Annotated in this window: 20 protein-coding genes; 11 read left to right on the forward strand and 9 right to left on the reverse strand. The window is 69.6% G+C overall.

Going from position 1 to position 51,312, the window contains the following annotated elements:
- Nucleotides 1-194 precede the first annotated feature (194 nt).
- The 7 genes from ACFXI3_RS35210 (at nt 195) to ACFXI3_RS35240 (ending at nt 27,789) form a co-directional block, all read left to right on the forward strand.
- Nucleotides 195-1,664 carry an AMP-binding protein gene (locus tag ACFXI3_RS35210; protein ID WP_378405478.1) on the forward strand — a complete coding sequence of 490 codons (1,470 nt, stop codon included), beginning with the start codon at nt 195-197 and terminating at the stop codon, nt 1,662-1,664.
- Complete coding sequence (locus ACFXI3_RS35215; RefSeq protein ID WP_378405480.1) at nt 1,661-2,875, forward strand: type III PLP-dependent enzyme; 1,215 nt, start codon at nt 1,661-1,663, stop codon at nt 2,873-2,875. The genes ACFXI3_RS35210 and ACFXI3_RS35215 overlap by 4 nt, the downstream gene beginning before the upstream one ends.
- On the forward strand, nt 2,872-3,348 hold the full coding sequence (locus ACFXI3_RS35220) for a cobalamin B12-binding domain-containing protein (RefSeq protein WP_378405482.1): 477 nt from the start codon (nt 2,872-2,874) through the stop codon (nt 3,346-3,348). The genes ACFXI3_RS35215 and ACFXI3_RS35220 overlap by 4 nt, the downstream gene beginning before the upstream one ends.
- A complete protein-coding gene (locus ACFXI3_RS35225; RefSeq protein ID WP_344272058.1) occupies nt 3,345-4,613 on the forward strand; it encodes a methylaspartate mutase in 1,269 nt (422 codons plus the stop codon). Before ACFXI3_RS35220 ends, ACFXI3_RS35225 begins: the two co-directional genes overlap by 4 nt.
- On the forward strand, nt 4,610-5,806 hold the full coding sequence (locus tag ACFXI3_RS35230; protein WP_378405484.1) for a cytochrome P450: 1,197 nt from the start codon (nt 4,610-4,612) through the stop codon (nt 5,804-5,806). Before ACFXI3_RS35225 ends, ACFXI3_RS35230 begins: the two co-directional genes overlap by 4 nt.
- Before the next feature lie 108 nt (nt 5,807-5,914).
- Nucleotides 5,915-21,736, forward strand: coding sequence for an SDR family NAD(P)-dependent oxidoreductase (locus ACFXI3_RS35235; protein WP_378405486.1), 15,822 nt, complete (start codon nt 5,915-5,917; stop codon nt 21,734-21,736).
- Nucleotides 21,733-27,789, forward strand: a complete 6,057-nt coding sequence (locus ACFXI3_RS35240) for a type I polyketide synthase (protein WP_378405488.1) — start codon at nt 21,733-21,735, stop codon at nt 27,787-27,789. The genes ACFXI3_RS35235 and ACFXI3_RS35240 overlap by 4 nt, the downstream gene beginning before the upstream one ends.
- A 47-nt stretch (nt 27,790-27,836) precedes the next feature.
- Here ACFXI3_RS35240 and ACFXI3_RS35245 read toward each other — a convergent pair whose 3' ends face one another.
- The 3 genes from ACFXI3_RS35245 to ACFXI3_RS35255 form a co-directional block, all read right to left on the reverse strand.
- On the reverse strand, nt 27,837-28,058 hold the full coding sequence (locus ACFXI3_RS35245) for a dihydrofolate reductase family protein (RefSeq protein WP_378405490.1): 222 nt from the start codon (nt 28,056-28,058) through the stop codon (nt 27,837-27,839).
- 233 nt (nt 28,059-28,291) lie between these two features.
- Nucleotides 28,292-29,272, reverse strand: coding sequence for a glycosyltransferase (locus tag ACFXI3_RS35250; protein ID WP_378405492.1), 981 nt, complete (start codon nt 29,270-29,272; stop codon nt 28,292-28,294).
- A gap of 312 nt (nt 29,273-29,584) precedes the next feature.
- The gene (locus tag ACFXI3_RS35255; protein ID WP_378405494.1) at nt 29,585-30,412 is read right to left on the reverse strand and encodes an MBL fold metallo-hydrolase; all 828 of its coding nucleotides are present in this window, start codon (nt 30,410-30,412) and stop codon (nt 29,585-29,587) included.
- 94 nt (nt 30,413-30,506) lie between these two features.
- Here ACFXI3_RS35255 and ACFXI3_RS35260 point away from each other — a divergent pair, with 94 nt between their 5' ends.
- Nucleotides 30,507-31,109, forward strand: a complete 603-nt coding sequence (locus tag ACFXI3_RS35260; RefSeq protein ID WP_378405496.1) for a TetR/AcrR family transcriptional regulator — start codon at nt 30,507-30,509, stop codon at nt 31,107-31,109.
- 951 nt (nt 31,110-32,060) lie between these two features.
- Here ACFXI3_RS35260 and ACFXI3_RS35265 read toward each other — a convergent pair.
- The 3 genes from ACFXI3_RS35265 to ACFXI3_RS35275 all read right to left on the reverse strand — a co-directional run bounded on the left by ACFXI3_RS35265 (nt 32,061) and on the right by ACFXI3_RS35275 (nt 34,563).
- The gene (locus ACFXI3_RS35265) at nt 32,061-32,330 is read right to left on the reverse strand and encodes a hypothetical protein (RefSeq protein ID WP_344272076.1); all 270 of its coding nucleotides are present in this window, start codon (nt 32,328-32,330) and stop codon (nt 32,061-32,063) included.
- A gap of 109 nt (nt 32,331-32,439) precedes the next feature.
- A complete protein-coding gene (locus ACFXI3_RS35270; RefSeq protein WP_378405498.1) occupies nt 32,440-33,222 on the reverse strand; it encodes a thioesterase II family protein in 783 nt (260 codons plus the stop codon).
- A gap of 696 nt (nt 33,223-33,918) precedes the next feature.
- Nucleotides 33,919-34,563, reverse strand: a complete 645-nt coding sequence (locus ACFXI3_RS35275) for a lytic polysaccharide monooxygenase (protein WP_378405500.1) — start codon at nt 34,561-34,563, stop codon at nt 33,919-33,921.
- Between the two features lie 740 nt (nt 34,564-35,303).
- Between ACFXI3_RS35275 and ACFXI3_RS35280 the strand changes: the two genes are divergently transcribed.
- Entirely contained in the window at nt 35,304-37,892 is a 2,589-nt protein-coding gene (locus ACFXI3_RS35280; protein ID WP_378405502.1) for a response regulator transcription factor, read from the forward strand.
- A 17-nt stretch (nt 37,893-37,909) separates the two neighbouring features.
- Nucleotides 37,910-38,053: a LuxR C-terminal-related transcriptional regulator gene (locus ACFXI3_RS35285; RefSeq protein WP_378405504.1), complete on the forward strand. Its 144-nt coding sequence runs from the start codon at nt 37,910-37,912 to the stop codon at nt 38,051-38,053.
- Between the two features lie 53 nt (nt 38,054-38,106).
- Here the strand turns inward: ACFXI3_RS35285 and ACFXI3_RS35290 are convergent, their stop codons facing one another.
- The 3 genes from ACFXI3_RS35290 to ACFXI3_RS35300 form a co-directional block, all read right to left on the reverse strand.
- Nucleotides 38,107-39,066, reverse strand: coding sequence for an NAD-dependent epimerase/dehydratase family protein (locus tag ACFXI3_RS35290; protein ID WP_378405506.1), 960 nt, complete (start codon nt 39,064-39,066; stop codon nt 38,107-38,109).
- A gap of 15 nt (nt 39,067-39,081) precedes the next feature.
- Nucleotides 39,082-40,374 (reverse strand): nucleotide sugar dehydrogenase, encoded by a 1,293-nt coding sequence (locus tag ACFXI3_RS35295; RefSeq protein ID WP_344272094.1) that lies wholly within the window; start codon nt 40,372-40,374, stop codon nt 39,082-39,084.
- Nucleotides 40,375-40,439: 65 nt separating this feature from the next.
- Entirely contained in the window at nt 40,440-41,123 is a 684-nt protein-coding gene (locus tag ACFXI3_RS35300; protein WP_344272097.1) for a PIG-L family deacetylase, read from the reverse strand.
- A gap of 248 nt (nt 41,124-41,371) precedes the next feature.
- Here ACFXI3_RS35300 and ACFXI3_RS35305 point away from each other — a divergent pair, with 248 nt between their 5' ends.
- Entirely contained in the window at nt 41,372-50,818 is a 9,447-nt protein-coding gene (locus tag ACFXI3_RS35305) for a type I polyketide synthase (protein WP_378405508.1), read from the forward strand.
- Nucleotides 50,819-51,312 lie beyond the last annotated feature (494 nt).

Here is a 51,312-nt window from a genome sequence, read left to right on the forward strand (position 1 = left end):
CAGCCCCTCCCCCGATTACGGCCCGTTTTGGGATCCTTGTGCGAATCAGATTCCCTCAAGGAGCCCTTCACGGACCGGCAGACTGCCAGCTAGGGGCCGTTAGGGGTGTGGATCACCGCCTGCGCGCGGATAACTTTCCCGACGTCGGGGAGCTATCCCGCGCAGGCACGGTGATTCTACGAATCCTTTCGGGAGTGGCAGTCGTGAACGAATCCGGTTCTCTCGTCCATGCCCTGCTCGACGCGGCGGTGGCCAGCGCGCCGGACGCCGCCGCGGTGCGCGACCGGGCGGGGGTGTGGACGTATGCCGAGCTGGCCGCTTGGAGTCACGCGGTGGAGGCGGTCCTCGCGCGGCGCGGGGTGCGGCGCGGCGATCGCGTGGTGGTGCAGTTGCCGACGGACCGGGCGCTGGTCGCGCTCTTCCACGGCACATCGCGGCGGGGCGCGGTGTTCGTGCCGATCAATCCGGCGATGAAGCAGTTCCATTTCGACTCTGTCGTCGAGAACGCCGAACCGGTGCTGATCCTGCAGCCCCAAGAGTTCGCTCCACTGTGGACGGAAGTCGAAGAAGCTTACCGCGACAAAACTCGCACAGAGCCGACCGAGGTCGACCTCGACGACGTCGCGGTCCTCGTTTACACCTCCGGAAGCACGGCCGCGCCCAAGGGTGTCATCGGGCCGCACCGGCAGGTCACCTTCGCGGCCGGCGCGATCCAGGCGGTGCTGGGGTACCGCCAGGACGACGTCGTTTTCTGCCGCTTCCCGATGTCCTGGGACTACGGCCTGTACAAAGTCCTCCTCTCGACGCTCGGCCGCAGCGAGATCGTGCTCGCCGACGCCGAGTCCGATCTTCGCCTCCTGCAACGGATGCGCGAGGTCGGCGCGACGGTCGTCCCGATCGTGCCTTCGCTCGCGACGATGATCGCCACGCTGGCCGAGCGCGACCAGCGCGAACCGGCTCCGGTGCGGCTGTTCACCAACACCGGTGCGGCGCTGCCGGATTCGACGATCGAGAAGCTCCGCGACGCCTTCCCCGGCGTGCGTGTTGTCCGCCAGTTCGGCCAGACCGAGTGCAAGCGGATCACCGTGATGCCGCCTGAGGAAGACACCGAACGTCCGGGTTCGTCGGGCCTTCCGCTGCCCGGCACGACCGTGCACATCCTCGCCGCCGACGGGACTCCGTTGCCCGCGGGCGAAATCGGCGAGATCGTGGCTGCCGGACCGCACGTGATGCCCGGTTACTGGCGCGCCCCGGAGCTGTCCGCGCGAGCGTTCCGCCGCGACGAGGCCACTGGCGAGCTCCGGCTGCACACCGGCGATTACGGCCGGCTCGACGAGGACGGCTACCTCTACTTCGAGGGCCGCCGCGACGACATGTTCAAGCGCAAGGGAATCCGGATGTCCACTTTGGAGATCGAGGCGGCCGCGATGGACATCCCGGGCGTGCGCGCGGCGGGGGCGATCCCGCCGAGCGAGACGCGCGACCTGGCGATCTGCGTGGAAAGCGACCTGCCGCCGACCACGGTGCTCAAGGAACTGGCGCAGCGGCTCGAGCCGCAGAAGGTGCCCGCGCTGTGCCACGTCGTGGACGAGTTCCCGCTCACCGCGCACGGCAAGAACGCGACGAAGGAACTCGCCCTGCTGGTGGAAGGTGCCCGCAAATGAGCAAGTACGACGAGCTGGCCGCACGGTTCGGCACGCCGGCTTACGTGTACGACCTTGACGTGACCGCCCAGTCGCGCGATCAGCTGTTCAGCCTGCTGCCCGAGGGGTTCGCGGTCTACTACGCGCTGAAGGCCAACCCGCATCCGGAGATCGCCCGCGAACTCCGCGAGGGCGGTTGCCGCGCGGAGATCAGCTCGACCGGCGAGCTGGCCAACGCGCTGACCGCCGGGTTCGCGCCGGAAGACATCCTCTACACCGGTCCGGGCAAAACCGACGGCGAGCTGGACGCGGCGATCACCGCGGGCGTCCGGCTGTTCTCCGTCGAATCGCTGACTGACCTGCAGCACGTCGGTGCCGCTGCGGAACGGCAGGACACTGTCGCGCGTTGCCTGCTGCGGGTGAACACCACGCAGGGCAGCGCGTCGACCGGGATCCGGATGATGGGCCGCCCGTCGCAGTTCGGTGTCGACGCCGAGACTCTGCCCGAGCTGATGCCGCTGTTCAAGGCGGTCAACGGAGCCAAGATCGTCGGCGCGCACTTCTTCACCATGAGCAACGCGCAGGACGAGGACGCGCTGCTCGGCGAGTACGAGTTCGTGCTGCAGTCGGCCTCGCAGCTTCGCCAGGAAGTGGGACTGCCGCTGGAATTGCTCGACATCGGCGGTGGATTCTCGTCGCCGTACGCGGTTCCCGGCGAGCGCACCGACTACCCGAAGCTGCGCAACGGTTTGGAGCAGCTTCTCGACCTCTACCTGCCCGAGTGGCGCAGCGGCGAGGTCGAGCTGGCTTGCGAATCCGGCCGCTATCTCTCCGGGACCTGCGGGACGCTGCTGGCCGGCGTCGTGAACGTGAAGGAGAGCCGGGGCCACCGGTTCGTCATTCTCGACGCCGGAATCAACGTGGTCGGCGGCCTTTCCGGCATCGGACGCCTGCTGCCCGCCGCGGTCGGGGTCGAGCAGGTCGGCGACAACCCGGGGCAACTCGTCGGTCCACTGTGTACTCCCGGCGATTCGCTTTCTAAGGCTGCGAAGCTTCCCGAGCTGTCGGCCGGAGACCTGCTGACTGTGCCGAACGTGGGCGCGTACGGCGTCACCGCGAGTCTGATCAGCTTCCTCGGCCGCCCCGCGCCGACCGAGGTCGTGGTTCGCGGCGACGAGGTCATTTCGGTGTCTCGTTTGGACTATCAGCGAGCCTATGAGGTGTCGCCATGAGCGAGGAAGTCCGCGCTTACGGCGGCAGCATCGTCGAAGAACCCAGCGGGCGCACGGTGATCGTGAGCAGCATGGCGTCCGATTCGCACACCTGGAACCTGGTCTACCTCGAACTCTTGGTGGCGGAACTCGGTTTCGACGTCGTGAACCTCGGCGCGTGCGTGCCGGACGAGCTGCTGGAGTCCGAATGCGTCAGCCGCCGTCCGTCGATGCTCGTGCTGAGCAGCGTCAACGGCCACGGCTACCAGGACGGGCTCCGGGTCGTGCAACGGCTGCGGGCGCTTCCTGGGCTGCGCCGGCTGCCGATCGTCATCGGCGGAAAACTCGGCACGGGAGGCCCGCTTTCCGACGAACAGACCGCGGAACTGCTGTTCGCCGGGTTCGACGGGGTCTTCGACGAGCAGAACGTCGCCGCCTTCCGGCACTTCGCGGCCACGCTTCCCGGCGGGGTCAGCCAGTTGGAGGGAGCGTGAGCTTCGAGCGGTTCGTAGCGCAGCGGCACGCGGCCGGGGAACTGGTCGTGCAGCCGCGCATGGGCTTCGACAGTCCGGCCGCGATGCGCGCCGGGCTGGTCGCGACCAAGCGCGCGAACGCCGCGACTGTCGGCACGCTCACGCTCGACAGCTACACCCGCGTCCGCGACACCGATTCCGCGGAACACGCGCTGCGCAACGGAATTCCGCTCAACGGCTACCCGATCGTCAACCATCCGCCCGAGGTGACCAGGGCGATGCTCGACGGTCTCGAAGGCCCGGACTTCCCGGTGCAGGTCCGGCACGGTTCGGCCCGGCCGGTGGACATCTTCCGCGCGATGATCGCCGCCGGTCTGCATGCCACCGAGGGCGGCCCGATTTCCTACTGCCTGCCTTACAGCCGCACGCCGCTCGACGAATCCGTGCGGAATTGGGCGTACTGCTGCGATCTGCTGGTCGACGCGGAACACCCGGGAGGCCGTCCGCATCTGGAGACGTTCGGCGGCTGCATGCTCGGACAGCTGTGTCCGCCGAGCGAGCTGGTCGCGATCAGCGTGCTGGAGGCGTTGTTCTTCTACCGCAAGGGTGTGCGCAGCATTTCGGTGAGCTACGCGCAGCAAACGAACCTGCAGCAGGATCGCGAAGCCGTTGCCGCGTTGCGCCGGTTGTGCGCCGAGTTCTTGCCGGAAGCGACCTGGCACGTGGTGATCTACGCCTACATGGGCCTCTTCCCGCGCACGCCCGACGGCGCGATGTTGTTGCTGGGCAAGGCGGCCGAGCTGGCGATGAGCACCGGTTCGGAGCGGCTGATCGTCAAGACCGCAGCCGAAGCCCACCGCATCCCGACCGTCGCCGAGAACGTGACCGCGCTCGAACACGCGGCAGCCTCGGCGAAAGGCGTCAAGACCATTGTGGACGAAGACAACCAGGTGTACCGCGAGGCCTACGCCTTGGTCGACGCGGTCCTCAACAGCCACGCCGATCTCGACCGCGCGCTCGTGGTCGCCTTCAAACGCGGTCTGCTCGACGTGCCCTACTGCCTGCACCCGGACAACGCGGGGCAGGCGCGCAGCACGCTCGACGCGGACGGCCGGCTCGGCTGGTCCGAGCTCGGTTCGCTGCCGTTGCGCGGGATCGCCGAACGCGCGCCGAGCGGCCGGATCACCTCGTCGACGCTGATGTCGGCGCTCTCGTACGTCCAGCACACCCATGACACCCAGGCATTGGAGCAGCCGATGACCGCGATCGGAGGGGATTCGCGATGAGCACGCGCCGTACCGTCCGGGCGTATCCGTTCGACATGCACGAGACGTCCGTATCCGAGACCTACCACCAGTTGCAGCGCGACGAGCCGATGAGCCGGGTGCAGTTGCCCTTCGGCGAGCAGGCGTGGCTGGCGACGAAGTACGCCGACGTCAAGCTGGTGAGCGCGGACCCGCGGTTCAGCCGGGAGCTGGCCCAGGGCCTGGACCAGCCGCGGATGCGCCGTCAGCAGATGGGCGACGGCATCATGGGCATGGACCCGCCGGACCACACCCGCCTGCGCCGCTTGGTGATGAAGGCGTTCACCGCGCGCCGGCTGGAGACGATGCGCGAGAGCGTCCGCGTCCTGACGCACGAGCTGATCGACGCGATGATCGAGAACGGCGCGCCCGGCGACCTCGTCGAGGACCTCGCGCGGCCGCTGCCGGTCACGGTGATCTGCAACCTGCTCGGAGTGCCCAAGGAAGACCACACGATCTTCCGCGAGTGGACTCAGGCGCTGGTCAGCGACGCCACGGCGAAGGGCGATGTGCTCGACGTCTACGGCGATCAGCTGGACAACTACGTGGCCCAGCTGGTCGCGCAACGCCGCGAGGACCCGACCGACGACCTCCTCGGCGCGCTCGTCTACGCGCGCGACGCCGGGGACAAGCTCAGTGAAAACGAGCTCATCTCGATCGCCGGCGCGGGCCTGCTCACCGGCGGCGTGGAGACGGTGTCCTCGGCATTGCCGAGCTTCATCTTCACCCTGCTGACGCAGCCGGAGCTGCTCGCGCAACTGCGGGCGCAGCCGGAGATCATGCCGACCGCGGTGGAGGAGCTGCTGCGCTGGGTGCCGATCAACACCGCGGCGATGTTCGCCCGGTATGCCCGCGAGGACATCCGGATCGGCGACGTCGTGGTGCGGGCGGGCGATCCGGTGCTGCCCGCGCTGCACGCGGCGAACCGCGATCCGGAGGTGTTCGCGAACCCGGACGTCATCGACCTCACCCGCAGCCCGAACCCGCACGTCGCGTTCGGGCACGGCCCGCACCACTGCATCGGGGCGCAGCTGGCCCGGCTGGAACTGCAGGAGGCGCTGAAAGCGATTCTGGAGCGGTTCCCGGAATTGCGGCTCGCGGACGGGCGCGACGGCGTGAAATGGGAGTACGGGGTGATCGTGCGCGGCCCGTCGCTGCTGCGCGTCGCCTGGTGATTTCCCGCCCCTAACGACGTTTTCTGGGGATCCGGCGCGGCGCGAGCCCGCCCTACGATCCGACCGACGACCCATGAATGCTGCCTGGCTACCGCGGTGGAGTGCGCAATGCGTGAGAGTGAGAAGAATCGGGAATCCGGCTTCGCGGAGCGGCTGACGCTTCTGCCGCCGGCGGACCGCGCGGGGTTCCTCGCCGGCGTGGTCCACGACGCGACGCGGGCGGCGCTGCAGGCCGCGCTGCCTGAGGTTCCGGCCGTCCTCGACCCGGAGAAAGCGTTCTCCGACCACGGTTTCGACTCGCTCGCGGCGGTGGAGCTGCACGCGCAGCTGTCCGACGCGACCGGGCTGGACCTGCCGGTGACGCTGGCCTTCGACTATCCGACCCCGGCCGCGGTCGCGCGTTTCCTGCACGCCGAGGTGTTCGGCGCGGAGGAATCGGCCGCGACACTGGCCGCCGGCGGCGCGAACGACGAGCCGGTCGCGATCGTCGGCATCGGCTGCCGCTACCCGGGCGGCGCGGTGTCGCCGGAAGCGTTGTGGCGGCTGGTCGCCGACGAGGTGCACACCATCTCCGGCTTCCCGGAGGACCGCGGCTGGGACCTCGACAGCCTGTACGACCCCGACCCGGACAAGCCGGGCAGCAGCTACGTCACCTCGGGCGGATTCCTGCCCGGCGCCGGGGAATTCGACGCCGGGTTCTTCGGCATCGCGCCGCGCGAAGCGTCCGCGATGGACCCGCAGCAGCGGCTCGTGCTCGAGACCGCGTGGGAAGCGTTGGAGCGGGCCAAGATCGACCCGTCCACGCTGCGCGGCACTCCGGGCGGCGTGTTCATCGGCGCAGAGGCACAGGAGTACGGCCCGCGGCTGCACGAAGCTCCCGATGGTCTCGACGGCTACCTTCTCACCGGCAACGCGCCCAGCGTCGTGTCCGGTCGCGTCGCTTACGCGCTCGGTCTCGAAGGGCCGACGCTGACCGTTGACACTGCTTGCTCTGGCTCGCTCGTCGCGCTGCACTTGGCGGTGCAGGCGTTGCGGCGTGGGGAAACTCAGCTCGCGCTGGCCGGTGGTGTCGCGGTGATGGGCGCGCCGGGCACGTTCACCGCGTTCAGCCGCCAGCGTGGTCTCGCGGAAGACGGTCGTTGCAAGGCTTTCGCGGCGGCTGCGGATGGCACTGGGTTTGCCGAGGGCGTCGGCGTGCTGGTGCTGGAACGGCTTTCCGACGCAGTCGCGAATGGACACACGGTGCTCGCCGTGGTCCGTGGCTCGGCGATCAACTCCGACGGTGCCTCGAACGGCCTTACTGCGCCGAATGGTCCTTCGCAGCAGCGCGTGATCAAGCGCGCGCTGGCGGACGCTGGCCTGGAAGCGTCCGATGTGGACGCTGTTGAGGCCCATGGCACCGGTACCCGGCTCGGCGACCCGATCGAGGCGCAGGCGCTGCTGTCCACCTACGGTCAGGACCGCGAGACGCCGCTGCTGCTCGGGTCGATCAAGTCGAACATCGGTCACACGCAGGCCGCGGCGGGTGTCGCGGGCATCATCAAGATGGTCGAAGCGATCCGGCACGGCGTGCTGCCGAAGACACTGCACGTGGACGAGCCGACGCCGCACGTCGACTGGACTGCGGGGGCTGTCGAGCTGCTGACCGAGCAGCGGGAATGGCCGGAGGGCGAACGTCCGCGCCGCGCTGGTATTTCGTCGTTCGGCGTGAGCGGGACCAACGCACACGTCATCATCGAGCAGGCTCCGGCCGTTGAAGCAGCGGAAACCACCAGTGACGAGCTGCCGGTCGTGCCGCTCGTTGTCTCGGCGCGCAGCGAAGAAGCGCTCCAGGCGCAGGCCGCCGCGCTCGTGTCCACTGTGGAATTCCAGCCGCTGACTGACCTCGGCTTCTCGCTCGCCACCACTCGCGCCGCGCACGACCAGCGCGCTGTGGTCGTCGCGGAGAACGTCGCCGACGCCGTGCGCGGGCTGCAGGCGCTGGCGGCAGGGGAGCAGGACCCGAACGTCGTCCTTGGCGAGCGCACGCCGGGCAAGCTCGCGATGCTGTTCACCGGCCAGGGTTCGCAGCGCCTCGCTATGGGGCGTGAGCTGTATCTGGCGTACCCGAAGTTCGCCGAGGTCTTCGACGAGGCCGTCGACCACCTCGACGTCCAGATGGAGACCCCGCTGCGCGACGTTCTCTTCGGCGACAACGCCGAGGAGCTGAACGAGACGCAGTACACCCAGTGCGCGCTGTTCGCGGTCGAGGTCGCGCTGGCGCGGCTGCTCGAATCGTGGGGCGTGCGGCCGGACCTCCTGCTCGGCCACTCGATCGGCGAGCTCGCTGCCGCGCACATCGCGGGCGTGTGGTCGCTCGCCGACGCGTGCCTGGTCGTCGCCGCTCGCGGACGGCTGATGCAGGCGTTGCCCAGGAACAACACAGCGTCGCGGAGCGACTCGGTTGAGGGTGGCGGTGGGGGCAAGGGCGGAGGCGCGATGGTCGCCATCGCGGCGACCGAAGACGAGGTCCAGCCGCTGCTGGGCGACCAGGTCAGCCTGGCCGCGGTGAACGGTCCGACGTCGGTCGTCGTCTCCGGCGAGCGCGAAGCGGTGGAAGCCGTCGTGTCGGTGTTCCGTATGCAGGGCCGCAAGATCAGTGAGCTGCGCGTGTCGCACGCGTTCCACTCGCCGCTGATGGAGCCGATGCTGGCCGAGTTCCGCGAGATCCTCGAGGTGGTCGACTACGCGGCCCCGGCGATCCCGGTCGTCTCGAATGTGACCGGCAGGATCGCGACCGCCGAAGAACTCTGCTCGCCGGGGTACTGGCTGTGGCACGTCCGCCGCGCGGTGCGGTTCGCCGACGGCGTCAAGGCGCTGGTCGACGCCGGCGTCACGACGGCGATCGAGGTCGGCCCGGACGCCGTGCTGTCCGCGATGGCCGCCGGCACCAGCGACGCCATAGCGTTCACCCCCGCGCAGCGCCGCGACCGGCCCGAGGTCACCACCCTCGCGTCCGCGCTCGGCCGCCTGCACACCCGTGGCGTGGCGATCGACTGGACGGCGTTCTTCGGTCCGGCACAGGTTGTCGACTTGCCGACGTATGCCTTCCAGCACAAGCACTACTGGCTCACCGCGCCGACCGGCCACGGCGATGCGGCGGACTTCGGCCAGCTCGCTTCCGGGCACCCGCTGCTCGCCGCCGAGATCGGCCTGGCGGGCGACGACGGCCTAGTCCTCACCGGTCGCGTCGCGCTTCGGACGCACCCGTGGCTGGCCGACCACGCGATCGCGGGCACCCCGGTGCTGCCGGGCACCGCGTTCGTCGAGATGGCTCTGCACGCCGCCGCCCAGGTCGGCTACGGCGTGGTCGACGAGCTGACGCTGCAGGCCCCGCTCGCGCTGCCGGAGACGGGTGGCGTCGCGCTGCAGACGCTGGTGGGCCCGGACGTCGACGGCCGCCGCACCATCGAGTTCCACTCCCGCCCCGACAACGACGCCGACGCGGCCTGGACCCGGCACGCCATCGGCGTCCTCGCCGCCGGTCCAGTGGTCGAGCCCGCCCCGCGCGGCGAATGGCCGCCCGCCGGTGCCGAAGTGGTCGCGACGAGCGAGCTGTACACCGAACTCGCCGAGCAGGGGTACGGCTACGGCCCGCTGTTCCAGGGCCTGCGCACCGCGTGGAAGCGCGACGACGTTGTGTTCGCCGAGGTCGCGCTGCCTGCGACCGGTCGCGACGCGGTGTTCGGCGTCCACCCGGCGCTGCTCGACGCGGTCCTGCACGCCACCGACTTCGCTCCGGGCGAGGCGCGCGAGCCGGACGAGATCCGGTTGCCGTTCGCGTGGACTGGCGTGCGGTTGCACGCTTCCGGTGCGACCGAGGTCCGGGTGCGGATTACGTCGCCGGCCACCGGTGGTGTCTCGATCGACGTGACGGACGTGGCCGGTACGCCGGTGCTGTCCGTCGAGTCGTTCCGCTCGCGGCCGGTCCGCGAGGCTGACCTCGGCACCCAGGCGCGCGACCTGCTGTACACCGTCGAACGGACGCCGGTCACCGGTTCCGCCGAGCTGCCGACGCTCGCCTCGCTGGGCTCGGTCAGCGGCTTCGACGTTCCGGTGGTCGACTCGCTGGTGTCGCTGGTCGACGTGCCCGAGGTCGTGCTGCTGCCGGTTTCCGTGCCGGGCAAGAACATCGCCGCCGCTGCCAAGCAGACCGCGCACCGCGTGCGGACTGTGCTGCAGCAGTGGCTTGAAGGCGACCGCTACGCCTCGTCGCGGCTGGTCGTGCTGACGCGCGGCACGCTGGCCGACTCCGCCGTCCGTGGTCTCGTGCGTTCGGCCCAGGCCGAGCACCCGGGTCGCGTGGTGCTGGTCGAGGGCGCTGCCACCGCGGCGACCCTGGCGACCGCGCTCGGCTCGGGCGAGCCGGAGCTGCGCATCGACGGTGACACGGTCTCGGCCGGTCGGCTGGTCCGGCTGGCCGCCGAAAGCGGGGAGCCGACCTGGCGCGCCGACGGCACCGTGCTGATCACCGGCGGCACCGGCGGTCTCGGTGCCCAGGTCGCGAAGCACCTGGTCACGAAGCACGGCGTTCGCAGCTTGCTGCTGCTCAGCCGTCGCGGTACGAACGCGCCGGGCGCGGCCGAACTGGTCGACGAGCTGGCTGAGCTGGGCGCGACCGCCAAGGTGGTCGCCTCGGACGTCAGCAAGAAGCGTTCGCTGTCGGCGGCCATCAAGAAGGCCGAGTACGCGCTGTCCGCCGTCGTGCACACCGCTGGCGTGCTGGACAACGCGATGATCGGCTCGCTGACCGCCGAGCAACTCGACGCAGTCCTGGCTCCGAAGCTCGACGCGGCGTGGGCGCTGCACGAGCTGACTGCGGAGCTGGATCTGTCGGCGTTCGTCCTGTTCTCCTCCTCGGCCGGTCTCGCCGACGGTGCCGGGCAGGCGAACTACGCCGCGGGCAACACCTTCCTCGACGCACTCGCCGAGCACCGGCACGCCGCTGGCCTGCCCGCGACGTCGCTGGCCTGGGGTCTCTGGGCCCCGGACGCTGGTCAGGCGATCGGCATGGGCGCGACACTGTCCGAAGTGGACCGTAACCGCATCGCGCGGCTGGGTCTGGCTCCGCTGACCGTGTCGGAAAGCCTTGCTGCCCTTGATGCTGCGCTCGGCACCGGTGTTCCGACGGTCGTGCCGACCCGCGTCGACCGCGCTGCCCTGCGGTCGCGTGGCGAGGACGTTCCGGCCGTGCTGCGCGGGCTCGTTCCCGCCGGTCGCCGCCGGATCGCCGTCGCCAGCGGGGAAGTGACGCCGGAGCAGCAGTTCGCCGAGCGGTTCGCGCACCTCGCCGAGGCCGACCGAGACCGTGCGCTGCTCGACCTGGTGCGCACGCACGTCGCGGCTGTTCTCGGCCACGACAGCGCGGACGCGATCAGCCCGGCCCGCCCGTTCGGCGAGATCGGGTTCGACTCGCTGGCCGCGGTGGAACTGCGCAACATCCTCGACTCGGTCACCGGCATGCGGCTGCCCGCGACGCTGGTGTTCGACTACCCGACACCGCGCGCGCTCGCCGAGTACCTGGCGTCGCGCCTGGCCGGGCTGGCCCCGACTCGCACGATCACTCCGGTGACCACTGTGGACCCGGAGGAGCCGATCGCCATCGTCGGCATCGCTTGCCGCTACCCAGGTGGCGTCGCGACGCCGGAAGACCTGTGGCGGCTCGTGTCCGAGGGCGAGGAAGCGCTGTCCGCCTTCCCGGTCGACCGCGGCTGGAACGTCGACTCGCTGTATGACCCGGAGCCCGGAAAGCCCGGCCACTCCTACGTCAAGCACGGTGCCTTCCTGCACGACGCGGCCGAATTCGACGCGGACTTCTTCGAGATCAGCCCGCGCGAGGCGGCGGCGATGGACCCGCAGCAGCGGCTGCTGCTGGAGGTCTCGTGGGAGGCGTTCGAGCGCGCCGGAATCGACCCGGTCGCCTTGCGCGGCAGCGCGACCGGGGTGTTCGCCGGCGTGATGTACCACGACTGGGGCACCCGCCTCGGCACGGTCTCCGACGACATCGCGGGCTACCTCGGCAACGGCAGCCTCGCCAGCGTCGTGTCCGGTCGCGTGTCGTACGCGCTGGGTCTCGAAGGCCCGACGGTCACCGTGGACACTGCCTGCTCGTCGTCGCTGGTCGCACTGCACTGGGCGGTGCAGGCGCTGCGTCGCGGCGAGTGCACGCTGGCGCTGGCCGGCGGTGTCACCGTGATGTCCACTCCGGACACTTTCATCGACTTCAGCCGTCAGCGCGGGCTTTCCGCCGACGGCCGGTGCAAGGCGTTCGCCGAAGCGGCCGACGGTACGGGCTGGGGCGAGGGCGCGGGCATGCTGCTCGTCGAGCGGCTGTCCGACGCACGCCGCAACGGGCACCCGGTGCTCGCCGTCCTCCGTGGCTCCGCGGTGAACCACGACGGCGCGTCGAACGGCCTTACCGCGCCGAATGGTCCTTCGCAGCAACGGGTGATCGCCAAGGCGTTGGCCGACGCTGGTCTGCATCCGTCCGAAGTGGACGCTGTCGAGGGTCACGGCACTGGTACCACGCTGGGCGACCCGATCGAGGCGCAGGCGCTGCTGGCCACCTATGGCCAGGATCGTTCCGAGGACCAGCCGTTGTGGCTTGGGTCGATCAAGTCGAACATCGGTCACACTCAGGCCGCGGCGGGTGTCGCCGGCATCATCAAGATGGTCATGGCGATGCAGCACGGCCAGTTGCCGCAGACGCTGCACGTCGACCGTCCGTCCACTGTGGTCGATTGGGAGACCGGTGCGGTCCGGCTGCTGACCGAAGCCCGGGACTGGCAGGTCGATCGGCCGCGCCGCGCCGCGGTGTCGTCGTTCGGCATCAGCGGCACGAACGCGCACGTCATCCTGGAACAGGCTCCGGCGATCCCGGTCGAGCGGCCTTCGGAGACGCAGACGATCGTTCCGGTCGCGTTGTCCGGCCGGTCCGCCGCTGCGGTGCGCGGACAGGCGGCGCGGCTGCGTTCTTGGCTCGCTGAGGGCGTTTCCGTCGCGGAGATCGCGCGTTCGCTGGCTGCGACGCGGGCCTCGCTGGAACATCGCGCGGTGGTGGTCGCCGAGACTGCGGCAGAACTTGCCGACGGACTCGACGCGCTGGCGGGCGGCGACGCACCGACGGGCCAGGTCGTAGACGGGAAGCTCGCCTTCCTGTTCTCCGGCCAGGGCGCGCAGCGGGTCGGCATGGGACGCGAGCTGTACGACGCGTACCCGGCCTTCGCGACGGCGTTCGACGCGGTGTGCGCGGCGATCGACCCGCTGGTCGACGTGCCGCTTCGGGACGTCGTGTTCGGCACCACCGAACTCGCCGACCGCGGCCTGCTGGACCAGACGCAGTACACCCAGACCGGGCTGTTCGCGATCGAGGTCGCGCTGTTCCGGCTCGCCGAGTCGTGGGGCTTCCGCCCCGACGCGCTCGCTGGGCACTCGATCGGCGAACTGGCCGCGGCCCATGTCGCGGGCGTGCTTTCCCTTGAAGACGCAGCGAAACTGGTCGCCGCTCGCGGTCGCTTGATGGGCGCGCTGAACGACCGGCGCGGCGCGATGGTCTCGTTCTCCGCGACCGAAGAGACGGTCCGCGAACTGCTGCAGGACCACGAGGACGCAGTCAGCATCGCAGCGGTGAACGGCCCGGCCGCCGTGGTCATCTCGGGTGACGCGGACGTGGTCGCCGAGATCGAGCGCGCTGCTGACGGTGTCCAAACGCGACGGTTGCGCGTGAGCCACGCGTTCCACTCGCCGCTGATGTCGCCGATGCTGGACGAGTTCCGCGAGATCGCCGCTGGCTTGAAGTACGACGCACCGAAGATCCCGATTGTCTCGACGGTCTCCGGGAAACTCGCCACCGACGACGAGCTGCGTTCGCCGGAGTACTGGGTCACCCATGTCCGCGAGACGGTCCGGTTCGGTGCTGCGGTTACGACTCTGGCGGAGAGCGGCGTCCAGACGTTCCTGGAGATCGGCCCGGACAGCGTGCTGTCCGCGCTCGGCCCGCAGAGCGTCGACGCGGAGTTCGTCCCGTTTGGCCGGCGCGACCAGGACGAGGTGCGCACCGCGCTCACCGCGGCCGGTCGTCTCCACATCCGCGGCGCGGCGAAGCTCGGCCCGCTGCTCGGCGACGGCCCGGTCCGGCTCGACCTGCCGACGTATGCCTTCCAGCACAAGCGTTACTGGCTCGACGCGACTCCATCCAGCGATGTCACCTCGGTCGGCCAGCAGCCGCTGGCACACCCGATGCTGGGCGCGGTCGTGGCACTGTCCGGTTCGGACACCACTGTCCTCACTGGACGGTTGTCCGCTTCCTCGGTGCCGTGGGTCGCCGACCACGTGGTGAAGGGCGCGATCCTGGTGCCCGGCACCGGGTTCGTCGAACTGGCCGTCGCCGCCGGCGACCAGGTCGGCCATCCGGTGGTCGAGGAGCTGACGCTGCAAGCGCCGCTCATCCTGTCGCCGGACGGCGCGGTCGCGCTGCAGGTCGTGGTCGGGCCCGCGAACGGCGACCGTCGCCCGGTCACGGTGTTCTCCCGCCCGGTCGAATCGGACGGCGACTGGACTCAGCACGCGCTGGGCACCCTGTCTGCCGCCGCGCGGCCGGAACCCGCTGGCCTCACCGAATGGCCGCCGGCGGGCGCGACTCCGATCCCGGTCGAGGGCGCGTACGAACTGCTCAACGAACGCGGTTATGGCTACGGCCCGGCTTTCCAGGGCCTCCAGGCCGCGTGGCGACGGGGCAACGAGGTGTTCGCCGAGGTCTCGCTGCCGGAACCGGCCGCGTCCACGGCGGGCTCCTACGGCCTGCACCCGGCGCTGCTCGACACCGCAATGCACGCCGACCTCCTCGGCGACCCGAGCGGTTCGACGCTGCTTCCGTTCGTGTGGAACGGCGTCAGCCTGCACGCGGTCGGCGCTTCGGTGCTGCGGGTGCGGATCGTGCGGATCGACGGCGACGAGCTGTCGTCCATCGAGGTCGCGGACGGCGAAGGCAACCCGGTCGCGTCGGTCGAGTCGCTGGTCTCGCGGCCGGTGCGGACCGAACTGGCCGCGCAGGCGGAGACCACGGACGGTTCGCTGCTTAAGATCGGCTGGCAGTCCGTGCCGGTCCCGGCCGCGGAGCCGGGCGATGTCGTCGCGATCGGCCAGGGCCGAGTCGGCGTCTCCGCCACCTACAGCGGGTTCGCTGACCTGCTCGGTGCCGTCGATCGCGGGGAGCCGGTGCCCGGTCTCGTGACGCTCTCGGTGCCCGCTGCGGATGGTGCGGTGCCGGAAGCGGCACGGGCCAACGTCACCTGGCTGCTCGCCGAGATCCAGGCGTGGCTGGCCGAATCGCGGCTGACGGACACGAAACTCGCCATCGTCACGCAGTCGGCGGTCCCGGCTGGCGAGTCCACTGTGGACGTCGCGCAGGGTCTGCTGTGGGGCCTCGCCCGGGCGGCGCAAGCCGAACACCCCGGACGCGTGTTCCTGATCGACGCCGACACGGACACCAAGGTCGAGACGATCGCCGCGGTGGTCGCCTCAGGTGAGCCGGAAGCGGCGATCCGCGCTGGTTCGGTGCTCGCCCCGCGCTACACCCGCACCGAATCGACCGGCACGACCTCGTGGGACGGCACCGTCCTGATCACCGGCGGCACCGGCGGTCTCGGCAGCCTGCTGGCGCGTTACCTGGTGGCCGAGCACGGCGTGGAGAGCCTCGTGCTCACCAGCCGCCGCGGCCTCGACGCTCCGGGTGCCGCGCAGCTGGTCGAAGAGCTGACTGACCTGGGCGCGACGGTCCAGGTGGCGGCCTGCGACGTCGCTGACCGGGAAGCGGTCGAGCAACTGGTTAACGGCCTGCCGGACCTTGGCGCGGTGGTACACGCCGCCGGTACCGCCGACAGCGGTGTCTTCGATTCCCTCACCGCAGAACAGCTTGACGCAGTCCTGCGCCCGAAGGTCGACGCGGCCTGGCACCTGCACGAGCTGACCGCCGACCGGCAGCTGTCCGCGTTCGTCATGTTCTCCTCGGCAGGCGGCCAGGTGCTCCCCGCCGGGCAGGCGAACTACGCCGCGGCCAACGCGTTCCTCGACGGGCTCGCCGAACACCGGCGCGCTGCCGGGCTTCCGGCAACCGCGCTGGCCTGGGGGCTGTGGGCGGAGAACACCGGACTCGGCGGCGACCTCGCCGAAGCCGACCTCGCCCGGATGGCCCGCCTGGGCCTGCCCGCGGTGACCGCCGAGCAGGGCCTGGCCCTGTTCGACGCCGCCGTGGCCACGGAAGACGCGGTCATCGCGCCGCTTCGCGTGGACGTCCCGGCTCTGCGGGCGCGCACCGACGAACTGCCCGCACTGCTGCGTGGTTTCGTGCCGCCGAAGGCGCGTCGCGTGGCGAAGGCGGCCAAGGCGGCGGACAACGCGCTTGCCGACGAACTGGCCGCATTGGTGGAAAGCGAACGGGACCGAGTGCTGCTCGACCTCGTCCGCACACAGGTGGCCACCGTGCTCGGCTACGCGGACAAGTCCGAAGTGGACGGAAAGCGGGCGTTCAAGGAGCTGGGCTTCGACTCGCTCGCCGCGGTCGAACTCCGCAACCTCCTCGGCACCGCGACCGGCTTGACACTGCCCGCGACGCTGATCTTCGACCACCCGACCGCCAAGGCCGTCGCGGACTTCGTGAAGGGCAAGCTGCTCGGCGCGGTCGCGAAGGTGCCGGCGACGACGGCCCGGACGAACGCGTCGATGCAGGAACCGATCGCGATCGTCGGCATGGCCTGCCGCTACCCCGGCGGCGTCCGGTCGCCGGAGGACCTGTGGCAGCTGCTGGTCGACGAGGTCGACGCGGTCTCCGGCTTCCCGACCAACCGCGGCTGGGACACCGAGGGCATCTACGACCCGGAACGCGGCAAGCGCGGCAAGACCTACGCCAACCAGGGCGGCTTCCTGCACGACGCGGCGGAGTTCGACCCGGCGTTCTTCGGCATCGGCCCGCGCGAGGCGATGGCGATGGACCCGCAGCAGCGGCTCCTGCTGGAGACCGCGTGGGAGGCCATCGAGCGCGCCGGGATCGACCCGACCGTGCTGCGCGGCAGCCTGACCGGCGTCTTCACCGGCGCGATGTACGACGACTACGGCAGCCGCGCCCCGGGCGCTCCGGCCGACGTCGCCGCCTACATCCCGAACGGCAGCTCCGGCGCGGTCGTCTCCGGCCGCATCTCCTACCTGCTCGGCCTTGAGGGCCCGAGCATGACGGTGGACACCGCGTGCTCGTCCTCGCTGGTCACGCTGCACCTCGCGGTGCAGGCACTGCGGGCGGGGGAGTGCGGGCTGGCGCTGGCCGGCGGGGTCACGGTGCTGTCGCAGTCGGACCTGTTCGTCGACTCCAGCCGCCAGGGCGTGCTTTCGCCCAACGGCCGGTCGAAGTCGTTCTCCGCGGCTTCCGACGGCGTCGGCTGGGCCGAGGGCGCTGGTCTGCTCCTGCTGGAGCGGCTGTCCGACGCGCAGCGCAACGGCCACGAGGTGCTCGCGGTGGTCCGGTCGAGCGCGGTCAACCAGGACGGCGCGTCCAACGGTCTGACCGCCCCGAACGGCCCGTCGCAGGAACGCGTGATCCACGCGGCTCTCGCGGCTGGCGGGCTGCAACCGTCCGATGTGGACGCTGTCGAGGCACACGGTTCGGGCACGAAGCTCGGTGACCCGATCGAGGCGCAGGCGCTGCTGGCCACCTACGGCCAGGACCGCGAGCGGCCGTTGTACCTGGGTTCGGTGAAGTCGAACATCGGCCACGCGCAGGCGTCCGGTGGTGCGGCCGGCGTGATGAAGGTCGTGCAGGCGTTGCGGCACAACATGTTGCCGAAGACGATGCACGTCGACGCGCCATCGCCGGTCGTAGACTGGACCACGGGCAACATCGAGCTGCTCACCGAACCGCGGCCGTGGCTGCGCAACGGTCACCCACGTCGCGCTGGCGTTTCGTCGTTCGGCATCAGCGGCACCAACGCGCACATCATCATCGAGGAGGCACCGCCCGCGCCGGCCAGCGAAACCCGGCGCACCGCACCGGAACTCGCGGCAATCCCGTTGCCGCTGGCTGGTTCGGTCGAGCAGGCGCTCGCCGACCAGGCCGCCCGGCTGGCCGCCCACCTGCGGGCCAACCCGGACGTCAGCCTGACCGACGTCGGCTACACCTTGGCCACTGCACGGGCCGCGCTCGACCACCGCGCGGTGGTCCTGGCGGCCGACCGCGAAGCGGCGCTGAAGGCGCTCGACGGACTGGCCGACGGCCGGACCCCGGCGGGCACTGTCGCGGGCACGGTCAGCGCGGCTGACCTGACGGCGTTCCTGTTCACCGGACAGGGTGCGCAGCAGCCGGGCATGGGACGCGGGCTGTACGAGGCGTTCCCGGCCTTCGCCGGGGCGTTCGACGAGATCTGCGGACTCTTCGACGCCGAGCTGGAAACCCCGCTCAAGCAGGTGATCTGGGAAGACTCGCCGCTGCTCAACCAGACCGCGTACACGCAATGCGCGCTGTTCGCGATCGAGGTCGCGCTGTACCGGCTGGTCGAATCCTGGGGCGTCACGCCGGATTACGTCGCCGGGCACTCGATCGGTGAGCTCGCGGCGGCGCACGTCTCCGGAGTGTTCTCGCTGGCCGACGCCTGCTCTCTGGTCGCTGCTCGCGGCCGGCTGATGCAGGCGCTGCCGACCGGAGGCACGATGGCGGCGATCGCGGCCACCGAGGACGAGGTGCGCGCTTCGCTGCCGGACGGGGTGGACGTCGCGGCGGTGAACGGACCGCGGTCGGTGGTCATCTCCGGTCCGGAAGAGGCGGTGCAGGCTGCGATGGCGGCCTTCAAGGAAGCCGGTCGCCGGACGAAGCAGCTGGTCGTGTCGCACGCGTTCCACTCGTCGCTGATGGAGCCGATGCTGGCCGAGTTCGCGGTGGTGGCGGAGAAGCTGACCTACTCCGCGCCGTCGATCCCGGTGGTGTCGAACGTGACCGGCAAGATCGCGACCGCCGCCGAGCTGCGCTCGCCGCAGTACTGGGTGGGCCACGTGCGGGAGGCCGTCCGGTTCGCCGACGGAGTCAGCACTTTGCTCGCCGCGGGCGTGACCCGGTTCGTCGAGCTGGGCCCGGACGCGGTGCTCACCGGGATGGCGCGGGAATGCGACACCGCGGTCGCGGACCGGCCGGACCGGGTCGTCCAGGTGCCCGCGATGCGGCGCGGCCGGGCCGAGGTGCCGACCGTGTTCACCGCGCTGGCGACGCTGTTCTCCCGGGGCGCGAAGATCGACTGGAAGGCGCTGTTCGCCGGCCAGGGTGCGTCCACTGTGGACTTGCCGACGTACGCGTTCCAGAACAAGTCCTACTGGCTTGACGCGACTAAGCCGACCGGCGATGTCAGCACTTTGGGCGCACAGTCCGCCGGACACCCGCTGCTGGGTGCGCTGGTGGAACTGCCCGACGGCGGCGCGGTGCTGACCGGACGGCTGTCGGTCGCGACGCAGCCGTGGCTGGCCGACCACGTGGTGATGGGGCGGACGATGCTGCCCGGCACCGCGTACGTCGAGCTGGCGATTCACGCCGGTGACCAGGTCGGCTGCAACCTGCTGGAGGAGCTGACCCAACAGGCACCGTTGCTGCTGCCGGAGGACGGGGTCGACCTGCGCGTGGTCATCAGCGCACCGGACGGCAGCGGCCGCCGGGAGCTGTCGGTGCACTCGCGGACCGAGGCTGGCTGGGTCCAGCACGCCGCGGGCACGCTGGCCAACGGTTCGGCGGCAGAATTCTCGCTGAGTGAGTGGCCGCCAGCCGGTGCGGAACAGGTTGACCTGACTGGGTTGTACGACGACCTGGCCGGGCTCGGCTTCGGCTACGGGCCGACGTTCCGCAACCTGCGGGCGATCTGGCTGCGCGAAGGCGAGGTGTACGCCGAGGTCGCGCTGCCGGAAGGCACCGCGGCGAACGAGTTCGGCCTGCACCCGGGTCTGCTCGACTCGGCGCTCGGCGCGACGGACTTCCTGATCCCGGGCGGTCCGAAGGAGTTGACCGAGACGACTATCCCGTTCGCTTGGAACTCGGTGTCGCTGCAGGCCAGCGGCGCGACCGCGCTGCGGGTGCGGGTCCGGAAGACCGACAGCGGTTCGTCGCTCGACCTGGCGGACGCCGCTGGTGCTCCGGTGGCGCAGATCGCCTCGCTGGTCACGCGGCCGGTGTCGGAAGGCCAGCTCGGCGCGAAGGTGCCGGACTCGCTGTACCGGATCGAATGGCAGCCCGCTTCGGGGGTTCGGCTGGTGCCTTCGCTGGACGGCTGGGCCGTGCTCGGTACCGATGACCTCGGTCTCGGGGTGCCGACGAAGGCCGAGCCGGTCGACGCGGATGTCCTGGTGCTGCCGGTCGGTTCCGGTGCCGGCTCGGTGCCTTCTCAGGTGCACCAGGTCGTGCAGGAAACGTTGCGGCACTTGCAGAACTGGCTGTCCACTGGGGACGGCAAGCTGGTCGTGGTCACTCGCGACGAGCTGGCGCAGGCCCCGGTCTGGGGTCTGGTGCGGGCCGCGCAGGCGGAGAATCCCGGCCGGATCCAGGTCGTGGACCTCGACGCTTCGGCCGAGTCGGCCCGGGCGCTGCCCGCGGTCGTCGCGTCCGGCGAACCGGAAGCCCGGGTGCGGAACGGCGAGGTGCGCGTGCCGCGGCTGACCCGGGTCACCGAGGTCGGCGAGCCGGTGGAGTGGGATCCGGACGGCACGGTGCTGATCACCGGCGGCGCGGGCCTGCTCGGCGGGCTGCTGGCGCGGCACCTGGTCGCTCGCGGTGCCCGCGACCTGGTCCTGACCAGCCGTCGCGGTCTCGACGCGGCGGGGGCGCGGGAACTGGTCGACGAACTGGCCGGCTCGGGTGCGAAGGTGACTGTCGCGGCGTGCGACGTCACCGATCGGGACGCGCTGGCGAAGCTGCTCGACACGCTGCCGCGGCTGACCGCTGTGGTGCACGCGGCTGGGCAGATGGACAGTGCGGTGCTGAGCGCTCTGACGCCGGAGCAGGTCGAGAATGTGTTGCGGCCCAAGGTGGACGCGGCCTGGAACCTGCACGAGCTGACGGCTTCTCGGGACCTGGCGGCGTTCGTCCTCTACTCGTCGGCGGGCGGCTTGCTGCTCGCGGCGGGGCAGGCGAACTACGCGGCTGGCAACGTGTTCCTGGACGCGCTGGCCGAGCACCGCTCTTCGCTTGGCCTCCCGGCGACGTCGCTCGCGTGGGGTCCGTGGGAAGGCACCGACGGCGAGGTGGACCTGGCGCACATCGCCCGGTCCGGCGTCGCAGAGCTGACTGCGGCTGAGGGGTTGGAGTTGTTCGACGCGGCTCTGGCGGCTTCGGCGGCGGCGTTGGTGCCGGTGAAGCTGGACCTCAAGGACGCCGACCGTGCGTCGGCGCTGCTGAAGGGTCTCGTCACTGCCGGACCGCGGCGGGCAGCTGTTGCCTCGTCGGCGGCAGCGACACCGGAAGCCGGGTTCGCCGACAAGCTCGCCACGCTCCCGGCGGACGAGCGCGACTCGGCGGCGCTGAACCTAGTGCGCGAGCACACGGCGGCAGTCCTCGGGTACGACGACGCTTCGGCGGTCGGAGTCGAGAAGGGCTTCACCGACCTGGGCATCGACTCGCTCGCCGCGCTGGAACTGCGCAACCGGCTCGGCGCCGCGACCGGGCTGCGGCTGCCCGCGACGCTGATCTTCGACTACCCGAGCCCGCTGCCGCTGGCCCGGCACCTGCTGGCGGAACTGGCGCCTGCTTCGGCAGTTCCTGTTGAAGAAGAACTGAACGGCACCGACGACGCGGCGGCGGCAGTCGCCTCGATGGACCTGGCCGACCTGGTCCGCTCCGCGATGGGCGGCACCGACGAACGGGGTGAATCCCAGTGACCGACAAGTCCGCTCCTTCGACCGAGCAGATCGTCGCCGCGCTGCGGCAGTCCATGACGGACAACAAACGGCTCCGTGCGGACAACCAGCGGCTGGCCGCGCGGCAGTCCGAGCCGATCGCGATCATCGGCATGGGCTGCCGGTATCCCGGCGGGGTCACCACGCCCGCGCGGCTGTGGGACCTGGTGGCCGGCGGCGTCGACGCGATCGGCGAGTTCCCGGCCGACCGCGGCTGGGACACCGCCGCCCTGCACGACCCGACCGGCGCCCGGCCCGGCACGACCTACTCGAACGAAGGCGGTTTCCTTTACGAAGCCGCCGATTTCGAGCCGGAGTTCTTCGGCATCAGCCCGCGCGAGGCGGTGACGCTGGACCCGCAGCAGCGGTTGCTGCTCGAGACTGCGTGGGAAGCCGTCGAGCGGGCCGGGATCGTGCCGTCGACCCTTCGGGGTAGCGCGACTGGAGTGTTCACCGGCGTCATGTACCACGACTACGGCGCGGGCAGCAGCGACGGCAGCCTGATCTCCGGGCGCGTCTCGTACACACTCGGCCTTGAGGGCCCGTCCGTGTCGGTTGATACTGCCTGCTCGTCGTCGCTGGTCGCGATGCACCTTGCCGCACAAGCACTTCGGCGCGGGGAATGCTCGCTGGCTTTGGCGGGCGGGGTGACGGTGATGGTCACGCCGGACATGTTCGTGTACTTCAGCGAACAGCACGGCCTGTCCTCGGACGGCCGCTGCAAGGCCTTCGGCAGCGGTGCGGATGGCGTCGGGTGCTCTGAAGGCGCCGGAATGCTGTTGCTGGAACGGCTTTCCGACGCCCGGCGCAACGGCCACCACGTGCTCGCGGTGCTACGCGGCAGCGCGGTGAACTCGGACGGCGCTTCGAGCGGGATCACTGTGCCCAACGGCCCTGCTCAACAGCGGGTAATCCGTGCGGCCCTGGCTGATGCCTCCTTGGAACTGTCCGATGTGGACGCCGTGGAGGCGCACGGCACCGGCACCAAACTAGGCGACCCGATCGAGGCGCAAGCTCTGATCTCCACCTATGGCAAAGTCGCTACCCCTTCACGGCCGTTGTATGTCGGCTCTTTCAAGTCGAACGTCGGGCACACGCAAGCTGCCGCTGGGGTCGGCGGGGTCATCAAGATGGTCGAGGCGCTCCGGCGGGGTGTGCTGCCGCCGACGCTGCACGCGGACGAGCCTTCGCCGCACGTCGACTGGGCTGATGGCACTGTCGCACTGCTGAAGGAATCGACGCCTTGGCCGTCGACCGACCGTCCCCGGCGGGCTGCGGTTTCGTCGTTCGGCATCAGCGGGACGAACGCGCACGTGATCGTCGAACAAGGCGATCCGGCTCCGGCGCCGTCCGCTTCTGCTGGGCCAGTGACCTGGTTGCTCTCGGCTTCCTCGCCGGAGGCTCTGCGGGCTCAGGCTTCGCAACTGGCTGGGGCTGCTCCCTCGGGCTCCGCCGCCGACGTCGGACTTTCCCTTGCCACGACGCGAACCCTCAGCGAGCATCGGGCCGGGGTGGTGGCCGCCGATCGGGAAGCTGCCGCGCGCGCTCTCGCAGATTATGCAGCAGGCCGTGCATCTTCCTCGGTGGTCGAAGGCGTAGCTTCTGCTCCTCGCGTGGCTTTCCTCTTCACCGGCCAAGGTGCCCAACGTGCTGGCATGGGCCTGGACCTCGCCGCCGCGTACCCGGTCTTCGCCGCCGCCCTGGACGAGGTCGGCGCTTCTCTGGACCTCGACGTCCCTCTGCGCTCCCTGCTCGCCGATGCCGACCGTCTCGACCAGACCGGCTACACGCAACCTGCTCTGTTCGCGGTGGAAGTCGCCCTGTATCGCCTCCTGGAGTCGTGGGGCGTCCGTCCTTCTTACCTGCTGGGCCACTCCGTCGGAGAAATCGCCGCCGCGCACGTCGCCGGGGTGCTTTCCCTTGCGGACGCCGGAAAACTGGTAGTCGCCCGAGCTCGCCTGATGCAAGCGCTGCCCACCGGCGGGGCGATGGTCGCGGTGCAGGCTACCGAGGACGAGGTGCTTCCGCTACTAACCGATGGTGTAGGAATCGCCGCCGTGAACGGCCCTCGGTCGGTGGTAGTGTCGGGGGTAGAAGAAGAAGTACTTGCGGTTGCTGGGAAATTTGATCGAACTTCGCGGTTGCGAGTGTCGCACGCGTTCCATTCGCCGCTCATGGACCCGATGCTGGACGAGTTCGCCGCGGTGGCGCGCACGCTGACGTACTCTGCGCCTTCGGTTCCTGTTGTGTCCACAGTGGAACTATCGGCGGATGTGGCCACGCCGGATTACTGGGTGCGCCAGGTCCGCTCAGCAGTCCGCTTCGCGGACGGCATACGCGCGCTGGCTGGCGCCGGGGTGAACACCTTCGTCGAGGTCGGCCCGAGCGCGGTGCTGACCGCGATGGGGCAAAACTGCGCCGACGCCGCTGCGGCGGGTACGACCGGTGGCGGACGTGTGGCCGGCAGTGGTGCCAACGCCGGTGTTGCTGCCAGCGGCGGTAGCGGGCGTGCGGTCAACGGTGGTGCTACCGGCGACGGTGACGGTGACGGACGCGCGGTCGGCGGCGGTGCCAACGTCGGTGGTGCTGCCAGCGGCGCTGCTCGCGATGGTGCTGCCGGCGACGGTGGCGGACGCGCGGCTGGCAGCGGTGCCGACGTGGATGGTGCGGTCGGCGTTGCTGCTCGCGGTGGTGCTGCCGGTGCCGGTGACGGACGTGCGGTCGGCGGCGGTGCCGACGTGGATGGTGCGGTCGGCGTTGCTGCTCGCGGTGGTGCTACCGGCGACGGTGACGGACGCGCGGTCGGCGGCGGAGCCAACGTCGGTGTTGCTGCCAGCGGCGCTGCTGCCGGTAACGGACGCGCGGTCAGCGGCGGTGCCAATGTGGATGGTGCGGTCGGCGGCGTTGCTCGCGGCGGTGCTGCCGGTGCCGGTGGCGCGGTTGGCGGCGATGCCAACGCTGGCACCGCCAGTGCTGCTTCCGCGGCCGGTGGTGCGGCTGAAGTCGTTGCCGCCGGTAGCGATGCTGCCCTTCGCGGCGCAGCCGGTGTCGGCAATGCCGGTAGCAATGGTGCGCCAACCGGTACATCCAGGGCGAGCGCAGCAGGCGTCGGTTCCGCAGCCAGCGGCACCGCCACCCTCGACCCGGCCACCATCGGCGCCGCCCTTGCCAACGCCACCTTCATCCCCGTCCTGCGCAAGGACCGAGCCGAAGCGGAGTCGGCCGCCGCCGCGGTCGCGGCTCTGTTCACGCTCGGCGGGACAGCCGACTGGGACGCGTTCTACTCCGGCGCGCACCCGGTCGAACTCCCGACCTATGCCTTCCAGCGCAAGCGTTACTGGCTGGACAACCCAACCGGCGCGCGGGCTCGCGGCGTCGCGGAGGTCGGGCAGCGGGAAGCCGCGCACCCGCTGCTCGGCGCGGTCGTCGGCACGGCGGATTCCGGCGGCGTCGTCCTCACCGGACGGCTCTCGCTGGCCGCGCAGCCGTGGCTGGCGGACCACGTCGTCCAGGGCAACGCGCTGTTCCCCGGCACGGCGTTCGTCGAGCTGGCCGTGCGCGCGGGTGACGAGGTCGGCTGCGGAAGGGTCGACGAGCTCACCCTGGCCGCGCCGCTGATCCTGCCCGAGCAGGGCGCGGTGCGGCTGCAGGTGACCGTCGGCGCGGAGGAGGACGACGGCACCCGCGCGCTCGGGATCTTCTCCCAGGCCGAGGACGCCGACGAGTGGGTCCAGCACGGCAGCGGCCGGCTCTCCCCAGCCAGTGAGCCGTCCGCGGTCGCCGCAGCATGGCCGCCGGCCGGAGCCGCGGAGATCGACGTGACCTCCCGCTACGACGACCTGGCCGCGCAAGGCTTCGACTACGGCCCGGTTTTCGCGGGCCTGCGTCGAGCCTGGCAGGCGGGCGACGTGCTGGCCGCCGAGGTCGCGCTGCCCGAGCACGCGGACGGCAGCGCGTTCGGCCTGCACCCCGCGCTGCTGGACGCTGCCCTGCACACGATCGGCCTCGCCGGGCCGACCGAGGACAAGCCGGTCCTGCCGTTCGCGTGGTCCGGCGTCTCGCTGTACGCGGGCGGCGCGGCGAACCTGCGCGTGCTGATCTCGTCGGACGTCGAGAACACCGTCTCGCTCACTGCAACGGACGCGTCCGGCGCACCCGTGCTGCGCGTGGACTCGCTGGCGTTGCGCCCCATCGCGGACGACGCGTTCGCCTCCGCCGCGCGTTCCGCGGTGGACGATTCGCTGTTCCGCGTCGACTGGATCCCGTGGCAGGGCGACGACGTCACCGCGGTGACCACCGCCGTCCTGGGCAACGATCCCTTCAGCCTCGGCGGAGAGTCCTATGTGGACCTCAAAGCGCTGCTGGAAGCCATCCACAACGGTGCGCTAGTGCCGGACGTCGTCTACGTTCCGTTCGCCGCGCCCGAAACGGCCACCCCGGAAGGGGCTCGCGCAGCCGTCCACCACCTCCTTTCGCTGGCCCAATCCTGGGTCGCGGAGGACGTTCTGGCTGCTTCGCGGTTGGTCGTCGTCGCCTCCGGCGCGATCGCCACTCGTCCGGACGAGGGTGCGCCCGACCTCACCCACGCCGCGCTCTGGGGCGTGATCCGCACCGCGCAACTCGAGTACCCAGACCGATTCATGGTCGTAGACCTCGACAACGGCCCGCTCCCGATCGGTTCGGTGCTCGGCGCGATGTACGCCGACGAACCCGGCGTCGCAGTCCGCGACGGCGCGGTTTTGGTGCACCGACTGGCAAAGTACGCGCCTTCCGGAGCCGTCGCCTTCGACCCGGACGGCACCGTTCTCGTCACCGGCGGCACCGGCGTGCTCGGCCAGTTGATCGCCCGCCACCTGGTCGCCGAACACGGCGTCCGCCGTCTGCTCATCACGAGCCGCCGTGGCCCCGCCGCACCAGGTGCCGACGAGTTCGTCGCCTCCCTGACCGAGTTGGGTGCGTCGGTCTCGCTGGTGGCCTGCGATCTGGCCTCGCGGGACGCCGTCGCAGGCCTCATCGCCGATGTTCCCTCCGACCACCCGCTGACCGCGGTGATCCACACCGCCGGTGTCGTCGACGACGGCGTGCTGCTGTCGCTGACGCCGGAACGGATGGACGCCGTGCTCCGCCCGAAGGTCGACGCCGCGTGGCATCTGCACGAACTGACCGCGTCCCTGGACCTGGCCGCCTTCGTGCTGTACTCCTCGGCCGGCGGAACCCTCGGTGCCGCAGGCCAAGCCAACTACTCCGCGGCGAACGTCTTCCTGGACGCCCTTGCCCACCACCGCGCGGCGCAAGGTTTGTCCGCCGTGTCGCTGGCGTGGGGCCTGTGGTCGGAAGGCGGCATGTCCAACGATCTGGCCGACACCGACCTGATCCGCATGGCCAGGTCCGGCGTCTTCGGCCTGTCCTTCGCCGACGGCCTGGAGTTGTTCGACGCGACAGTCGCCGCCGGCCAGCCGTCGCTGGTGCCGGTGCGGCTGGACATGTCCGGTCTTCGCGCGGACGCCCACAGCGTCCCCGCGATGCTGCGCGGCCTGGTCCGAGGACGCCGCCGCGTCGAGGTCGTCGACGATTCCTGGAACCAGGTTCTGCGCCTGTCCGGCGCCGAACGAGTGCGGGCCGCCGTCGACCTGGTCTGCGGCACCGCCGCCGTGGTCCTCGGCCACGAACGACGAGACGCGGTGGACCCGCGAAAGGGCTTCATCGAACTGGGCTTCGACTCCCTGACCGCCATCGAACTGCGCAACCGGCTCGACGTCCTCACCGGAATGCGCCTGCCCGCGACGCTGATCTTCGATTACCCGTCCGTGCAGGTCCTGGGAGAACACCTCGTCGCGGACGGTGCGCCGTCCGCAGTCGAAATCCAGCTGGACGCGCTGGAAGACGTCGTGCGAAGCCTGGAACCGGACGAGGTCTCCGGAGTCGTGACGCGGTTGAAGGCAGTGCTCGCGTCGCTGGTCCCGGACGAGGACGTGGAAGGAGCCAGCGCGGACGAGCTGTTCGCCCTGCTGGACGAGGAACTGGAAGCCAGGTAACCCGCCTGGGCCGCCCGCCGATCCGCGCGGGCGGCTCCAGGCGCTTGTTACCGGTGAAGACTTCGCCGGTAGCGGAATTCCTGGATACGCCCGTCGAACGTCCGAGTCTCGAGAGGTTCGAGGTCGAAGTCCTCGCCGCCGCGAAAGACCGGATCGGCCCCGGTTTTCCCCGTGATGACCGGAAACAACGTCACCTGGACGACGTCGACCAAACCGGCCGCCATGAGCGCGCGGTTCAGCGTGAGGCTGCCGTGCGACCGCAATGGCACCGCGGACTCCTCCTTGAGCCGAGCGACGACGTCGACCGGATTGAGAGGTCAAGGCGGTGATCGAGGAGTTCGGGACCTTGTTTGCCCCAGTAACCGCCCCAGTCGCCGGTGTGCGCGGCGAATCCGTCGAGGCTGGTGAAGACGTCGAAAGTGTACGTAGCCGACATGGCCCGCTCTCCTCGTTCGAAGGGGCTCTTACTGTGGCTACGAACTGGGCACCCGGGAATCGACAGCTATCTGCTCTCGGCCCACCGAGGCAAGTCGCGAGCAACCTCCTTGGGCGACGGCATGCGCGCGATCTCCTCAGCGATCGCCCGCGCCGCATCCCGGTGCCCACTGCGCGGTAACAGCAGCTTCCGGACGCCCTCGGCAACGCTGTCCGCGCTCAGCTCTCCGGGAGGAATGCTCAATGCAGCCCCCGCGGTGCTGAGCGCTTCCGCATTGCCGAACTGATCCGCTCCCTGAGGAAGAACCAGCTGCGGAACCCCGGCCGCGAGCGCACCGAGCGTCGTACCGCTGCCGCCGTGATGCACCACCGCGTCGACAGATGGCAGCAACTCCGCCTGCGGCACCCAACGATGGATCGTGACATCTCCCGGCACCGCACCAAGCTGGACGTTCCCAGCGGCAACGACCACGTCGGCGTCGAGCGCCGTCAAACCCTGGATAGCCGTCGTGAGCACCTCCGCCGTGCCGAACGCGGTGCCGAGCGTCAGATAGATCAGCGGCCGCGACGTCCGCTCGACCCGCCACTCCGGCAGCGGCTCGGAATAGGCGACCGGCCGCAGCTCGATCCGCTCGGCTGTCGCGAGAAAGTCCTTGTCCTGCAAGGACGGCGGGCAAATGTCGAGATGCGGCTGGTCCAGGCCGGGCCGCTCCAGCCCGATCCCGTCGGGAAACAGGCGGCCGAACCCGTGCCAGAGACCGGGAACCCCGGCCCGCCGCGCCGCGATGGCCGGACCCGGCTGCCCCCATTCATGGACGACGAGGTCAGGCCGCAGCCGCGCCAGGTCGGGTTCGAGATCCTCGGCGTAGATCTCGTAGAACGAATCCGCCGGCCGAAAGGGGCGCAATCCATTGCGGTGCAAGGACCCGTGCACGTTCTCGCCCGCGGCGAAACGCACCTCGTGCCCAGCCTCCCTGGCAGCGACCGCGAGCGGGATGAGCGGGTAGGTGTGCCCGACCGACGCGAGGCTGGCGAAAAGCACGCGCACTGCTGACCGGCTCCTTCCTGGCCAGACAGAGACGGCCGGTACTGTGGATGTCGATTTCAGATGTTGTCAGCATCTGAAATGAGATTAGCCTGCTTGCCGGAGGTGTGGCAACGGGGGATGCGGGCTCACCGAGCTGCAGTCGCCACGCGCGAGCCAATCCGTCGAGGCGGTTCGAGGGGGCACTGCTGGGGTGCGCGCCGAATCACGCCCTCCTCGTGATCGCGGCGACCTGCGGGACTGTGCCTGGAAGGCTTGTCGTGGCAGGACGTCCACAATGGACCGCCGTCGTGCCGTCGCAGCGGCGGGTATGCCTTACGCTCTGTTGCCGGAACTCGCTGCCACGGCGGAGTTCCCGGTCGCGTGCGCCAGGTCCAGCCATTCCCCGACGGGCAGCACTCGAGCGCGCTGTCCGGCGTGCTGGCGGAACTCGGCCTCCGGGTCGGAAACCTCGACGTAGCCCGCGATCTTGTCCGGCTGCTCGGCTTCGTAGTGCATCGGCACCGCATACCGGGCGTCGAGGATCTCCGCGGCCGCGGCGGCTTGCCGCGGGTCCATCGCGGCGGGCAGCGGACTCGGCGGCTGGAGGTGCTGCGCGTCGACCACCGCGCCGTTGGCGGGGAGGAATGCCGCGTCGAGCGGGCTGAACCGGCGCGCGATGAGCCACCAGTAGCCGTGGAACATCGTGTCGCCGCCGTGGAAAACTCGCCGCCCGTCGGCTTCGACGACCCAATTCAGCTGCGGGTCGCCCAGTCCGTCGACGGCCGGGACCGCGGTGGCGCGGAACGGCCCGATTTCGCGGGTGGACCAGGGATCCACGACTTCGGCCGCCAGTCGGTGCAGAGTCAGTTCGTGCTCGGCGGGCAGGGTGGTGACGTTGTCCACGTCGTCGCCGTGGCCGGGCGCGGGGCGCAGTACGGGCGCTCCCGGTGCCAGCACGTCCGCGAGCGCGGCCGCGTCGGTGTGGTCGCGGTGCAGGTGGGAGACCAGTGCGGCAGTGACTTTCCCGCTCGGCGCCGCCAGCCCTTCGCCGTACTTCCATCCGGTGAACAGCGGTGACAGGTCGCGGACGTAGTCGATCACCAGGCGCTCGCCGCCCGCCTCGATCTCCAGCCCGGCCCATCCCAGTCGTCGCAGCCGCATCCTCGTACTCCCTTGCTCTCGGTGGTCGCCGGAAAATTTAGCGTACGGACGTACGCTAAATCAATAGCGAACGTCCGTACGCTATCCTTGGCGCATGTCACCGCGACGTTCAGCGGCCGAAGCGCAGGCCACCCGGGGCCGGATCCTCGAGCGAGCGGCCGAGATCGCCTCCGAGGAAGGGCTGGAGGGGATCACGATCGGCCGGCTCGCCGAAGAACTGGAAATGAGCAAGTCCGGGGTGCACAAGCATTTCGGGACCAAGGAGACGCTGCAGATCTCCACGCTGGACAAGGCGTTCGTGGACTTCTGGCATCGCGTGGCGGAGCCCGCGCTGCCCGAACCGCCAGGCCTGCGGCGGCTGCGCGCGGTGTGCGCCAACTCGGTGGACTACCTGGAAGCACCCCTGCTTCCCGGCGGCTGCCTGATGACCGCGGCGCTCACCGAATACGACGGCCGCCCCGGCCGTGTCCGCGACGCGGTGGCCGAGGTGTGGTCGCGCTGGCGGGAGCAGCTACGAACGGACCTGGCGGCAGCGGTGGAGAACGGTGAGCTGCCTGCCGGGTTCGACGTCGAGCAGGCGCTGTTCGAGATCATCGCCGCCGGACTAGCACTGAATGCGGCGATGCAGCTCCAGCATGACCGGACAGCGGCGGATCGCGCGCGACGTGCGATCGAGCGGGCCTTGGCGCAATCCTGAGTCCCCGCGTTGGGCGGTCCGCGTGCAAGAGTGCGGGAGCCGCTTGGTCAGTCCGGAGCTGAGCCGCGTTAAGGCGGTTGCTGCCGGTGTTCCTGCGCGGGGCCAGGGTTCCGCGGTGCGCGGATCTTTGGTGCCGCGCAGACATGGCGGACGATGTCGCAGTGGCCGGGCCTGGCCGGGTGCGGCGCTGGTGTGGCGGGCGGGTGTCGCGGTGGCCGGGTACGACGCTGGCGTGGCGGGCGGGTGTCGCGGTGGCCGGGCGCGGCGCAGGAGCGGCGGTCGGGCGCGGCACTGGCCTGGCGGGCGGGTGTCGCGGCGGCTGGGTTTGGCTTGGTGCGGCGCAGGAGCGGCGGGCAGTGTTGCAGCACGCTCCGCGTGCAAGAGTGGCGGGCCTGGCTTAGTGCGACGCAGCGCGGCGAGCGGGTGTCGCAGCGGCCGGGTCTGGCTTGGTGCAGTTCAGTGCAATGCAGTGCAGGTGCGGTGGGCGTGGCGTGGCTTTGCTCGCGTCTGCCTTCGTGCGCGCAGGTGTGGCGGGTGCCGCGGTGCTCGGGTCTGGCTGGCCCGGTGCGCGCAGGTATGGCGGGCGGGTGCCGGGTAGCGGGGTCTGGCTTCGTGTGCGAAGTTGCGGCGGGAGAGTGCGGCAGTGCTTTGATCTGGCTTGGTGCTCGTAGGTACGGCAGGCGATGCCGTAGCGCTCGGGTCCGGATTGGTGCCCGGTGTGCGAGTTGACGCCGGTGCCGTTCGCGTCGGTATCTTCGGCGCGGCCTAGGACGTGCGGGCCGCTTCGGCCGGGAGCGTCGCGGGAGTGGCGTTCGGACTCGGCCGGGATTGAGTTGAGTTGGCCGCGCTTCGGGGACAGGCTCGGCAACGGTTTTCGTGCGGGCTGGGTCGTTCTCGGTGTGGATGTCGGCCCAGGCCTGGTGTTTTGCGAGCGAATCGAGGCGGTTTCGGTTACGACTCGGTGGCCATGCCCAGCGAGCACAGCGAACCGGCCAGGGCGATCAGGTCGTAGCGGGTGTCGTCTTCGTTCGTTTCCCACAGGGCGGAGAGAGTGGCGGCGGCCTGGTCGACGTCGCCGTTGTGCTGCTTCAGGGCGATCCACATCGCGGCGGCCACCGGCTCGCATTCGATGTGGCGGTGGGTCGTGCGGCAGGTCAGCTCCAGGTGGCCGTTGGCGAGCATGCGCTGGGTGACGCCGGGGGCGGTGGTGATCGCCATCATGATGGCCTCCTGGTTGAGGGGGTGTTTCCTTGATGTACCTAGTTTCTCGGAACTGGCGGGCCGGAACCATGGGGTGTGCTCCTGAAGCTTCCCTGGGGTTTCCCCACCCTTATCCCCGGCAGATTCCCGGTTGCCATCCGGCGAGGGTTGTGGTGATCGTCTGCAGGACGGCGTTGAGCTGGTCGTTCAGGTAGAAGTGGCCGCCGGGGAAGATCTTGACCTGGCAGGTGCCGGTGGTGTGCTCGCGCCAGGCGCCGGCCTCGTCGAGGTCGGTTACCGGGTCCGCGTCGCCGACTAGGACCTGGATCGGGCAGCTTGGCTCCAAACCCGGTTGGTGCCGGTAGGTTTCGACGGCGGTGTAGTCGCCGCGGATCGCGGGCAGGACCATGCGCAGCAACTCGTCGTCGCCGAGTACGCCGGCGTCGGTGCCGCTGAGTTCCTTCAGCGCGGCGATCAAGCCGTCGTCGTCGCGCTGGTGGACGAACTCGATGCGCTGCGCGGACGGGGCCCGGCAGGCGGAGGCGAACAGGCCCAGCGGGGGATTGCCCCGCGCCTCCAGGCGGCGGGCTACCTCGTAGCTGACGGTCGCGCCCATGCTGTGGCCGAACAAGACCACCGGCAGGTCGGACCAGTCGGCCAGGTCGCCGGTGATCGCGTCGGCGATGGCGGCGACCGTGTCCAGGCATGGTTCGGCGCGACGGTCCTGGCGGCCCGGGTACTGGACGGCGACCACCTCGAAGTCCTGCCCCGCCGCGGCCGCGGAGAGCGGGAAGTAGGCGGTCGCCGAGCCGCCGGCGTGCGGGAGGCACACCAGACGCACCCGTGCCTGGTCAGTCGGGTGGAAACGGCGGATCCACCGGCTGGTGCGTGCGTTCGCGGGTGTTTCGTCCACTGCAGTCACAAAACCAGGAGTGTTCGGGGCCGGGCGGTGCGGGACAACCCCTAGCGGCCTGGGTCTTGGCCAAGGAGGGGGTGGGTTGTGCCTGGTCCGCTTGGCCTGGGCTCGGCGGAGGGCGGCGTTGGAGGTGCGCTGGGTGTGGGGCGGTGTTGGCGGACGTGTTGGGTGTGGGGCCGTCTTGGCAAGAGTGCGTTGGGAGTCGGGTCGGTGTAGGTGAGGATGCGCTGGGCGCGGGCGGCGTGGCGGACGTGCGTTGGGTGTGGGGCTGCATTCGTGAAGGTGCGCTGAGCGTGAGGGCGGCGTCGGTGGCAGCCTGGGGCGGTGCCGGTCGATCTGCTGCCTGCCTTGCTTGCCGCCGCCCTCGCCGCGTTTTGCTCGCGTTGCCTTCCGCGGTGGCCGGGTTTGGTGGTGGGGTCTAGCTGTTGCCGGTCTTCACCGCGTTGTTCTGGTTGCGCGTCGCCGTTCCGATGCTGACCTGGACGCAGTTGTCTTCCAACGGATCCTCGGTGCCTTCCTCCTCGGGGTTGTGGTCTGGAGACGGTGGCAGCGCCGGCCGCGGACGCCTCGCAGTCCTCTTTCTCGTCGGGTTCTGAGCGCGGCTAGGGGCGCTGCTGTTGCCCAGCGGACCAGGTGGCGCGGGGTTTTTGTCCACTGTGGACTGCGGTCGCCGGGCAGGGAGCAGGGGGAGAGTCAGTTGAAGATCACGTCCGAGCAGGAGTAGAAGGCTTCGCCGGAGTCGGGCCAGTGGCGTTGCCAGATCGAGTAGATCAGGTGCCTGCCGGTGCGCCCGCCGGGCAGGTTTGCCTGGAGCTGGTAGGCGTTGCCTGCGATCGGCGGGTTGTCCTGCTTGTAGAACGGGGTGTCTTCGAGGTCGGACCACTTGAGCGGTTTCGTCGGGTCGTAGCCCGGCTTGGTGACGTACAGCTCGAAGGTGCCCTCGTGCGCGGCGGTCAGCTGGTATTGGAAGGTGTACGGGCCGCTGCTCGGCATCGTGGTGGCCGGCCAGTCGTCGCGGGCCAGGTCGAGGCCCTTGTACTTGTCGCGGCCGGCGCTGCACAGCTTGCCGTCCGGGATGATCTCTCGGCTGCGGCCGCTGGCGTCGCCGATGTTGACCTCGTCCCAGTCGTAAATCGGCCAGCTGTCGCCCACCGCGACGGCGGCCTTGCACGCGGCGGACTGCGGGTTTTCCGGACCCTCCTGGAAACACTGCATGATCCGGCTGATCGGGTTGCCCATCGAGCCGTGCGCGAGGGCGGGGACGGCGGTGAACACCGAGACCGTGCCGAGCACGGCGGTCAGTATCGCGACCTTGACGGCGGAGCGGGAAAACTTCATCGCGAGGTTCCTCTCCTGAGAGGTCTAGACCACATCACGGTAGGTGTCCGGGGCGTCGGCTTGTAGGTGCGAAAGTCGGGCGCGGGTGATTTCTCGCGTGCTCCGCTCGTCCCGAGCCCGAGCCCGAGCCCGAGCCCGAGCCCGAGCCCGAGCCCGAGCCCGAAGCTCCGGGGGCTCGACGCCCCGAAGCTCTGGGATCCCGAGGCCCTGGGGCGTTGGGGAAACGATGCCCTGAGGCACTTGGCGCTGGGGCACCGAGGCACTGGGGCACTGGGGTCCCGAGGTCCTGGAGGCACTGGGGGTCTTGGAGGCGCCGGGGGTCCTGGGGGCATTGGGGTCCTGCGGCCTCGATGGTCCTGGGGCGGGGTGCGGAACGGGCGAGGCCGGGTCGTTCCTGGTGCGGGACTTGCCGTTCTTCGGCATCGAACGGGAGCGTCGTAGTCGTGGTCACCCAGTCATTCTCTCGAACACAAGTTCGATTACGCCATCGCTCGAAGTGGTCAACCCCGACCGCTGAAGCGAGAGAATCAAGATCACTGTCCGGAGCCGAAACCCAGTCCTGACAACAGAAATCTTCCCCTCGCACGCAGGCGTCACCGCACAAAAAACCACACCCACCGCAACGCAAGGTAATCGTGATCACCTGATTGAGTGACTTTAGATCGCGGTTGGCTGTGCTTAGGGGGCGGCTGCGACTGTGGCACACGCAGGAAGATGACCGTTGGGTCGAGGAGCTTGCGATGGGCGTGAACTGGGGGCAGAACCGCCGCACCGAGCCGAACGAAGCAGTGTCCCTCCTTGAGGGCCTGCTGATCGAATGCGATGCGGGGGCAGGAGACACGGTATTGGTCGGCGGAGGACCGGCCAGTGGGAAAACACAGGTACAGAACCAAGTGGTGGCACGTGCTCGCGAGCTGGGCGTTCTGACGCTCACCGCGGCGGGGGCGGCCGACGAGCGCGACGTCGACGGTGGCGTGCTCGACCAACTGCTCGCCAGTCCGGCATTGCCGTGCGAAGTGCTCGCCGCGGCCGACGGCGAGGACCGGATCGCCGCGTTGTGCAGTGCGTTGCACCGGCTGGCGCGGGAGCGGTCGCTGCTGATCGCGGTCGACGATTTGCAGCACGTGGACGAGACGTCGGCGCGGTTGTTGCTGCGGTTGCAGCGGCGGGCGAGGTCGGCCGCGATGTTGCTGGTGCTGACGCAGCCGGACGGCTGGTATTCGGGCGAGGGCGTCGAATTCGCCGCGCAGCCGCACCGGTACGTGCATCTCACGCCGTTCACCGTGGAGGCGATCGCGCAGCTGGTCTCCGACCACGGCGACGCGGAACGGATTCACGGGCTGAGTGCGGGGAATCCGTTGCTGGTCAGTGCATTGGTCGACGCATCTCGTAGCTCGGTGGACGACGGCGCGGTGTATTCCGAAGCGGTGCAACGGCTTCTGCGTCGCTATGGTTCGCCACTGCGGGAGGTGGCGACGGCGATCGCGGTGCTGGACACCGACGTGACCACGGACGCGGTGGCGACGGTCGCCGGCGTCGATCCGGTCGAGGCGGAGGCCTCCGCGGGACTGCTCGTGGAGACTGGGCTGGTCGACGGGGTGCGGTTCCGGCAGCAGCCGGCCGCGGCGGCTGTCGTCGGCGGGTTGCGCGGGTCCGAGAAGGTACGGCTGCACATCCGGGCGGCGGAGGTGAAGCACGCACGCGGGTTGTCGGCACCGGAGGTCGCGCGGCATCTCGTGGCGGCGGGCGAAGCGCAGGCGGAGTGGGCGTTGCCGGTGCTGGTCGCGGCGGCGGAGCAGGTGATGCTCGGCGACGACGTCGACTTCGCCACCCGCTGTCTGCAGCTGGCGGCATCGACGACCACCGCGTCGTGGGAACAGCAGATGATCTCGCAGCTGCTGGCCAAGATCACCTGGCGAGTCAATCCGGCGGCGGCCGCACCGCATCTCGCGGCGTTGCGCGACGCCGGTTCGCTCGACCAATCCGACCGGATCGCGTTGGTGCGCCAGTCATTGTGGTTCGGTGACCGGGAAACGTTCGAGTCCGCGCTGGTCCGGTTGGGCGACGACCTCGAGCCGCTGCACCCGCGCATGGCCGCTGAACTGACTCTCGCCGCGCATTGGCATTACGGCACGGCACCGGAGCTGTCGGTGGACGCAGCGGATCCCTGGATGCGCACGGCAACCACGCTCGCCTCGGTATGGCAGGTCGGTGGCAGCGAAGAGACTTCGGTGTGCGCGGAGCGGATTCTGCAGAACTGCCGGCTCTCGGACACTTCGCTGGAAGCGTTGGCTACAGCCATCCTCGCGCTCGCGTACGACGGCAAGGCGGACCGCGCGGAAGGCTGGTGCTCTTCGCTGGCCGAGGAAGCCGAGTATCGCGGCGCGGTGACGTGGAAGGCGATGCTCGACGCTATCGGCGCGAGCCTGCTGCTGCGTCGCGGCGAACCGGCCGAAGCGGCTGAAGCGGCGAGCCGTGCGCTTGCGCTGCTTGACGAACCGAACTGGGGCGTCGCGATCACGTACCCGCTTGCGACGATGCTGACCGCGTACACCGCGGCGGGTGCGTTTAAGGCCGCAGCAGCGGTGTTGCGACACGCGCTGCCCGAAACGGTGTACACAACCCTCGGCGGCGTACGGTTCCTCAGGGCGCGCGGGCAGTTCCACCTGGCCACGAACCGCGGTCTCTCCGCGGTGAGCGATTTCCAGCAGTGCCAGCGCATTCTCCGTGACCGCAACCTCGACCTGCCCGCAGTAGCCCCGTGGCGGACCGACCTCGCCGAGGCGAATCTGCGGCTGCGCAACCCGAGCCTGGCGGTCGAGCTGGCGAAACAGCAGCTGGCGGACACGACGGACGCGTTCTCGCGGGCAGTGGCGCTGCGGGTGCTGGCGTTCGCCGGGGACACCGGTGCGCGGTCCGGCCTGCTGAACCGGGCGGCGGAGGCGTTCAAGGAATCCGGCGACCGGCTTGAGCTGGCCCGCACGGTTCGCGCGATCAACCAGCTCGGGCAGCGCGCGGAACGCTCGGCGGGCCTGGTGAAACCGGTGCAGGTGCCGCGGCAGCCGATGCGTCCGCTCGCTCCGCGTCCGGTGGCGTCGAGACCCGAGCCGCCGCGCGCGGATCCGGAGGGAGCGGCGGCGACCGCGCTCAGCGAGGCCGAACTGCGCGTCGCGGAACTCGCGGCACACGGGCGGACCAACCGCCAGATCTCCGAAACGCTGTACATCACAGTGTCCACAGTGGAGCAACATCTGACCAGGGTGTACCGGAAACTCGGCGTGGCCGGGCGGAGCGCGCTGGCGGGCGAACTGGCCGGTGCCGGGCAGTGACGGAAAGCGGGGCAAGGGTGCTGACCGACGTAGAGCTGCGCGTCGCGGAACTCGCCGCGCAGGGCATGCCGGTGGCGGTGATCGCGGAGGTACTGGGAGTGTCCGCGAACACCGCCGCCGGCCACCTGAGCGCCGTCTACGTCAAGCTCCGAAACGCGTGAAGGGCCTCTCGCGCGACATCCGCAAGAGGCCCTTCACCGGAACCGGAAACAGGTCAGGATCGGCGGTCGGCGACCACCGCGTTGATGATGTCGTCCAGCGAACGCGTCGGCACGAAGCCGATCTGGTTGTACGCGCGGGTGCAGTCGGGAATGCGACGCTGCATGTCCTCGTACCCGTCGCCGTACGCCTCCTCGTACGGCACCTTCGTGATGGTGCTGCTCGAACCGGTCGCGCCGATCACGCGCTCGGCCAGCTGCGAGATGGTGGTCTGCTCGTTGCTGCCGAGGTTGAACACCTTGCCGTACGCGGATTCGTCGGCGAGCAGGTCCGCCAGAGCGGGCACGACGTCCTGCACGTGGCAGAAGCAGCGGGTCTGCTGTCCGTCGCCGAAGACCGTGATCGGCTCGCCGGCCAGCGCCTGCGTCACGAAGCGCGGGATGACCATGCCGTAGCGCCCGGTCTGGCGCGGGCCGACGGTGTTGAACGGCCGCACGATCACCGTGCGCAGGCCGTGTTCCACCGCGTACAGGTGGGCGAAAGTCTCGTCCAGCGCCTTCGCCTCGGCGTAGGACCAGCGGTTCTTCAGCGGCGAACCGATGATCCGGTCGTCGTCCTCGCGCAGGCCGTCGGCGGTGTTCTTGCCGTAGATCTCGCTGGTGGACGCGACGAGGATCGGCACGTCGTGGCGCAGCGCCGCGTCGAGCATGTTCTCCGTGCCGTGCAGGTTGGTGCGCAGGCTGTCCATGGTCTTGTCGAGGATCGTGAACACGCCCACCGCGGCGGCGAGGTGGAAGATCGCGTCGATGCCCGCCATGCACGATTCGACCGCGTTCGGGTCGGTGATCGAGCCGCGCACGAAGCGGAAGCCGGGGTGCCCGGCGAATCCGGTGAGGTTGTCCAGGGTGCCGGTGCTGAGGTTGTCCAGTGCGACGACCTCGTCGCCGCGGGCCAGCAGGTGCTCGGTGAGGTGGGAGCCGATGAACCCGGCGCCTCCGGTGATGAGGTAACGCACGTTAATGTCCCTTTCTCAGTTAGCGAAGAGCGCACGGTCGAAGCGATAAGTAGCGTCGATGACAGTCGGGCAGTCGGCGAGCCATTCGTAGTCGTGGCCCGGCTGGACGGTGTGGATGAGCGCGACGTCCCAGTCCTCGCCGTCCGGCTCAGGGACGGTGTCGAGCGAACCGCCGGTGACTCGGACGTTAGGGACCAGCGGGTCGTAGTAGCCGACCTTCGCGCCCTTCGCGGCGAGAAGGTCGAGGATGTCGAGCGCGGACGACGAACGCACGTCCTGCACGCCGGGCTTGTACGTCACACCGACCACCAGCACGCGCGTACCCGCCATGCCCTTGCCTTCGCGCGACAGTGTGTTCAGTACGCGGTCGACAACCTGCTTCGGCCGTTCCGCGATGGCGTGCATCGCCTGGGTCACCAGCGGCGCGTTGCTCTGCGTCGCGCGAAGCTGCCACAGCAGGTAGTGCGGGTCGCAGGGGATGCAGTGGCCGCCGACGCCGGGGCCGGGGTGGAAGGCCATGAAGCCGTACGGTTTGCTGGCCGCCGCGTCGATGACCTCGATCGGGTCGATCGCGAAGCCGTCGCTGATCTCGGCGAACTCGTTGGCCAGCGCGATGTTCACCGCGCGGAACGTGTTCTCGTACAGCTTGGTCATCTCGGCCGCTTCCGGCGAGCTGACGCAGTGCACGCTCGGGGTGAGCACGTTGATCACGCGCTGCGCCATCGCGGTGCACACCGGGGTCACGCCGCCCAGCACGCGCGGCGTCTCGGACTGGGTGTGCGTGACGTTGCCGGGGTCGATCCGCTCCGGGCTGGATGCCACGAACAGGTCACGCCCGATCGTGAATCCCTTGGCCACCAGCGGTTTCACCAGCAGCCGGTTCGAGGTGCCGACGTAGCTGGTCGAGGTGAGGATGAACGTCTGGCCGCGGCGGGCGTTCGCGACCAGCGCCGCGCACGCCGCCTCGAGCGGGCCGAGGTCCGGCATCAGGTACTCGTCGAGCCCGGTCGGCACGCACACCAGCACCGCGTCCGCCTCGGCCATCCGCGCCGAATCCGTGGTGAGCTGGAAATCCTCCTGGTGCACGGCCTTCTCGAGCCTGCGGTGGTCGGCTTCGATGAGGTCGACCTCGCCGGAGCGGATCGAGTCGAGCCGGTTCTGCGACAGGTCGATGCCGATCACGCCGACGCCGCCGGCGTGCAGTCCGAGCGCGGTCGGCAGGCCGACGTAGCCCATCCCGATCACCGCGACCGACGTCAGTTCGTTCCGTTCGGCGATGGTCTCGAATTCAGCGACAGTACTGGTCATTCCTGGTCACCCGTTTCTGGATGGGCTGTGGGAAAAGCGAGTGGAAAAAGCGGCGGAAAACCCGGTCATCGGACCGAACGGACGATTTCGAAGGCCTCGGCGAGGCCGGCGCTGACCTGCGAGCCGCGGTATTCGGCCAAGGCGCGGACACCGCGTTCGCTGCGCGGATTCGGCCACGGCTCGAGCTCCTTGCCGTAGGCGCGCAGCGCTTCGATTTTGCGTTCGACGTGGCTTTCGTCGAGAATCTGCCAGCAGTTCGGCCGGAACGTGACCGGCAGCCCGGAGGCCTCTCCGACGTCGGTGGCGGAGCGGATCTCGAAGGTGCGGACCTCGCGCACCGGGCCCTTGCCCGGCCGCCCGGCGACCCGCGCGGCGCGGCTGACCAGTGCGTGGTCGGTGCTCAGATCGCACATGCTCGTGGCGAAAATGGTGTCCGGCTCGAATTCGCGGACCTCGCGCTCGACGACCTGGTTCAGTTCGAGGTGGCTCACCGTGTCGAGCCGGTTGTCGCCGAATTCGTGGACTCGCACGCGCTCGATGCCGAGCGTTTTCGCGGCCAGTTCGATCGCGTCGGTGCGATTGGTGACCTCGGCGCCGGCGGCCGAACGCGAACCGTCGTCGTTGGTGAGAATGCAAAGCGAAACGGTGACGCCCTCGTCGGCGAGCCGGGCGATAGTCCCGCCCGCGCCGAGCGTTTCGTCGTCGCCGTGGGCTCCCACCACCAGCAGCCTGCGTGTCAACGTGTGCATACGATTCCCCAGTCCTTGTCCGGGCGGTGAAACCCCCAGCGGAAACGAGCCGTGCGAAATGGCTTGGAACGCCAGCAAAATCTGACATCCGCCGGTGCGTGCGACAACCCCTAAAGACCGTCTAAAGCGGACCTTGGCCGGGCGGGCGGACCGGCGCGGCAGGGGCCGTTAGGGGTGGGTCCGCCCGCGTCCGCGCTCGTATCGTCACGACGTCGGGCGAGCATGCGACGCGGAAGGAACGTGGGCACGTGGGCAACTCCGAGGAGAAGCTGGTCGGTGCGCTCCGGGCTTCGGTGAAGGAAACCGAGCGGTTGCGCGAAAAGAACCGCAAGCTCACCGAAGCCGCACGGGAGCCGATCGCGATCGTCGGGATGGCCTGCCGGCTTCCCGGCGGCGCGGGCACCCCGGAAGCGTTGTGGGAACTGCTGTCCGGGGGCGTCGACGCGATCGGCGAGTTCCCGTCGAACCGGGGCTGGGACCTTGACCGGCTCTACGATCCGACCGGCGAACGGCCGGGTTCGAGCTATGTGCGCGAGGGCGGTTTCCTGCACGACGCGCTCGATTTCGACGCCGACCTGTTCGGCATCAGCCCGCGCGAGGCGCTGCTGATGGACCCGCAACAGCGGCTGCTGCTCGAAACGTCGTGGGAGGCGTTCGAGCGCGCCGGGATCGCGCCGCATTCGGTGAAGGGCAGCCCGACCGGCGTTTTCGCGGGCACGATGTACCACAATTATCAGGGCAGCTACGGCTCTTCCGGCGTCATTTCCGGCCGCCTCGCCTACACCTTCGGGCTCGAAGGACCCGCGGTGACTATCGACACCGCGTGCTCGTCCTCGCTCGTCGCGCTGCATTTGGCGGTGCAAGCGCTGCGCAATGGCGAGTGCACGCTCGCGCTCGCCGGCGGGGTCTCGGTGATGTCGACACCGCGTACGTTTGTCGAGTTCTCCCTAGACGGCACGCTCGCCCGCAGCGCTCGTTGCCGCACCTTCGCCGACTCCGCGGACGGTACCGGCTGGTCCGAGGGTTGCGGCATGCTGCTGGTCGAGCGGCTGTCCGACGCGCAACGCAACGGACACCCGGTGCTGGCGCTCGTCCGCGGCACCGCGATCAACCAGGACGGCGCGTCCAACGGCATGACCGCGCCGAACGGGCCCGCGCAGCAGCGCGTGATCCGGCAGGCGCTGGCGAACGCGCGGCTGCGGCCGGACGAGATCGACGTCGTCGAGGCGCACGGCACCGCGACCAAACTGGGCGACCCGATCGAGGCGCAGGCGCTGCTCGCGACGTACGGCCAGGAGCGCGAAGAACCGCTGTGGCTGGGGTCGATCAAGTCGAACGTGGGGCACACCCAGGCGGCGTCCGGTGTCGCAGGAGTGCTGAAGATCGTGCTGGCGCTGAACAACGACCTGCTGCCGAAGACGCTGCATGTCGACAAGCCGACTCGGCATGTGGACTGGACCGCGGGCAAGGTCGAGCTGCTGACCGAGGCCCGGCCGTGGGAGCGCGGGGAACAGCCGCGACGCGGTGCGGTCTCGTGCTTCGGGCTGAGCGGGACCAACGCGCACATCATCATCGAGGAAGCACCGGCACCGGAGGCTGCCGAAAACCCGCGTGACGAGGCGGCGGTTCCGGTCGTGGTTTCGGGCCGGACGCCGCAGGCCTTGCGGGCGCAAGCAGCGCGGTTGGCCGAACACCTTGCGGCACAGCCGGAACTGGACCTGCTCGACGTCGCCGCCACCTTGGGCGCATCGCGGACGCATCTGGACCACCGGGCTGCGGTGATCGGGAAGTCCACTGAGGACGTACTGCCCGCATTGAACGCGCTCGCGAACGGTGAGCTGGGCGCGGTGAGCGGCCTGGCGCGCGGCGAGGCGTCGTTGGCGTTCCTGTTTTCCGGCCAGGGATCTCAGCGAGTCGGGATGGGTCGTCAGCTGGAGGCCTTCCCGGTCTTCGCCGAGGCTTACTCGGCGGCGTGCGCGGAGCTGGACCGGCATCTCGACCGGCCGATCCGCGAGATCATCGACGGCGACGCCGACGTGTTGGCGCAGACCGCGAACACGCAGGCCGCGCTGTTCGCGTTCGAGGTCGCGTTGTTCCGGTTGGTTGAATCGTGGGGGCTGACCCCGGCCGCGTTGTGCGGCCACTCCATCGGTGAGCTTGCCGCTGCGCATTGCGCGGGCGTGTTCTCGTTGACTGACGCGGCAAAGCTGGTCGCCGCTCGCGGACGATTGATGCAAGCGTTGCCGAAGGGCGGCGCGATGGTGGCCGTCGAGGGAACTCCGGACGAGGTCGCGGAGCACGATCCACAAGGGACAGTCGATGTCGCCGCGGTGAACGGGCCGCGCTCTGTCGTGCTGTCCGGCGCTGAAGACGCTGTCGTAGCGGTGGCCGCGAAATTCAGCGACGCCGGGCGGCGGACGACGCAGCTCAAGGTCTCGCACGCGTTCCACTCGCGACTGATGGAGCCGATGCTCGCCGAGTTCCGTGCCGTCGCGCAGAGCATTGCATACGCGCAGCCGACGATTTCGGTGATTTCCAGCGTGACCGGTCAGGAGGTCTACGCCGAGCTGACCGATCCCGAGTACTGGGTGCGCAACGTCCGCGAGCCGGTCCGGTTTGCTGATGCTGTCCGTGCGCTCGCTGCCGACGGTGTCAACCGGTTCCTCGAGTTGGGCCCGGACGCGCCGCTGACCGCCGCGGTTCCGCAGTCCGCCGGTGACGCCGTTGCGGTGCCGGGCCAGCGTCGTGACGTCCCCGAGGACGTGGCGCTGCTGACCGCGTTGGCGACGCTGCATGTCCGCGGCGTGGTACCGAACTGGGCCGCGCACTTCGCCTCGCGGGGTGCGAGCCGCGCGGGCCTGCCGACCTACGGGTTCCAGCACCAGCGTTACTGGCTGGAGGTTTCGTCCGAATCCGGGGATGTCTCGTCGATGGGTCTCGACCCGGTCGACCACCCGCTGCTCGGCGCGGCGACGTTGCTCGCCGACGCGGACGGCGTGGTGCTGTCCGGTCGCGTGTCCACGGCGACGCATCCGTGGCTGGCCGATCACGCCGTCGGCGGCTCGATCCTGTTGCCTGGCACGGCGTTTGTGGAACTCGCAGTCCGCGCCGGGGACGAGGTCGGCTGCGGTCGCGTCCAGGAGTTGACGCTGCACGCGCCGCTCGTGCTGCCCGCCAAGGGCGCCGCGCGGATCCAGGTGCGCATCGGCACTCCGGCCGCGGACGGGACCCGGCCGATCAGTGTCCACTCGCGACCCGACGATCTCGCCACTGCCGTCGGCTGGACCCGGCATGCGGACGGCACGCTCGCGTCCGCCGCTTCCGGAACGAACTTCGACCTCAGCGAATGGCCGCCGTCCGGTGCCGAGACCGTTGACGTCGAAGGAATGTACGACCTGCTGGCCGAGCACGGAATGGCTTACGGACCGGTGTTCCAGGGCCTGCAGGCGGCATGGCAGCGCGGCGAGGACGTGTACGCCGAGGTCGCGCTGCCCGAGCAGGAACGGATCGGGGCCGAGGCGTTCGGCCTGCACCCGGCGGTGTTCGACGCGACTCTGCACGCTGTGGGGCTCAGCGCAGCGGCCGGGGAAGGGACGACGCTGCCGTACGCCTGGTCCGAAGTGGAGCTTTTCGCGACAGGTGCGTCTTCGTTGCGAGTCCACGTGCGACCGACTGGTGAACAGGCCGTCGAGCTGCGCCTCGCCGACAGCGCGGGCGCGCCGGTCGCGCGGGTTGGCACGTTGAAGTTGCGGCAGATCAGCGAGGAACAGCTGGCGGCTGCGGCTCCGACTGGCTCGGACGAACTGTACGAAGTGGACTGGGTGCCGACGACGCTGCCGGACGCGCAGGAGGCCTACGAGGTCTACCGGGCGAAGGCCGGGAACGATGCGGCGAAAGCGAAGAAGGCCGTCCACAGTGCACTGTCCAAACTGCAGTCGGATGGCAAAGAGAAGCTTCTCGTAGTGACCGGCGATGATCTGGCCGGGGCCGCGGTGGCTGGTCTCGTCCGGTCCGGGCAGGTGGAGAACCCGGGCCGGATCGTGCTCGTCGAGGGCGACGCGACCGACGAGCAGCTCGCGGCCATCGCGGCGGCGGACGAATCGGCGGTCCGGGTGTCCGGTGCTGAGGTGCGTGTACCGCGTCTCGTCCGGGCGACGCCGGAGCTGGGGGAGCCGGTTGACTGGTCGGCCGGGACTGTCTTGCTTACTGGCGGTACTGGGGCGCTCGGTCGGATTGTCGCCAGACATCTCGCGAAGCAGGGCGCGCGACAGTTGTTGCTGGTCAGCCGTCGTGGCGACCAGGCACCTGGCACCGCGGAACTCGTTGCGGAGCTCACCGAGCTCGGTGCGGAGACGACTGTCGCCGCGTGCGACCTGACGGACCGCAGGGTCGTGACGCGGCTGCTGAAGAAGCACCCGGTCGCCGCGGTGGTGCACGCTGCCGGTGTGCTGGACGACGGTGTGCTGCCGTCGATGACTCCGGAGCGGATCGACGGCGTCTTCAACCCGAAGGCGCTCGCCGCCTGGCACCTGCACGAGTTGGCCGGCGACGTCGAAGCGTTCGTCACCTTCTCGTCAGCCGCCGGTGTGCTCGGTGCTCCTGGCCAGGCGAACTACGCCGCCGCAAACGCTTTCCTCGACGCTCTCGCCGCGCACCGCCGCGCCGAAGGCAAGCCGGCGCACTCGCTGGCGTGGGGCATGTGGGAATCGGCGGCCGGGATGGCTGGCGAGACCAACGGCAAGCGCGGGCTCGGCGCGTTCACCGCGGCTGAGGGGCTGGCGCTGTTCGACACCGCGGTCAGCTCGACGGGCACGGTCTTCGTGCCGGTGAAGCTCGACCTGCCCGCGTGGCGCGAGGCCGGCGCGGTGCCGGACCTGCTGCGCGGCCTGGTCCCGGCGGCTCGGCGTACCGTCGCCGACCGCGAGGCCGGGACCGACTCGTTGCTGGGCAAGCTGGTCCGGCTGCCCGCGGACAAACGCCTCGATCACCTGCGTGACCTGGTCATCGAGCACGCGGCGGCGGTGCTGGGGCACACGTCGACGGACGTGATCGACGCCGACCGTGCGTTCAAGGACCTCGGCTTCGACTCGCTGACCGCGGTCGAGCTGCGCAATACGCTCAACGAGGCCACCGGCCTCAGCCTCACCGCGACGCTCGTCTTCGACCACCCGACCGCCGGCGACCTGGCCGCGCACCTGCACGACGAGCTGCTCGGCGACCTGGACGCGGACGCGGCCGGGCCGGAGACCACGGTGGTGGGCAGCGACGAGCCGATCGCGATCGTCGGCATGGCCTGCCGGTTCCCCGGCGGCGTGACCACGCCGGACGAGCTGTGGCAGCTGGTCGCCGCCGGTCAGGACGGGACCAGCGACTTCCCGACCGACCGGGCCTGGGACATGGACCACTGGCTGGAGCAGGTCGCTCCGGAGGGCGGCACGCCGCGCGGCGGGTTCGTTCCGGACGCCACCGACTTCGACGCCGCGTTCTTCGGCATCAGCCCCAACGAAGCCGTGATGATGGATCCGCAGCAGCGGATGCTGCTGGAGTCGTCGTGGGTCGCGCTGGAGAACGCGGGCGTGGATCCGTTGGCGCTCAAGGGAAGCACGACCGGGGTGTTCGTCGGCGTGATGCAGTCCGACTACGACCCGGGCGACGCGCTCGAACAGGGCGGCGGAGCTTATCGCGGATCCGGAGCGCTGAGCAGCGTGGTCTCCGGACGGGTCGCGTATGCGTTTGGTCTCGAAGGGCCTGCTGTTTCGGTGGATACCGCGTGCTCGTCGTCGTTGGTGGCGCTGCATCAGGCGACCCAGGCGTTGCGCGGTGGGGACTGCTCGCTCGCGCTGGTCGCGGGTGTCTCGGCGCTCGTTTCGCCGGCGCCGTTCGCGCAGTTCCTCGACGGTGCTGTCGCTCGCGATGGCCGGTGCAAGCCGTACTCGGCCGCGGCGGACGGGTTTGGCTGGGGCGAGGGCGTCGGGGTGCTCGTGATCGAGCGGCTGTCTGACGCGCAGCGCAACGGGCACGACGTGCTGGCCGTGGTGAAGTCCAGCGCGGTCAACGCCGATGGTGCTTCAAACGGGCTCAATGCGCCCAGCGCGCCGGCACAGGAGAAGCTGATTCGGCGTGCGTTGTCGGCGGCTGGTCTGGTGGCGTCCGATGTGGACGCTATCGAGGGGCATGGCGCGAGCACTCCGCTGGGCGACCGGATTGAGACTGCCGCATTGCTGGCCACTTACGGCCGGGAGCGGTCGGCGGACCGTCCACTGTGGCTTGGCTCGGTGAAGTCGAACATCGGGCACACTCAGGCGGCTGCGGGTGTCGCCGGCGTGATCAAGATGGTGCAGGCGATGCGGCACGGAGTGTTGCCGTCGACCTTGCACGTCACCGAGCCGACGCACGATGTCGACTGGGCTGCCGGAACTGTGAGGCTGCTGGACGAGTCTCGGGATTGGCCGGAGGTGGATCGGCCGCGTCGTGCCGCGGTGTCGGCGTTCGGGTACAGCGGGACTAACGCACACGTGATTCTGGAGCAGGCTCCGGATGTCGTGGCGGAAGCGGCTGAAGCGGTTGACTCCGGCGGAGTGTTGCCGCCGCTGGTGTTCTCCGCGCGTACTGCGGCGGCGATTCCGGATCAGGCTCGGGCGTTGCTGGCGCACCTCGATGCGTATCCGACGTTGGATGTCGTTTACTCGCAGGCGAATCGTCAGCCGTTGTTCTCGCATCGGGCCGCGGTGGTCGGTTCGGACGCGGCTGAGCTTCGTGCGGCGCTGGCGGCTTTGTCTACTTCGGACTCTGTGGTGACGGGACGAGCTCGTTCTGGCGGGCGGACTGCGTATCTCCTGCCGGGGCAGGGCAGTCAGCGGGCGGGGATGGGAGCGGAGTTGTCCGCTGCGTTCCCGGTGTTCGCGCACGAACTGGAGCGCGTCACGGCGAAGTTCGATCAGCACCTCGGGCGGTCGTTGCGCGCGGTGATGTTCGCTGAGGCCGGGTCGGTGGATGCGCAGTTGCTGGACCGGACCCAGTTCAGCCAGGCCGCGGTGTTCTCCTTCTCGGTGGCGTTGTATCGGCTGCTGGAATCGTGGGGGCAGCGGCCGGAGGTGCTCGTGGGGCATTCGGTCGGGGAGATCGCGGCCGCGCATCTCGCCGGTGTGTTCTCTTTGGACGATGCGGTGAAGCTGGTCGCGCACCGGGGTCAGTTGATGGCGGAGACCCGCACTGGTGCTGTCGTCGCGGTCGAGGCCAGTGCCGACGAGGTGCGACCGTTGCTGGGCGAGGACGTCGCACTGGCTGCGGTGAACGGGCCGCGGTCGGTGGTGGTGTCTGGTGTGGACAGTGATGTTCAGGCGATCGTCGCTCACTTTGAGAAGCTCGGCCGGCGGACTAACCGGCTTGCGATCGACTGTGCGGTGCACTCGCCGTTGCTGGACGAGATCCTCGAAGAGCTGGAAGAGATCGCGCAGGACCTGACGTTCGCCGCACCGACTGTGCCGGTGGTCTCGACGGTCACTGGTGCTGAGGTGACCGACGAGCTGTCTGATCCGGCGCATTGGGTGGCTAACTGCCGGAACACGGTTCGCTTCGCGGAGGCGGTTCGGGCTTCGGGGGCTACTCGCTTTGTCGAGTTGAGTACGAACGGGGTGCTGACCGCGGCCGCTGAAGCTGTGGTCGAGGACGCGGAGTTTGTTCCGGTGCTTCGGCGTAATCGGGGCGAGGTTGCTTCGACGCTTCTGGCGGCTGGGCAGTTGCACGTTCTTGGCGCTGGGCTGGAGGTCCGGCGGATGTTCTCCGGGCGAGCCGCGTCTGCTGTTCCGTTGCCGCCGTATGCGTTCCATCGGACGCGGTACTGGCCGTCGGTGGACATGGAGGCTCGGCGGGCTGCGGGGACTGGGCTTGCGACATTGTTCGGTCCTGCGTTGACTGTTGCCGGATCGTCCACGGTGGTGTTGAGCGGGACTTTGCCTGCTGATGAGGTGTTCCCGGTCGCCGGGTTTGTGGAGTTGGCAGTCCGCGCCGGCGACGAGGTCGGGTGCGGGCGGTTGGTGCGGTTGGCCGTCGAGTCGCCGTTGGCTTCTGAGCATGTGCAGCTCGTGGTTGGCGAGCCGGATGGCGTTGGGCAGCGTTCGGTGACTGTCCATTCGCGACACTACGGTGCGTGGATTCGGCATGCTGAGGGAGTTGTGGCTGTCGACGATGGCGGTGAGCCGGAGGGACTTGGCCAGTGGCCGCCTGCTGGGGCGGAATCGGTGGCGGCTGGGCGGCTGGATGCTGCTTGGATTGTCGACGGGGTGGTGTTCGGGGAGATTGAGGTTGCTCCGGACGAGCGGTTTGGGCTGTCTCCGGCGGTTCTTGACGCGGCACTGTCCACTGTGGGCGGAGACGCGGTGGAGTGGCGGGACTTCCGGCTGTTCGCCACTGGGGCGGCGAAGTTGCGGGTTCGGGTGGCTCCGCTTGGCGACGATCGGGTGGCGGTGTTGTTCGCTGATCGTTCCGGACGGCCGGTCGCGGTGGCTGAGTCGGTGACTTTGCGGGAGCTCGTGGCTCCGGGGGCGGTTGCGTCGACGCAGGTTGCGGTGAAGAAGCGGCGTGCGGTGGCTGACGATGTCTCGGAGCTGGAGTTGACTGAGCCGGGGCTGCGGACGTTTGTGCTGGAGCAGGTTGCCGGGCTGCTGGGGTATGCCGATACCGCCGAGCTTGACGAGGACGCGCACTTCTTGGAGATCGGGTTCGATTCGCTGACCGCGGTTGATTTGCGGAATCGGATCGGTGGGGTGGCGGGGGTTTCGTTGCCTGCGTCTGTTGCGTTCGATCATCGGACGCCGGCGGGGTTGGCGAAGCATTTGCTGTCCGTGTTGACCGGGCCCGCGGCCGAGGTTGGCGGGGATCCGGTTACGGAGATGTTCTTCGAGGCTGTCCGGGGCGGGCAGGTGGAGAACGGTCTTGCGTTGCTGGGGGCGGCGGCTCGGCTACGGCCTACGTTCCGGACGGTGGGTGAGCTTCGGGAGGAGCCTCGGCCGGTGGAGCTTTCTGATGGGCCTGCCGAGTTGAGGTTGCTGGCGGTTCCTACTCCGGCTGGGATGGGTGGGGCTTATCAGTACGCGAAGCTGGCTGCTCGGTTCCGGGGGGTGCGGCGGGTTGCTGCCTTGCCTACGCCGGGGTTTGTGGCTGGGGAGTCGTTGCCTGCTGATTTGGATGCCCTGCTGGATGTGCTGGCGGAGAGTGTTCGGCTTTCCGGGGATGGGCCGTTTGTTCTCGTGGGTCATTCTTCTGGTGGGGTTCTGGCTTATGCGCTGGCTGCGCGGGTTGAGGCGGCTGGGGTTGTTCTTTTGGACAGTTATTCCATGGACGGCGGGGATGCTGGGGATACTGTTCGGGATATGGCTGCGGGGATGGTTGAGCGGGAGGAGCAGTTCGGGCCGTTTGACCGGGATAAGTTGACTGCTATGGCTTATTATCTCGGGTTGCTGGACGGGGTTCGGTTGCCTGAGGTTTCTTCGCCGGTGGTGTTGGTTCGGCCGGATCGGCGGTTTGTCATCGCTGGGGATTCTGTTGAGCGGGCGGAGGAGGATCCTGGGTTGTGGCGGACTACCTGGGATCAGGCGGATGGTGTGGTTACTGTGCCGGGGGATCATTTCAGTATTGTGGATTCGGATGTGGAGACTACGGCTAAGGCTGTGGAGGGGTGGCTGGGTAGTCTCTGAGTTCTTTCGCTGGCGGCTCGTCGCCTGGCGGCGACATTGCGCCCGCTCGGGTGGGGCCACCACCCCGAAGCTGATTGTGCTGACGGTTCGGGGGTGCTTGTCAAGGCGGGAAAGATGCCTTGACAAGCACCCCCGAACCGCAGAGGAGGCTTCGTATCGGGGTTGGGGGTGGGGTGGGTGCTTCCATGGGTGGGTGCGTTGGCTGCGGGTCGCGGTGGGGCGGGGCTTGCGCCCCAATGTGGCATTGGGTGCATGTGACGCACCGAATGTGGCGTTGGGTGCGTGGGATGCACCGAATGCCACATTGGGTGCATGTGACGCACCGAATGCCGCATTGGGTGCGTGGGATGCACCGAATGTGGCGTTGGGGCGCATCGCGGCGGCGAGCGAGCGATCGAGCGAGCGGGTGGGCTGTGAAGGGCTCCTTGAGGGAATCTGATTCCGTGAAGGGGCCCTTCGCGGACCGGCGATGGTCGTGAGGGGAACCCTGAGGG

Origin of the sequence: Amycolatopsis sp. NPDC059235 (assembly GCF_042754125.1) — a bacterium.
In the GTDB taxonomy this organism is placed as follows: Bacteria; Actinomycetota; Actinomycetes; order Mycobacteriales; family Pseudonocardiaceae; genus Amycolatopsis; species Amycolatopsis albidoflava.

Excerpts from the sequence above, each read along its gene's own strand:
- ACFXI3_RS35255 (WP_378405494.1), bottom strand. The coding sequence starts at position 30,412 with ATGCGGCTGCGACGACTGGGATGGGCCGGGCTGGAGATCGAGGCGGGC.
- ACFXI3_RS35265 (WP_344272076.1), bottom strand. The coding sequence starts at position 32,330 with ATGATGGCGATCACCACCGCCCCCGGCGTCACCCAGCGCATGCTCGCC.
- ACFXI3_RS35220 (WP_378405482.1), top strand. The coding sequence starts at position 2,872 with ATGAGCGAGGAAGTCCGCGCTTACGGCGGCAGCATCGTCGAAGAACCC.
- ACFXI3_RS35300 (WP_344272097.1), bottom strand. The coding sequence starts at position 41,123 with ATGCACACGTTGACACGCAGGCTGCTGGTGGTGGGAGCCCACGGCGAC.
- ACFXI3_RS35235 (WP_378405486.1), top strand. The coding sequence starts at position 5,915 with ATGCGTGAGAGTGAGAAGAATCGGGAATCCGGCTTCGCGGAGCGGCTG.
- ACFXI3_RS35260 (WP_378405496.1), top strand. The coding sequence starts at position 30,507 with ATGTCACCGCGACGTTCAGCGGCCGAAGCGCAGGCCACCCGGGGCCGG.
- ACFXI3_RS35230 (WP_378405484.1), top strand. The coding sequence starts at position 4,610 with ATGAGCACGCGCCGTACCGTCCGGGCGTATCCGTTCGACATGCACGAG.
- ACFXI3_RS35275 (WP_378405500.1), bottom strand. The coding sequence starts at position 34,563 with ATGAAGTTTTCCCGCTCCGCCGTCAAGGTCGCGATACTGACCGCCGTG.
- ACFXI3_RS35215 (WP_378405480.1), top strand. The coding sequence starts at position 1,661 with ATGAGCAAGTACGACGAGCTGGCCGCACGGTTCGGCACGCCGGCTTAC.
- ACFXI3_RS35295 (WP_344272094.1), bottom strand. The coding sequence starts at position 40,374 with ATGACCAGTACTGTCGCTGAATTCGAGACCATCGCCGAACGGAACGAA.
- ACFXI3_RS35280 (WP_378405502.1), top strand. The coding sequence starts at position 35,304 with ATGGGCGTGAACTGGGGGCAGAACCGCCGCACCGAGCCGAACGAAGCA.